At 62.0% G+C, this 57,671-nt stretch carries 50 protein-coding genes, 1 tRNA gene, 2 pseudogenes and 1 other annotated feature (1 of these 54 running past the window's edge); of the genes and pseudogenes, 28 read left to right on the top strand and 25 right to left on the bottom strand.

The window, feature by feature from the left end:
- Positions 1–441 precede the first annotated feature (441 nt).
- Positions 442–1,257, bottom strand: coding sequence for a hypothetical protein (locus ETR14_RS22100; RefSeq protein WP_129389051.1), 816 nt, complete (start codon positions 1,255–1,257; stop codon positions 442–444).
- Between the two features lie 523 nt (positions 1,258–1,780).
- Between ETR14_RS22100 and ETR14_RS22095 the strand changes: the two genes are divergently transcribed.
- The 5 genes from ETR14_RS22095 to ETR14_RS22075 all read left to right on the top strand — a co-directional run bounded on the left by ETR14_RS22095 (position 1,781) and on the right by ETR14_RS22075 (position 5,607).
- Positions 1,781–2,293, top strand: a complete 513-nt coding sequence (locus ETR14_RS22095) for a hypothetical protein (protein ID WP_129389048.1) — start codon at positions 1,781–1,783, stop codon at positions 2,291–2,293.
- Positions 2,294–2,559: 266 nt separating this feature from the next.
- Complete coding sequence (locus ETR14_RS22090) at positions 2,560–2,826, top strand: hypothetical protein (protein ID WP_129389045.1); 267 nt, start codon at positions 2,560–2,562, stop codon at positions 2,824–2,826.
- Between the two features lie 1,461 nt (positions 2,827–4,287).
- On the top strand, positions 4,288–4,668 hold the full coding sequence (locus ETR14_RS22085) for a hypothetical protein (protein WP_129389042.1): 381 nt from the start codon (positions 4,288–4,290) through the stop codon (positions 4,666–4,668).
- A gap of 223 nt (positions 4,669–4,891) precedes the next feature.
- Complete coding sequence (locus ETR14_RS29790; protein WP_129389039.1) at positions 4,892–5,158, top strand: barstar family protein; 267 nt, start codon at positions 4,892–4,894, stop codon at positions 5,156–5,158.
- 191 nt (positions 5,159–5,349) lie between these two features.
- Complete coding sequence (locus ETR14_RS22075) at positions 5,350–5,607, top strand: hypothetical protein (RefSeq protein ID WP_243455637.1); 258 nt, start codon at positions 5,350–5,352, stop codon at positions 5,605–5,607.
- Positions 5,608–6,715: 1,108 nt separating this feature from the next.
- On the opposite strand, the gene ETR14_RS22070 is transcribed toward ETR14_RS22075, so the two are convergent.
- Positions 6,716–7,069 (bottom strand): hypothetical protein, encoded by a 354-nt coding sequence (locus ETR14_RS22070; RefSeq protein ID WP_129389034.1) that lies wholly within the window; start codon positions 7,067–7,069, stop codon positions 6,716–6,718.
- 340 nt (positions 7,070–7,409) lie between these two features.
- Between ETR14_RS22070 and ETR14_RS22065 the strand changes: the two genes are divergently transcribed.
- Positions 7,410–7,667, top strand: coding sequence for a hypothetical protein (locus ETR14_RS22065; protein WP_129389031.1), 258 nt, complete (start codon positions 7,410–7,412; stop codon positions 7,665–7,667).
- Positions 7,668–7,964: 297 nt separating this feature from the next.
- Entirely contained in the window at positions 7,965–8,855 is an 891-nt protein-coding gene (locus ETR14_RS22060) for a formylglycine-generating enzyme family protein (RefSeq protein ID WP_371416830.1), read from the top strand.
- A 168-nt stretch (positions 8,856–9,023) separates the two neighbouring features.
- Here ETR14_RS22060 and ETR14_RS22055 read toward each other — a convergent pair whose 3' ends face one another.
- Positions 9,024–10,007: a hypothetical protein gene (locus ETR14_RS22055; RefSeq protein ID WP_129389025.1), complete on the bottom strand. Its 984-nt coding sequence runs from the start codon at positions 10,005–10,007 to the stop codon at positions 9,024–9,026.
- A gap of 300 nt (positions 10,008–10,307) precedes the next feature.
- On the opposite strand from ETR14_RS22055, the gene ETR14_RS22050 reads away from it, so the two are divergent.
- Positions 10,308–10,610 carry a hypothetical protein gene (locus tag ETR14_RS22050; protein ID WP_129389023.1) on the top strand — a complete coding sequence of 101 codons (303 nt, stop codon included), beginning with the start codon at positions 10,308–10,310 and terminating at the stop codon, positions 10,608–10,610.
- 1,717 nt (positions 10,611–12,327) lie between these two features.
- On the opposite strand, the gene ETR14_RS22045 is transcribed toward ETR14_RS22050, so the two are convergent.
- Together ETR14_RS22045 and ETR14_RS22040 are read right to left on the bottom strand one after the other, a co-directional pair.
- Entirely contained in the window at positions 12,328–12,477 is a 150-nt protein-coding gene (locus ETR14_RS22045) for a hypothetical protein (protein WP_243455636.1), read from the bottom strand.
- A 318-nt stretch (positions 12,478–12,795) separates the two neighbouring features.
- On the bottom strand, positions 12,796–13,266 hold the full coding sequence (locus ETR14_RS22040; protein ID WP_129389020.1) for a hypothetical protein: 471 nt from the start codon (positions 13,264–13,266) through the stop codon (positions 12,796–12,798).
- Positions 13,267–13,469: 203 nt separating this feature from the next.
- Here ETR14_RS22040 and ETR14_RS28570 point away from each other — a divergent pair, with 203 nt between their 5' ends.
- On the top strand, positions 13,470–13,913 hold the full coding sequence (locus ETR14_RS28570) for a hypothetical protein (RefSeq protein WP_165356570.1): 444 nt from the start codon (positions 13,470–13,472) through the stop codon (positions 13,911–13,913).
- A 501-nt stretch (positions 13,914–14,414) separates the two neighbouring features.
- Here the strand turns inward: ETR14_RS28570 and ETR14_RS22030 are convergent.
- Positions 14,415–15,425 (bottom strand): hypothetical protein, encoded by a 1,011-nt coding sequence (locus tag ETR14_RS22030; RefSeq protein ID WP_129389014.1) that lies wholly within the window; start codon positions 15,423–15,425, stop codon positions 14,415–14,417.
- A gap of 320 nt (positions 15,426–15,745) precedes the next feature.
- On the opposite strand from ETR14_RS22030, the gene ETR14_RS22025 reads away from it, so the two are divergent.
- Both ETR14_RS22025 and ETR14_RS22020 read left to right on the top strand, forming a co-directional pair.
- Positions 15,746–16,153 carry a hypothetical protein gene (locus tag ETR14_RS22025; protein ID WP_129389011.1) on the top strand — a complete coding sequence of 136 codons (408 nt, stop codon included), beginning with the start codon at positions 15,746–15,748 and terminating at the stop codon, positions 16,151–16,153.
- 1,229 nt (positions 16,154–17,382) lie between these two features.
- Positions 17,383–17,856: a hypothetical protein gene (locus ETR14_RS22020; RefSeq protein ID WP_129389008.1), complete on the top strand. Its 474-nt coding sequence runs from the start codon at positions 17,383–17,385 to the stop codon at positions 17,854–17,856.
- A 948-nt stretch (positions 17,857–18,804) separates the two neighbouring features.
- Here ETR14_RS22020 and ETR14_RS22015 read toward each other — a convergent pair.
- Together ETR14_RS22015 and ETR14_RS22010 are read right to left on the bottom strand one after the other, a co-directional pair.
- Entirely contained in the window at positions 18,805–19,668 is an 864-nt protein-coding gene (locus tag ETR14_RS22015; RefSeq protein ID WP_243455635.1) for a metallophosphoesterase, read from the bottom strand.
- A gap of 397 nt (positions 19,669–20,065) precedes the next feature.
- Positions 20,066–20,449 carry a hypothetical protein gene (locus ETR14_RS22010; protein ID WP_129389002.1) on the bottom strand — a complete coding sequence of 128 codons (384 nt, stop codon included), beginning with the start codon at positions 20,447–20,449 and terminating at the stop codon, positions 20,066–20,068.
- Between the two features lie 256 nt (positions 20,450–20,705).
- Here ETR14_RS22010 and ETR14_RS22005 point away from each other — a divergent pair, with 256 nt between their 5' ends.
- A complete protein-coding gene (locus ETR14_RS22005) occupies positions 20,706–21,107 on the top strand; it encodes a hypothetical protein (protein ID WP_129388999.1) in 402 nt (133 codons plus the stop codon).
- 516 nt (positions 21,108–21,623) lie between these two features.
- Here the strand turns inward: ETR14_RS22005 and ETR14_RS22000 are convergent.
- Positions 21,624–22,325, bottom strand: coding sequence for a hypothetical protein (locus ETR14_RS22000; RefSeq protein ID WP_129388996.1), 702 nt, complete (start codon positions 22,323–22,325; stop codon positions 21,624–21,626).
- A 442-nt stretch (positions 22,326–22,767) separates the two neighbouring features.
- Here ETR14_RS22000 and ETR14_RS21995 point away from each other — a divergent pair, with 442 nt between their 5' ends.
- On the top strand, positions 22,768–23,526 hold the full coding sequence (locus ETR14_RS21995; protein WP_129388993.1) for a hypothetical protein: 759 nt from the start codon (positions 22,768–22,770) through the stop codon (positions 23,524–23,526).
- Positions 23,527–23,956: 430 nt separating this feature from the next.
- On the opposite strand, the gene ETR14_RS21990 is transcribed toward ETR14_RS21995, so the two are convergent.
- Complete coding sequence (locus ETR14_RS21990; protein WP_129388989.1) at positions 23,957–24,973, bottom strand: ATP-binding protein; 1,017 nt, start codon at positions 24,971–24,973, stop codon at positions 23,957–23,959.
- A 38-nt stretch (positions 24,974–25,011) separates the two neighbouring features.
- Positions 25,012–25,701 (bottom strand): response regulator, encoded by a 690-nt coding sequence (locus tag ETR14_RS21985; protein ID WP_129388986.1) that lies wholly within the window; start codon positions 25,699–25,701, stop codon positions 25,012–25,014.
- A 173-nt stretch (positions 25,702–25,874) separates the two neighbouring features.
- Between ETR14_RS21985 and ETR14_RS21980 the strand changes: the two genes are divergently transcribed.
- The 5 genes and pseudogenes from ETR14_RS21980 (at position 25,875) to ETR14_RS21960 (ending at position 34,354) form a co-directional block, all read left to right on the top strand.
- On the top strand, positions 25,875–26,978 hold the full coding sequence (locus tag ETR14_RS21980; RefSeq protein ID WP_243455634.1) for an efflux RND transporter periplasmic adaptor subunit: 1,104 nt from the start codon (positions 25,875–25,877) through the stop codon (positions 26,976–26,978).
- Positions 26,979–26,991: 13 nt separating this feature from the next.
- Complete coding sequence (locus tag ETR14_RS21975) at positions 26,992–30,120, top strand: multidrug efflux RND transporter permease subunit (protein WP_129388980.1); 3,129 nt, start codon at positions 26,992–26,994, stop codon at positions 30,118–30,120.
- Between the two features lie 5 nt (positions 30,121–30,125).
- Positions 30,126–31,598 (top strand): efflux transporter outer membrane subunit, encoded by a 1,473-nt coding sequence (locus ETR14_RS21970; RefSeq protein ID WP_129392256.1) that lies wholly within the window; start codon positions 30,126–30,128, stop codon positions 31,596–31,598.
- 92 nt (positions 31,599–31,690) lie between these two features.
- Positions 31,691–32,878: an MFS transporter gene (locus tag ETR14_RS21965; RefSeq protein ID WP_206185895.1), complete on the top strand. Its 1,188-nt coding sequence runs from the start codon at positions 31,691–31,693 to the stop codon at positions 32,876–32,878.
- A gap of 288 nt (positions 32,879–33,166) precedes the next feature.
- Positions 33,167–34,354 (top strand): annotated as a pseudogene (locus tag ETR14_RS21960) (IS3 family transposase).
- Between the two features lie 1,396 nt (positions 34,355–35,750).
- Here the strand turns inward: ETR14_RS21960 and ETR14_RS29785 are convergent.
- The 3 genes from ETR14_RS29785 to ETR14_RS21945 form a co-directional block, all read right to left on the bottom strand.
- Positions 35,751–35,870, bottom strand: a complete 120-nt coding sequence (locus ETR14_RS29785) for an antitoxin Xre/MbcA/ParS toxin-binding domain-containing protein (RefSeq protein WP_371416829.1) — start codon at positions 35,868–35,870, stop codon at positions 35,751–35,753.
- A gap of 156 nt (positions 35,871–36,026) precedes the next feature.
- Positions 36,027–36,812: a metallophosphoesterase gene (locus ETR14_RS21950; RefSeq protein ID WP_129388974.1), complete on the bottom strand. Its 786-nt coding sequence runs from the start codon at positions 36,810–36,812 to the stop codon at positions 36,027–36,029.
- Between the two features lie 930 nt (positions 36,813–37,742).
- The gene (locus tag ETR14_RS21945; protein WP_129388971.1) at positions 37,743–38,084 is read right to left on the bottom strand and encodes a hypothetical protein; all 342 of its coding nucleotides are present in this window, start codon (positions 38,082–38,084) and stop codon (positions 37,743–37,745) included.
- A gap of 248 nt (positions 38,085–38,332) precedes the next feature.
- Here ETR14_RS21945 and ETR14_RS29780 point away from each other — a divergent pair, with 248 nt between their 5' ends.
- Entirely contained in the window at positions 38,333–38,647 is a 315-nt protein-coding gene (locus ETR14_RS29780) for a helix-turn-helix domain-containing protein (RefSeq protein WP_371416722.1), read from the top strand.
- Positions 38,648–38,907: 260 nt separating this feature from the next.
- On the opposite strand, the gene ETR14_RS21935 is transcribed toward ETR14_RS29780, so the two are convergent.
- Together ETR14_RS21935 and ETR14_RS21930 are read right to left on the bottom strand one after the other, a co-directional pair.
- A protein-coding gene (locus ETR14_RS21935) for an IS3 family transposase (RefSeq protein ID WP_129388968.1) occupies positions 38,908–40,136 on the bottom strand; the annotation gives its coding sequence in 2 pieces (ribosomal slippage) (positions 38,908–39,848 and positions 39,848–40,136; 1,230 coding nt in all).
- Positions 39,739–39,855, bottom strand: a sequence feature (AL1L pseudoknot). (Overlaps the previous gene by 117 nt.)
- Positions 40,137–40,151: 15 nt before the next feature.
- Entirely contained in the window at positions 40,152–40,598 is a 447-nt protein-coding gene (locus ETR14_RS21930; protein ID WP_129388965.1) for a hypothetical protein, read from the bottom strand.
- 283 nt (positions 40,599–40,881) lie between these two features.
- Between ETR14_RS21930 and ETR14_RS21925 the strand changes: the two genes are divergently transcribed.
- On the top strand, positions 40,882–41,289 hold the full coding sequence (locus ETR14_RS21925) for a transposase (RefSeq protein ID WP_243455633.1): 408 nt from the start codon (positions 40,882–40,884) through the stop codon (positions 41,287–41,289).
- A gap of 100 nt (positions 41,290–41,389) precedes the next feature.
- On the opposite strand, the gene ETR14_RS21920 is transcribed toward ETR14_RS21925, so the two are convergent.
- The 5 genes and pseudogenes from ETR14_RS21920 to ETR14_RS21900 form a co-directional block, all read right to left on the bottom strand.
- Positions 41,390–42,625: a site-specific integrase gene (locus ETR14_RS21920; RefSeq protein WP_129388959.1), complete on the bottom strand. Its 1,236-nt coding sequence runs from the start codon at positions 42,623–42,625 to the stop codon at positions 41,390–41,392.
- Positions 42,622–43,095 (bottom strand): hypothetical protein, encoded by a 474-nt coding sequence (locus ETR14_RS21915; protein ID WP_129388956.1) that lies wholly within the window; start codon positions 43,093–43,095, stop codon positions 42,622–42,624. Before ETR14_RS21915 ends, ETR14_RS21920 begins: the two co-directional genes overlap by 4 nt.
- Positions 43,092–45,404 carry a hypothetical protein gene (locus ETR14_RS21910; RefSeq protein WP_129388953.1) on the bottom strand — a complete coding sequence of 771 codons (2,313 nt, stop codon included), beginning with the start codon at positions 45,402–45,404 and terminating at the stop codon, positions 43,092–43,094. Before ETR14_RS21910 ends, ETR14_RS21915 begins: the two co-directional genes overlap by 4 nt.
- A complete protein-coding gene (locus ETR14_RS21905) occupies positions 45,401–47,080 on the bottom strand; it encodes a hypothetical protein (protein ID WP_129388950.1) in 1,680 nt (559 codons plus the stop codon). The genes ETR14_RS21910 and ETR14_RS21905 overlap by 4 nt, the downstream gene beginning before the upstream one ends.
- 632 nt (positions 47,081–47,712) lie before the next feature.
- Positions 47,713–47,943: pseudogene (locus ETR14_RS21900) on the bottom strand (magnesium chelatase domain-containing protein); the annotation flags it as partial.
- Between the two features lie 358 nt (positions 47,944–48,301).
- Between ETR14_RS21900 and ETR14_RS21895 the strand changes: the two are divergent.
- A complete protein-coding gene (locus tag ETR14_RS21895; RefSeq protein ID WP_129388947.1) occupies positions 48,302–51,274 on the top strand; it encodes a M10 family metallopeptidase C-terminal domain-containing protein in 2,973 nt (990 codons plus the stop codon).
- 29 nt (positions 51,275–51,303) lie between these two features.
- Here the strand turns inward: ETR14_RS21895 and ETR14_RS21890 are convergent, their stop codons facing one another.
- Positions 51,304–51,966: an MIP/aquaporin family protein gene (locus tag ETR14_RS21890; protein ID WP_129388944.1), complete on the bottom strand. Its 663-nt coding sequence runs from the start codon at positions 51,964–51,966 to the stop codon at positions 51,304–51,306.
- 191 nt (positions 51,967–52,157) lie between these two features.
- Here ETR14_RS21890 and ETR14_RS21885 point away from each other — a divergent pair, with 191 nt between their 5' ends.
- The 6 genes from ETR14_RS21885 to yihA all read left to right on the top strand — a co-directional run bounded on the left by ETR14_RS21885 (position 52,158) and on the right by yihA (position 55,887).
- Positions 52,158–52,598, top strand: coding sequence for a hypothetical protein (locus tag ETR14_RS21885; RefSeq protein ID WP_206185893.1), 441 nt, complete (start codon positions 52,158–52,160; stop codon positions 52,596–52,598).
- An 89-nt stretch (positions 52,599–52,687) separates the two neighbouring features.
- A complete protein-coding gene (gene rpmH, locus ETR14_RS21880; protein WP_106513648.1) occupies positions 52,688–52,822 on the top strand; it encodes a 50S ribosomal protein L34 in 135 nt (44 codons plus the stop codon).
- Positions 52,823–52,893: 71 nt separating this feature from the next.
- The gene (rnpA, locus tag ETR14_RS21875; protein WP_206186118.1) at positions 52,894–53,211 is read left to right on the top strand and encodes a ribonuclease P protein component; all 318 of its coding nucleotides are present in this window, start codon (positions 52,894–52,896) and stop codon (positions 53,209–53,211) included.
- 34 nt (positions 53,212–53,245) lie between these two features.
- Positions 53,246–53,458: a membrane protein insertion efficiency factor YidD gene (yidD, locus tag ETR14_RS21870; RefSeq protein WP_129388938.1), complete on the top strand. Its 213-nt coding sequence runs from the start codon at positions 53,246–53,248 to the stop codon at positions 53,456–53,458.
- 36 nt (positions 53,459–53,494) lie between these two features.
- The gene (gene yidC, locus ETR14_RS21865; protein ID WP_129388935.1) at positions 53,495–55,207 is read left to right on the top strand and encodes a membrane protein insertase YidC; all 1,713 of its coding nucleotides are present in this window, start codon (positions 53,495–53,497) and stop codon (positions 55,205–55,207) included.
- Between the two features lie 71 nt (positions 55,208–55,278).
- A complete protein-coding gene (gene yihA, locus ETR14_RS21860) occupies positions 55,279–55,887 on the top strand; it encodes a ribosome biogenesis GTP-binding protein YihA/YsxC (RefSeq protein ID WP_243455947.1) in 609 nt (202 codons plus the stop codon).
- Positions 55,888–56,408: 521 nt separating this feature from the next.
- Here yihA and folE read toward each other — a convergent pair.
- Positions 56,409–57,026, bottom strand: a complete 618-nt coding sequence (gene folE / locus ETR14_RS21855) for a GTP cyclohydrolase I FolE (protein ID WP_129388929.1) — start codon at positions 57,024–57,026, stop codon at positions 56,409–56,411.
- 215 nt (positions 57,027–57,241) lie between these two features.
- Between folE and ETR14_RS21850 the strand changes: the two genes are divergently transcribed.
- Complete coding sequence (locus ETR14_RS21850; protein WP_129388926.1) at positions 57,242–57,469, top strand: hypothetical protein; 228 nt, start codon at positions 57,242–57,244, stop codon at positions 57,467–57,469.
- 44 nt (positions 57,470–57,513) lie between these two features.
- Here the strand turns inward: ETR14_RS21850 and ETR14_RS21845 are convergent.
- Together ETR14_RS21845 and ETR14_RS21840 are read right to left on the bottom strand one after the other, a co-directional pair.
- A tRNA-Arg gene (locus ETR14_RS21845) sits at positions 57,514–57,590 on the bottom strand.
- Between the two features lie 39 nt (positions 57,591–57,629).
- Positions 57,630–57,671 carry the 3' portion of a DUF1178 family protein gene (locus ETR14_RS21840; protein WP_129388923.1) on the bottom strand. The gene runs 444 nt beyond the window's last position, so 42 of the gene's 486 nt are visible here — the last part of the coding sequence; its start codon lies beyond the right edge, outside the window — the gene reads right to left on this strand; the stop codon is at positions 57,630–57,632.

Raw genomic sequence — 57,671 nt, 5'->3', positions numbered from 1 at the left:
AGAGTTGCCGCCATCTGCCCCGAGACTAAACGTCAACCTTCCACCCTCCGCGGCGGTTCCGAGGCGATCGCACCTCGCGGCGGCGAGAGTCCGATTGCGCGCGCTAGGCGACCATCGCGTGTCACCGAGGTTGTGCCGGCTCCTACGGCGAGCTGCGACCAATCCAACCCGTTCGTTGGTACCGGCCCGAACGTCCGCTGGCGACAAAGCCGGTCACTACGCGGCGAATGTCAGCTTCTGCTAGGGGAGCTGACGTTTGTGCTGAGATGCGCTCTCCATCCCTGCTACAGCGTGGTTCGACCCATCCCGGACATTGGGCGAACGGCTGAAATAGCCCGTTGACCCTCGTGCTTTCGGCCCCTCGTTTGCTCGCATGCCAGCAGCCGCGGCCGAGCATGAGCCGTCGCAATCCGTCCTGAATCTTTTGCGGACGTTTCGGAATTAGGCCCAAGATCTTTCGGGCGCCGGCCCATGCAACCTCCCTAACTGCCGGCCCTGATCGGCACCCCAGCGGAGCAGCGTGGTGGATGCCTTCACGTCCAGATCTCGCAGCTCTCGCTGAGCGTCGAGCCTGAGTCGGCGACTGTCGGGGTCCAATCCCGCGCGCAGGAGTTCCGTATCGAGGGACCTCCACGCCCGTTGCAGGGCAAGGCTGCGGCCGTCGGCATACTCCTCTGCTGCATGATGCAGGGCACGCTGGACGAAGGAGGAGTCGGGTGGCGCATTGTCAGGATAGTCTCGGTGGATGGCTGCGAGCCATCCCAGCGTCGATACCGCCGAGACCGGAGTTGTCGGAGGCCGTCGCTCGCCCTCATCCGACAGAATTTGGCTAGGCGGCAGACCCATCCGCTCGCGGAGATATGCGCAGGCCGCCCCGCAAAACACGATCCTCGTCTCCTCCTCCGAAAGTGCCGCGAGATAGTGATGCACCGTTCCGGTGGCAGAGAAACTGTCGGTGTAGGCGATATATCCCGTGCCGCGCCGCGGCCCAGCGTCGACCGGGTCAAACCGGCCGCTTTCCTCCCAGCGCAACGATTGCCTCGCCGGCAGAGCTGCTGGCTGCGACAAACGCCGGAACCGTGCGACCAGCCGCAGTAAGAACATCGCGCACAAACCCGCTGCTGCTACACCGAGCAGTGTTTGGAGCCTGCCTCCGGTCGTGTCGACGTAGCCGGCCCAAACGAGAAGAACTATGCCCAGCGATGTGGCCAGAACGCCCGTCGTGAATCGACTCAGAAGCAAATCCGTTAGGGTCATGTTGTACGCTATAGGCGCTACACGCGGTGAATGTTCGCTTTCCGCGCCCGGTTCAGCTGTTCACGCCAACGCCAGCTGCCGAGGCCGCGAATGGCCGGTCTTTCGCAGCAGCCTGACGTCGGCCCCGTTGCGGGCCCAGATCGGGACGGTCGACCAGCTCCGACCCAATGCGGACGTTCGCCTCCGACCAAGGCGAGCCGGCTGATAAGACTTTTCTCTATGGTCAACCGGGGAGGGCCAGATCGGCCGCGAAACAGGTGGACACGTCATCTTCGATCGCCGTGCGGTCTCCAATGCGCCATAGGCTGACAATCGCGTGTGGTCCGAAGCGTCCGCCGTCCTACAGCGCGCATCGACCCTACCCGGCTGTTCCCGGCGCGATCGCCAGGCGACCGGGCGAAGGTCCGCTTCCGCGGGGCGCCCTGACGTTCGCCCCCGGTCTGCGCCATGTGGGGACCTAGGACGCGCTCCGACCCATATCCGCCCCATTGCGAACTCCCAGCGCGCGCGGCAATCTGGAGCGATGATGCCGCTAGTCTTGCTATGGGTTGCATTTGACTGCTCCGGTCTAGGCTCGCAGCCGAGCGCCGCTCCTTCGAAGGAGGATGAGGCGTATGCTATAACGGAGGCCGCTCTGGATGATGCGGATGATGCGATCGCCGCGGATCTCGGTTATCGCTGGCACGTGGTTGCTCCTGACAGTAGCGTTCGCTTCGGCATAGCCGCGCCAAACGAGTTCGACATCCAAATCGCGTGCACGAACCGCGAGTTGGTCCTTATTTCTCCTGAACGCAGCGACGGCCGTGTCGGAGATGCGGTCACTGCGCTGCTGCCGGATGGCAGCAGACTTCGTGGAAGTGTCGAGCAGCTCCCCTTCGGCATCGGCAAAGTCGCGCGACTCTCAGCAGACGATGCGCGTGCGCGAACGCTCGCAAGCGATGGCCGTATTCGGATCGAGAGCGAGAGGACCGTGCACTCGGTCTCCACTCGTGGTGGCGCAGCTTTGGTGAACGCGCTCGTTGAGAACTGCCGCTAGACAGGAGGGCCGAAACCCTCCCCTGCTGTTCCCGGCGCAATCGCCAAGCAGCCTGCAAGGGTCCGCTTTCGCGCGACAGCGTGAACTTCGGGGTCGGGGTGCCTCACGTCGAAACGGTGGGCGGGTCCGACCCATTGCTGACTTTCGCCGGCCTGCAACCTGCCACCAAGTCATCAGCTTCATAGCGAGGGACAGGATCATCGCCTTCCTTCGGTTCACGACCGAAGGTCTGCTACCCACTGCACCATACTGAGAAGGGGCACAAAATGACCCTTGAGCCATCGCTTGTGCTGCCCAGTATCGTAGCCTGCAAGCCGCATTTGTATCTGCTCAGCCGCTTTGCAGAGCGGGTCTTCCTTCGAGTTCTTCGAGCTCCGCACCGCCGTGGTCATATTGTGAACGGCATCGATCCGAACGAACATTTTTACGCACGTCGGCCAATCATCCGTGAACTCGGCACCCGTCGCTGTGAATCGCGCGTCTCGCTGCTCGATCCGGGGAACGTGGACATAGCCGTCATCAACGAGCGCTGAGGCCATGACGCACGAACCGCGCTCTCTCCAGCACTCGATTTGGACAGCAGCAGGAACTAACGCCTCTCCCCCATCGGTGCGCTGCCACCTGCCCGATGCCGTTACGAGTGAGCCGTCGGGGCTTCGATACTGATTGGCCATGCTCACCGCTATTTTCGGAGGTCCGTTGGATGCCAAAACCGCCACTTCGCGTGCTGCCTCGAACGCGAACAGCGTGCCGAAAAAGGCTACCTTCCACCAGTTCATCTTACCCCCTGCCCTTGCGGCTCCGCTATTCTGGCACGCTGACCGGTCTGCGCAAGGAGCGTATGCGTGCAGATGTCCAGCGATGGGGACAGCCTTGGCGGCTAGAACACCGGCAATGAGGAAACCCATTCCCGCTCATTCCCGAACTCGGCATTCCAATTGAGTTTAATGTGAGCCGTGCCGGAATGACGTAGAGAAGCTCATGCCCGCTTCCAACACCTCATTTATCCCCCCCAACGAGGGCTTCTGTCGAGGCAGATGGCGTTTATGGCGGGCTCGTCACGGCCAAGCTCGAGGCTCGCTCTAGGTTCCCGTGAGCAGCCGAAGGCTTAACGGGCTAGGTCCGATATCCGCCCTGCCCTGCCATTCCCGCGGCGATCGCCAGGCGATCCGGCGAAGGTCCGATTGCACGCGGCAACCTGCCGTTCGTCGCCGCCTTGCGCCATGTGGGGACCTAGGACGTGCTCCGACCCGAAGCTGACATAGCGAACGCGGCGCGGACAGCAGGAAGCGCCCGACTAGCGGACATTCGGATGGTCACGTATCTGTGGGCAATGAGACCGCGCTGGACATGGATCGCAGCTCTTCTAACCAGCGCTTGTACGGGCGGCGAAGTTTCGACACCCGAACGCATCAACATCGAAGTTACCGGTTCACCAGAGTGCCTGTCGACAGCGTATGCCACCCTCGGCGATCACGGGGTTGGTGCTGCCACCGAGCCTGTTTGGGAGCGGGGCATAGGCAAGATGGAATTCGGGCCAATCGAGATCCACAGAGCGCCCGAAGTGCGGAGCTGGCTAAGCGCGGCGGCTTGTGTGCAAGCCGTACGCCAGCGCCCCTGCTCCACGCAGTTGACGGATGTAGATTTCTGCAACGCTCCCAAACGTTCCGGCTGATGTCCGCGTCGCACCAGCTCCCGCTATAGCCGCCAAGTCCGAGTTCCGCCCGATTTCGATGTTCCCGCCGGCGATCCAGGCCGCGCCCGCGAAGGTCCGCTCTCGCGCGGTGGCCAGCCATTGGCTCCGCCACGTGATCAGATCGGGACGTTGGACCGGATCGACCCTTTCACAACATTGCGCTGGGGTTTGGATTGTCTGGAGGCCCCAGAAACGTCGTTGTCGGTCATGCCGCATCAGACTAACCTGGTGATAAGGATCTTGATCGCAGTAGGGACTCTGATTGCGAAAGCTATCTGTAGAAGGGCTAGCCCTCACGGTGACGCTACTGGCCGCCAGCGAGGGCATGGCGACAGCTTCACGGAATAGCTGTGTTCGAGTTATTCAAGCGTGGCACGAAGCCATCGATTGCCAGGTCACGGAGCAGGTCGAGAGCCTGACCTGGTCAAACGGCTTCAGCAATCCGAAGAGATTGCCGTGGTCCGAGGTCCGCCTGAACGGAGCTTGTCCGAAGTACGTTTCAGAGCTTCGGGATTGGCGCGTCTCTCCTGAGCGCAACCGTCGTCAGGTCGTCCGCGTGCGGGTTCGTTCCTGGCATGTCGATGCTGATGGCCGGGCCACCGGCTTGGCCATGACCGAGCGGCCGAAATACACGTGTGAACGTCGTAGCGGGCAGTGGCGGATATTTTCCAAAGAGTAGGGTCGCGGCGCGAGATCAAGCCCTGCTTTGCGCCAACGGACGCCGCAACCGCTATGTCGTTTCTCCACCCGATTCAGCTCTTCCGGTTGGAAGCCGGCGCCAGCGCGAGCTACGTCCGGTTTTGCGACGTGCGCTGACGATCGTGCCGCCACGGGCACTATCAGTCACCACAGCGCGGCTCGACCCATTGCAAACGTGAGCGGCGGTATGCGAACGAGCTAGAATGCACACCATCGTAATCGACTGCACTGATGTCCGAAGCGCTGAGGAGTTTTGGCAGCGGTACCTTGACGCAGCAAAGCCCGAGGGAGCGGCATTCTTCGGGCGAAACCTGAATGCTTTCTGGGACGCGGTCGAGGGCGCCGGTCCGGGCTGGCCAGGCGACGCGAGGCTTGCCTTCACAAACACGACGCACCTTGAACCTGCTCTGTTGGAAGGTCTGCGAAGCATCGCCCACGAAGCAACGCACACGCGGATTGATGTGACTTAAGTCTGCTTTCCACCCGATTCAGCTGTTCTGGTTCGCAGCCGGAACCGGCCAAGGCTACGTCCGCTTTCGCCAGGCGGGCTGACGATCGCCAGGATCCGGAGCGTCCGGGCTGCTACAGCGCGGATCGACCCTTTCCAGACCTTCGATAATCGCCATAGAACCCGTCCGGGCTGAAGATGGGAGGCGACACAGTGACAGAGGGTACCGGAGTCGGGATCGATCGCTATCTCGGACCCGGAACAAAGGTGCGTCGCGATGCCTACTTCAACGACGACGCACATATGACGTCCGAGTTCGGGGTTGTCGTTCATTGCTGGCTTGATGACGAGATCGGCATGTACGATTGCTACGTCGCCTTCTTCGGTGACGAGCTGCCAACCGGAAAGCCAATCGAGACGCCGTACGTTCTCAGGTATGCGGCAGTTGGGCTGGCGGACCTCGATGAATGATCGCTTTTCTCAACGTCCGTCTCCCACCCTGCCCCGCTGTTGCCGGCGCGATCGCAGGCCGCGGCGGCGAACGTCCGGTTGCGCGCGACGGGCCGACGTTCGTGCCTAATCGGGATTGCCCGAGCTCCTACGGCCGCCCGCGACCCGTTGCGGACCTTCGCAGTGAAGCGGGAGAGTAGAACGCGTCCGATTGCGGGATGATCGGCGCTCTCCGCCGGTCCGCCTTACCGCCGTGCGTATGGGGAGACCGAACGGGAAAGAGGAACTGCGTCGGTCCCTGAATCTGAGTCGCCTCCGAAGCGACAGGCGCGTCTCTCCTGCTGATCCCTTCACCGCGCCATCGTCGGGACTTCGCACCATCCGCACGTCCCCAGCTCGTGAGGTGCGCCACCCGTCTTGCTCGCCGCCGGCGCGAGGTCGCTTTCACCCTCCTCTGCCATGGCCGTCTAACGGCCGGCTCGGCAACCAATGTACCGTCCCGCCCGAAAGCGTCACGTCGGCGCCGAGCTGGGTCAGTTTAATCACCAACCCAAGCACGCGCCGTTGCTGTTTGCAGAGGGCCGCAATAATGATTTTGTGATGTTGCAAGTGGCACTACTTCTCTTCGCCGCGGCGAGCTCTTCCCAACCTCCCTCGTCACAGGAGGTTCAAGATGGATCGCGCGCTTCGATGGACCGCCTCGACGAGTGCTTGATCGCGTCGGCCGAGAAACTCAGCTCTGCCGGGAGTGCGTGGGAGGAGAGGTACCAAGCTTATCTTGATAGTTGCGCGAACCAGCGGAGGCGTGCTGTCGCGCATGGGCTTCGCTATGCCTGGCAGGAGATCCAACCCCGGAACGAGGAAGAGCGGAGATCGGCCCTGCGCCGGGTGTTACACCGGGTGGACGACCGGTTTCACATCGTGGCAGTTAAGTATCTCGAGCCTGGCCCCTACCTCGATTGATGGCCGGACCCTGGCAAAGTCCGCATTCCATCCACTTCAGCTGCCCACGCCGGCGCGGGAGGCCGCGGCCGCGAACGTCCGCCTTCACCAGGCAGGCTGACGATCGCTCCGCTACGGGCGAAAGCTCGGCGCTACAGCGCGGATCGACCCGAAGCGGACCTACAGGCTATTTGCGCTTCCGCATAACGGTAAGCGCCTCATCGACTTGCCAGCGGCCGTCCTTCTTCACCAGCCGGGCAACCTGATAGGCATTGCGGCTCCAATAACGGACAGTGAACTTGCAAGTGACCGTCGGCAGATCGCCGGGAAGGGCGTCACCGCAGATCACGTCGCGAACGTCCTTGATGCGCTCGCTATGGACGAGCGTGACGCTGTTCGGGTCTTCTTCGGCGAATTGGGCGGAGGCTGCAGCAACGAATGCGTTGTCACGCTCCCGCAAGGCAGAGATTAGCGCGTCGTCACTGGGGCACAGGTCGGCAGATGCGCAACGTGACATACCAATCAAAAGCATGGCGAGCATCGGTCATCTCCGTAAAACTCCATCAGCAGATTGGCAGAGGCAATTTCCGCCTTCCACCCGAGTCAGCTGTCCCCCGGAAGCAGCCGCGCCGGCAACGGCTATGTCTGCTTCCGCGAGGTAGGCCGACCATGGCGCCGCCACCAGCGGGATCAGAGCGCTACAGCCGCCTGCGACCCGTTGCGGACATTGGCATCGAGCGTTTAGTTTAGACCGATGGGGTGGTGGGTTAAGCGGATCGCGTTGAGGACCGGCGAGGTTGTCAACGAGCATGAGCTGCGAGAAGACGAAAACCGATTTCCCGGACCTGTGCCAGTCGTAGGCGACATTACCGTATGCGACAGTGGCCACGCGCGAAGATGGGCGCTGCGGCTACGACTGGAATGGCGCAGGTGTTGAACTTGAAGGCATCGCCAGCTTAGCCAAAGAGTGGGACCGGGGTCACGAGGCTGCAATGCTATTCCGCTTCGATAATCCGCAGGAAACTTGCGTCAAGGCCGCCTACGCGGCGCTCAAGCGAGCAGGGTTCGTTCGGGTCTGGATTGTCTCCACTCCGACGCCCAAAGCGACCGATCCGGTTTTGATCCCTAGCGCTCGATGACTGCTGAATTTCGCCTTTCCACCCTGCCCGGCTGTTCCCGGTCCGATCGCGAGGCGCCCCTGCAAAGGTCCGCTTCCGCGCGGCACCCTGACGTTCGCCAGCGGCGTGCTCCATGTAGGTGCCTACGACGTGCTCCGCCCCTTAGCCGCCGCTGGCGTTCGAGCCCCTCCCTCTCGGGAGGCAGCCGGGCTTAAGCTCTTGTGAGCCAATGCGGCCCTAGGAGTAAGCAAGCTGCAGTGGGCACCGCGTCGCCGGGTAGAGTTGAGGAGTTGATCCGTGAACAGGGGCTTCGACTGTATGCAGGCTTCGCGAACGCGATCGCTTATCCTCACTGGCTTCCTCGTTGGCGCAGGTTGGCCAGCGATGGCGGCGGGGCTCGCAGGAGGGCCGCCCGGCTCTGATGACGTTCCACGTTCTGACGTTCTTCCAATCGCTGTCGGGACTGTCCACGAGAGCGCTCATCCCAAAGCCACCGTTCGGATCGAACAGGATTGTCCCGACTGTCCCCAGCTGTCGCGGATCGAGATACCAGAGAGCGTGGGCACGAGGGCGAGGGTCCTCACTGTCGGCAGGTTCGAGGTGACATGGAAGGAATATCTGAAGTCCGTTGATGACGCTTCCTGCCCCATTCCCTCGCTGCTCGACGGGACGAAGGTTGATCCGCGCGACCCCCGTCTGCGCGATCGCGTGGCCGTGACCGGCATGGGGTACAAGGGGGCCGAATGCTACGTGCAATGGCTGAGCAGGCGCACGGGAAAGGTCTATCGGCTTCCGACTGTAGAGGAATGGGAGTTTGCAGCCCGCGGCGGCGCCGCATCGCGCTACCCGTGGGGAGATGCCTTGGGCTTCAACAATGCCTTGGTCGGCACGGCGTTCGACATGCTCAGGTATCCGATGATCGACGTTTACGATCAGCGGATGCCCAGTAACATTCGCGTTACCGGTCTCCTCTCGCCGAACCGGTTCGGGCTCCACGACGTGGTCGGAAATGCGTTCGAGCTGACCTCGACCGCCGTGGTGCTCCCGGTCGAGGAGTGCTGGCCGGGAGAAACCCCTCCCTGCCATCGGTTGATCATTAAGAGCGGCCCACTCGAGGACGATGCCCCCCTCTCGCAAACCTTCTACATGAAAGCGACGATGGCCAACGCTAATACCGGATTTCGGGTCGTACGGGACGAAGCGAAGTGACTTAGCAAAGGTCCGCCAACCACCCTCTCCAGCCGATCGCCCTGACGCCAATCGGGCGTTGGATCCGCGGCAGGAAAGCCGACCTTCGCCAGTGCGGCCGCTGTTGGTCCGGCTCCGACCCATTCCAGACCTTCAACTATGCTACTAAGACCGATGAGCCGCGGCGAATTAGCGCTCGTCAGCTGGCGACGAACGACGGGAGATGGATGGACTCTCGCCCGAGAGCTTGCAGCGAGCAGTGAGCGTTCTTGCCTGCGCCGCACGCATGAGAATGCCCATTCCGCTCAGGGGATCGCTTCCCTTCATTGTGAGGTGAAGAGTCCCTTTGTGGACCGGAGCCGGCTCAACACCTTCGGGACAGTGCGGTGGCTCCGGACGGTAGGGGACCGGGTAGTCAATTGTCTCTGCAACTGAGAGTTCAAGCCGAACGCCTTTGACATACGCAGCCTTCGCCACGGCTTCGGCCAGATCCTTCCGGTCAGATCCAACGAACATGACTTGAAACCCGGCGAGGGTTGGCGGCAGCGCCTCAGCAGGCGCTGCTGCCAATCCTTTTGCGTGAGCTTCCAGCGCGGGCGCGTACAGGGGCGTCCCCTCATAGATCCACTGCATGGTGTACCGTGCGCTCCACAGCGCCTCCCGATCGGCCCTGCCAGCAGCGGAAGCAGCCGGCGCGGCGGTTAATATGTTCTCCGCTTGCCTGATCAGCGCCGTGCCTTCAGTAAGTCGGTCAGCGGCCAGCATCACCGCGCCCGCTTCCGAGTTCAGACGAGCCCTGTACCGCGGAGAGAGCGAAGTGTCTGGTCGCGTGAGCTGGAGGTCAGTCAGCCGCGCGGCGCAAACCACGTCGTCCTTCCAAACCGCTTCGAGCACCACGCTCTGAATGCGCCCCTCACGCAGGCTCTCGTCAGCGCCGAGAAGCGCGACCGCTTCGTCGCATTGAGCGACATGAACCAGGATCTCGCCCAAGGTCTGTGTCGCGACCACCCTGTCCTGGAGCGCTGCCTGATGATGAAGAGACCGCGCTTCTATGGCGATCCAAGCTGCTAAGTCCGGTTCCTGACCCGGAGACAATCCCAAGGTGGCTAGCGCCGCCACCACAAGAGCCACTTGCATTGGATTATTCCCGCGCTGCACCCACAGCAATTGCATGCCACGGATCGTCGACTGCCGCCAGCCAACTCGGACCAATGTGCGTCCATGTCCCAATGTTTGTCACACCGCCCCCGCACGTCAATGATCGCTGTCCACCCTGCCCGGCTGTTCCCGCCGGCAACTGACGCCCGTCCGCGAACGTCCGCTCTCGCGCGGCAGCCCGACGCTCGCCGCCGGCGCGCGCCGGTTCGGGACGTTGGACCGGGTCCGACCCATTGCTGACATTCGGGCGCTATGGCAGCAGAGTGAATGACCGAGACGTGTGCCGGTCATCGATAAGTGGATGGAGACGCCGTAGTGGGCCCGACGAGGTTCTTCCTGACGCTGTTGCTCGCCTGGCTGCTCTTCTATGTCGTCGTCCCATTCGTGCTGATCTGCAGAAGTCGGGTCCTGAGTGCGGGATTGGTGCAACTGATCGGCGCACTCTTGCCGGTCATCTGGCACGCAGTGTTCTGGGAAGACGAGACCGGTACGTTCGGCCTGCTCGTCATCACGCTGCTCCCCTTGCCGATCGGCGTCATCGCGTACGGAACGATTGCGGGCCTCTCACGCGCTTCCGCGCGCACGCTTCGCTTTTTCCGGGAGAGGCGCGGCCTATGACTCCGCCCGAACCAATGTCGCATTCCACCCGATTCAGCTGTTCCTGACCGTGATCGGCGCTGCCGCGGCGAAGGTCGGCTTGCGCGTCGCGACCTGACGTTGGCAGCGCCAAGGTGCTGGATGCAGTGGTGGAGGCCCTGCGCCGCTGAGCGGACATTGAGGAAGGGGCGATGCGCTGGCATGAAGCCGCTTGGGCAGGCTGCTGGGCAACCATGAGGAGAACGAGCTTTGAGGACGCAATTTCTAGGTCCAATGAGCGGTTTTCTTTGCCTCCTCGGATGCACTGGCTCGAGCCCTGTCATCCAGGCGAAAGCGGGAAGATTGACCCAGGCGCAGGCTGACGCGATCACCGTGAGATGTGGTGCCCCAAGGGATACAGCAAAGATCGAAGGCGGACGTCTGTTTATCCAACCGGCAAATGGCAATGCGACCACTGCCTGCGTGGTGAAAGCGTTGGCCGCAACCGGAGAAACTGACCTCAGCACCGTCGGGAACAAAGCGTACGTGACACCTGCCCAATCGGAGCTACCGGTCCGTCGGTTCAACTAAGCTGATCTACAAACACGTTGCGGGCACCCACGTCGTATCTTCCGCCGCCGGCACGGTCAGGTGCTCGCCAGCGGTGGAATGTCGCGTTTCCACCCGATTCAGCTGTTCCGGTCCGGAGCCGGCGCCGGCCCGGGCTACGTCCGCTTTCGCCAAGCGGGCTGACGATCGCGCCGCCACCGGCAGGATCACGGCGCTACAGCGCGGACCGACCCTTTCCTGACTCTTAACCTGCAGTCAGATACTCCCTTCTGACCGCAAAGGGACGCGAGCAAATGAACACCTACCTACTCGAGATTGCTTTGCGATCCGCGATGGCCATGGCGCTTGTGGGATGCTCACAACCAGGCCCTCAAAACAGCGCATCAATGACTGAGACCGTGCGGATTTTGGTGGGCCCGGACCCTGCTCGGACAAAGCGCCCGGACCGCCGCTTCAGGATGGAAGTGCCTCGTGCGTATCTGCCAAGGCAAATTCGCTCGAGCACTCCGGCGGCGGCGAAGATGACGCATCTTCCCTTTGTTGCGCGCACCACCGATTTCCAGCCCGCCAGCGACGGGAAGCGGACGCGCCAGGCGTGTCCTCAGGCACAGTCGGTTGGGCGCCCGCCGGGTTCGTTAGAAGTCGGGTGGATGGCCGGGTCCTGAATTCGTTCTCGCAATACTCACGTCTCGATGGACACCATCATGGGCTGGAAGTCCGGCGGGTCGACGCGGGTCAATGGGATCCGGGTAGGCTTTACGTATCACTCGCGCCCGACCTCGACGTCATGATCGAATGCAGGTCGATGTCTCAAGAAGAGGCCCGCTTCTGTCAGGCATGGATGCAGACGACAGACGGTCCACTCGTGCAACTGGAGATCCGCGAAACCGACTTGCCGCGATGGAAGGCCATCCTGAAAGGTGCCGAACGGCTCTTACAAAGCTGGGCTGTGTGAGCCATCTTTGATGGCGCAAGATTGGGAACGATCTTGAGTTGGAGCCCGTCTACGCGCAGCTGGTGAGGCTTGCAGGCGGCTGCTGAAGCAATGTCGCGTTTCCACCCCACCCGGCTGTTCCGGGCACGGTCAAATGTCGCGGCGCGAACGTCCGGTTTCGCCGACCAGGCTGACAATCCGACGCCGGGGCTGGGATCGTCGCTGCGACGCGCTCCGACCCTTGGATGCCGTGGGCTATAGCCGGATTTCCTGCACCGGTCCGCCGAGCTCGGCCTCCCATGTTTGCGCCATGTTCAGCACGTCTTCGAACGGTTCATCCGCGTGCGATGTCGTGCATAGAAATCGGTCTGGCTCAGATCCGTCATCGACGACAATCTCGTCCATGATGTCCTCAAGCCGGGGCGGCCGGGACCTGCGATCGCGAGCAAAGACACGCCGTCCCGGAGGCATCGCTCCACAAAGCCGTCCAGCAACGCCTCGTCGAACAGGGAGAATGGAGGATCAGCTTTCGAGCGAGCTTCATGGAAACGAGGCTATCCCCTTGAATGTCGCATTTCCACCCGAGTCTGCTGTTACCGGCTCGCTCGCGAGCCGCGGCGGCGAACGTCCGGTTGCGCGCGACAGGCCGACGTTCGCGCTTGGTCGCGACGGATCGGCCTCTACAGCCGCCTGCGACCCAAAGCTGACGTCCGGATTCTTCAGTCAACTGGCGGTTTGAAGCGGATCTGCCCAGTCGATGGTCCAGCCAGGAGAAGGCTCCACCTGAGTGAGGACATGGATTCTGCCGTCAATGTCGCCGATCGTGAAGTGCCGGTAGCTCTTCCGATCGCCGATCAACCTCTCCTCCGGGAATGATCGAAGCCAGCGTGACCCGCGAACCTCAAGGAGAGGGAAGACATACCCGCTCCACCGCTCGCTTTCGCACTGAGGCGCAGTAGCGTTGGGCAGGATGTTCCAGGGATCACGGAACTCCTCAAACGCCATAAACGCAGCGGCCGAGTGGAAGATGATAATCAAGTCCCGAGGCTCATTGCCATCGATCTTGGAGTATGCGGCTCGAACGGTGACAAGTCCGGGGCCACCAGAGAAGCTGAGGTCTCCGCAAGGGCTCTCCGGGATGTCCGGCAGAGGTTTCCATTTCTTCAGTACATCGCCAGGGGCATCGCTTCGCATCAGCGCTCCATGCTCCTGATCTCTGCGGAACGGAAGGGAGGCTAACCACCCACTCCTGTCGATTGCCCTCCATCCGGCATAACGACCGGTCCGCGGCCGAAAGTCGACCCTTCGCACCAGCATGCCGCCCAGTCCAGCTTCGACCCGTTGCAGTCCCTAGCCTCATCGTTCAGACTGGCCCGATGATAGTCATACCCCGCGACATGTCCGCCGAATTGGAAACCGGCCGCAGGCAGGCGCGCCGGGGCTTCTCCGCATCCTTCATGTCGAACACCAAATGGCGGGTCTTCTTCTCAGCCCTGCATTCAATTGATCCTCCGATCCGGCAGCTGGTGGTGAAGCTTATCGGCGCCGAAAAAGAGCAGCGGACTGGCCTCCCCCTGCTTTATCCGCCCCATCCCTTCGCGAGCTGTTTCGAGCTAGGCGGCCCCTTCCCGCTCATTGAGCTGGAGTGGGTCGAAGTGCCCGACATCGCCCTGGTTGAACGACCGAGCCATGTCCCAGCGAAGCGTCTACCGCAGGATGTCGACGCGGTCCGCGTCAAAGGGCGGGGCGGCGTGACTGCCGCCCGAGCCTTCAATAACCGATGCGGACGCAATTGCGCCCGCAAAAGCCACGCTCCGCACCCAGGGCCACAGCTACGGTGAAAGCCGTGTAAGTGCAATCGGGTGGAGAAAACGCTTCTGATAGCAGCACCCACAGAAACGCTGCTCCCCCGATGACGCCAAGCGCCTTTCTGCGGCCTTTGTGACCGGCCACGCGCTCCCAGTCAGCTAGCAAGTCCGCATACTCTTCCGTGGTAATGAGCTTACCACCGCTTTTGCAGGAAGGGTAAAAGAGAAAGCCACCATCCACCCGCGTGAACTGCTTTTCAAAAGCAGACTTAGAATCAAACATCTGTGTCATACCCCGCCCACCAGCATGACGAGATGAATGTCTCGAATCCACCCTGCCCTGCCATTCCCGCGGCGATCGCCAGGCGATCCGGCGAAGGTCCGATTGCACGCGGCAACCTGCCGTTCGTCGCCGCCTTGCGCCATGTGGGGACCTAGGACGTGCTCCGACCCATTTAGGACTTAGCAGCACCCCTGGATATCAGGCGCCCCACTACCGTGTTCGTCCTCGCGTACCAAGCCGGGCGCGTCGCTTCATTGTATGGGTGCAAAGTGGCCTACCGTGATCTGCTGGATCAGGAACCGCTGGCTTGGCTCCCACCCCATGATGACTTCCATCGGCGCGCGCTGAGCTCCCTGGGGTCTCTCTGCATTGCGCCATAGGTGCCCGCGTACGCGGACCCGATCCCAGCGCTCGCCATGATAGGTCTTTGGCATAAAACTGGTGCGAAGCGCGTTACGTTGTTCAAGCCAGAAAGGCGCGGCCGCTTCCCAATCTGCTTCCGTCACATTGCCTTGAATATCGAACCGGACACGATGGCCAAAGCCGGCGCGCGTCTCCGGACTAAGATCAGAGGCATTCGCAAAACCCATGGTCCGAAGCGCGTTCATGGCCTGTGCCGCGGCTATAAAATCTCCGGAAAGTGCGGTGCAGGCGGCGAGGATCGCAACGTCGTTCCGGTGCTGGTCCGGATTAAGAACCTTGCAGGGCGGGAGCAACTCGAGCGCGCGCCGGGCAATCTCAAGCGCGAACGTCTGAACCAGGCCGTCTTCGCACGCATTCTGCACCGCGCGCCTCACAACGGAGCCCCTCGGCCCGTCAGACACCTCGGCCGTGTACACCCAGCTGTGCATGCACAAGCCAGGCTCCACGTTCGAGCGTGGAACCAGCACACGATCAAAATGGCGCGCGGCGGCAGTCAATCGATTGCAATCCGGGAGCGGAACATCGGCAGTGAGCAGCTGCGCGTTCACCTCGGGCGAACGCGGAACCCTAACTTCTAGCCGGATGTCTCGCCCTGGAGCACGAACGAGGCTGACGAGCGCGAGGTCATTGCCATAACCGTCAACGTAGAAGACCCGCATGACCTGCTCGCCACGGCTAGCAAGCTCGTCGATCGACTCCACCTCGTACAACCCGCGCTGCCGCTCCTGTTGGTCCGTTGTGCAGCGGTCGACACCTCGGTCGTCTCGACAATTGCGGTCAACCTGAGGCTGCACAATTGACGCTGCGCCAAGCAGCCCAAGGATGATGGTTGGGAGCACCGAGCTTCTTCCTCCGACGACACACCCACGGGACCATCATCGGGACCCTTTGTCCATAGCTTGGGCACGCTCAGCCTGGGCTAAGCCCGGTTTACCGGAAACTGGGATCGGATTTGCGCAAGCGGCGGCAACCCACGTGTAGGCAGAACGGAATGTCGCGTATCCACCCCAACCAGCTGTTCCTGGTGCGATCGCCAGACGTGCCTGCGGAGGTCCGCTTCCGCGCGCCACCCTGCCTTTCGCCGCCGGCGTGCCGAAGGTGAGGGCCTAGGACGTGCTTCGACCCTTTCACGACATCATTGATGAGCTAAGTCGGTCAGATGAAAGATCGATACTGTGGGCTTCCTGTGCAGGTCGCCCTGCCCGTTTATGCGGGTCAGGTCCTTTTTGATTGGTCGACCGATGGTGCTGCGGATGCGCTCGGCAACTTTCCATTGCGTGCTGGATTGATCGTCGCGATTGCGCTTGCATGGTCGCTGGTTCGAAAGCGCCAGAAAGAAAAAAGCAGAGGCTCTACTGATTGGCGCGAGCCGCCTATGGCAGCTATCGACCGTCCCCGGCTGTTCCCGGCGCGATTGCGGTCACGGCAGCGAACGTTCGCTTTCGTCAAGGAGGCCGACGAGCGCTCTGTTCCGGACGAGGCCTTCGCGCTGAAGCGATCCCACCCTGCGCGGACCCTATACCGAGCGCCAATAGCGCATCAAACCGTACGCACCGCCGCCAATTAGAAGCAGGCCACCGCAGATCCTCAGCACGCCCCAAAGCTCGTCGAGTGAGCCGCTCCCGACTGCGAGTAGACCAAGACTCGCAGTGAGGAGAGCTATGACGCAAGCTGCATTGTGTCGTTGGAAGTCAGGGTCACCGCTATAAGCCATTCCGAACTGTAATCGGCCCAATGTCGTATTTCCACCCGATTCGGCTGTTGCCGGCGCGATCGCGAGCCGCGACGGCGAACGTCCGGTTGCGCGCGACAGGCCGACGTTCGCACCTGGCCGACATCGCCCGGGCTCCTACAGCCGCCTGCGACCCAAACCGGACATTCCAGAGCCGGCCCGGTCGTGCTCAAACGTAGATGATGCAGTGTCCTCGGATTGTATACGCCATTGTGGAAGCATTAGGATGATGGTCATGTTGATTGTATCGAGCTACGCGCTTGCGTTCGCCGCCATTCACCAGCACGGCTCTTCGGGGGTACTTCGAGATCAGAAGTTTGGTTGTGTCGAGCTTTCGGGCGCCTTCTGCATCAGGCAAATTGCGTCTGTAGGACCCGAGAGGGTTCTAGCGAACGGAGACATCGATGTTGAGCTCACGACGGACCGCTTGGGCTTGCCCGAGAACAGCCGGCTTCGATACAGCTCATCCTGCAGGTCCGGGAGAGCGAAAAGTCCTCATCTTACAGGATACAGCTCGTATGTGGTGATCGATGGGAAAGTGCATCAGGGAATCTCATTCAGCTTGAACGATGACCTGAAGTGCCGCCTCACGCTGACATCTCCGGTGGTAGGAAACACAAATCTGCCTTTAGCGCTCGCCACGGGCAGCATTTCAGTGTGCACCGACGACGGGTGCGGATTCCTGCTGAACGGCTACATACCGGATCGGCTGAATGACCTCCTTCATCCGTCAAGCGGCCCCGTTCGCAAACGCGAATAACTCGTCGGCCGCGGAATGTTGGTGATCGGTTGGGCGAATGCCGGCTCCCCGGTCCGATCGTGGGGCGGCGCCGAGAATGCCAGCGCTCTCGCGGCGGCTTGACTCTCCACCTCCGGGCTCGCCACGTCGTGACAGTCGGCCGGTCGCCACCCGGTTCGCTGTCGCCGGCGCGATCCCAGACCGCGGTGGCGAACGTCCGATTGCGCGCGACAGGCCGACGTTCGCGCCTGGTCCGGAGCGTCTGGCTTCCTACAGCGCGGATCGACCCTTTGCTGACGTAGCCTCACGCTGGCATGATGGTGCCATGCGCACGATTGTAGCAGCGTCCATACTACTCACGGCATGCACCGGAGAGACGCCGGAGCAAGCTCCGGAGGTCAGCCGTCTCGAACTGCGCGCTGCTGGATTGGACGTTTCAATCGACAATCAGGGTGAAGGCAAGTTCAACTCGGAGCCTCATCCGCGCCCCACGATAACGGGAACATTCCACGTAGGACGCGGCCACTTCGTCGGTCTTGTTCATTCGCTTTCCGAGTTTCGGCGTTTATCTAAACCCACTGAGCAGGCAGCGCAGGAATTTATCAACGGCTCTTGCCCCAAGGACCTGCCGCAGGTGACCGACGCCGGGATGATCTCGATACGGTGGATGGGCCCTGAGACGGATCAGCTTTACGCCGTTGATCTCGGCTGCGACCCGAAAGGCAACTCTACTCGCAACAACAAGCTACGCGCTGCGATTGATGCTCTGCCCGTACCTGACCCGGCTTCGCTGCCCTAGAAGTCCGCTCTCCCCCTCCTCGGCTGTTCCCGGTGCGATCGAGCGGCGCCGCGACGAAGGTCCGGTTACGAGCGCCAGGCCGACGTCCCCCGCCGCGAGCGCGATCACCGCGCTACAGCGCGGATCGACCCTAAGCAGACCTAGGCACGAGCTACCATCGAGGCGGGAAGAACCTTCTGGGGCCGAAGGGCGCGCCCATGACACGTTCGTAGATTGCCTCTTCACTGCCTTGTCGATAGCAGGCTTGGTAGCCGCCAAGATCATCTCGCTTCGGCCTCAGCTCCACGCAAGGCTGCCGGTACAGCTGCATCGTCATCGGAAAGGTGTTTCGCCGTATTTCGTCTTCCGTAGTCCGGAAGTGGATCGCCGCGGCCTTCGTGGCGCGGTGGACAAGCTGCTCGTCCCATTCGTAGTAGAGGGGTCGGCTCGCGTAAACGTACAGCACCGCTACTGTCGCGCATGTCCCCAAGAGGAACGCCCCCAGGAGCCCCGTAGCCAACCTTCGCCGCATCGATCGTTTTCCCCCGCGAGCAGCCCCGAAACAAGGAATGAAAAGGTGGGGGCACAATGTCGCTTTTCCACCGAGGGTTTGTGAAAACACCACTCCGCCTTGACGTGGTAGAAGATTTTTCCTGAGCGAACGCGGGACCAGCCCCATTGACGGGTTTGCCACCCGAATCCGCTGGTTTTCAATGCTTCGAAGCGGCTGTCGCAAGCGAAGCACTACGGCGAATAGAAGATTATTCTACAGCGCGGAGTGCGGAGCGAGTTTTCACACAGCCTGCACCCTGCCCCGTCATTTCCGCGCGGATCACCTGGGGGGCCCGCGAATATCGGGTTCCGCACGGTGGCCTGACGTTGGCCGCCGGCGTGCGCCAGGTCGTGCGCTACGACCGGTTCGACCCATCGCAGAAGTTCGCATCGCTCGCCCCGGCTGCCCCAGAACCGTCACTTGCGACGACCTGGACCCTCCGCTGCCGCTCCGACGGTCACCAGCCACCAGTCAGGGGGTGCGCTCAGGCGGACCGGGCTCGTTCCGGATCCGACACCCGCAGTGACGACGACGATCCGGTTCGTGTCACGCACCACGCCGCAGCGGTAGCGCGTGTCGTAGAGGGGCCTCCATCGTTGCCTCGGGCTGCGCGTCAGAACCGATCCCAGCCACGGCAGAACGACCTGGCCGCAATGAGTATGCCCGGCCAGCACGAGATGAACGTGATCCGAAAGCTTGTGCGCCAGATCGGGCGAATGCGTCAGAACGAGATGGATGCCGCCAATGGGCTTCCACGAAGCGCGGGTCGCGGCGACATCGTCATGGCCCGAAAAGGAGTCATCGACGCCAAGGATCGCCAATGGACCTGCTCGGAGGGCTTCGTTCCCGAGCACTCTGATGCCGGCTCGACCAAGCGCGTCACGAACGCCATCTGGCGAGGTCCAGTGATCATGATTGCCAAGAACCGCGACCACGCCAAGCGGCGCCTTCAAGTGCGACAAAGGCGCTTCCAGGCCAGCGGCGCGGCGCTCCGCACCAGCGGCGTCGTGGCCGACCACGAAATCTCCGGCCAGCAGGACTAGATCCGGCCGTGCAGCATTCACGTCGCCAACGATGCTGCGCAGCCGCCCGGCGTCCATCGCGTCGTTGCCGAGGTGAATGTCCGAGAGCAAAGCGATCTTGAGGGGCCTTGCGCCGGGTGGCCATCCGGACAGCCCAATCGTCAGTCGACGCTCGACCGGCTGGGAGACCGCTTCTCGTACGCCGACAATCAGGAACAGGCTCGCGAGCACCAGCAAAGCGATGGCAGCCCCGCTCAACCATTTGAGTGTCAGTCTCGCCGTCCCCGTCATTGCCCCAGCATAGGGTACAATCGACCTCCATGTGAGCCGCCTTGGGAGAATCCTTGAACCGGCACGAGGTCACAAGCAGACGACGAGGGTTCTGGCTCATGCCACGGCTCGCGATGAAGAGCCGACCTCATGAGCTGCTGCCGACAAGCGGCGTGTGCGCTGGCGACCAGAAGCAATTCATCCCAAACAAAGGCTGGATGTCCGCTTGCCACCCGATTCCGCTGTTCCGGTCCGGAGCCGGCGGCGCCCCGGGCTACGTCCGCTTTCGCCAGGCGGGCTGACGATCGCGCCGCCCCGGCAGGATCACGGCGCTACAGCGCGGATCGACCCTTAGCTGACGTACCCGTGGACAGCCACGCGCTCATCAGAGAGCCCCCTCGGACACTCGAATGATCCGAAACGTGAGCTCGTCATGGTCACCAAGGGTGACGTCCTCACCAGGAGCAGGACCGCTGACGTCTCCGCCTAAAACCCGTACCTCCACCAGCTTGCCTGTGATGACGAGCTTCAAATCGTCGGGTCGATAGATATACGCGAGGCTCGTAGATCGGGGGCAAGTCTGCAGTTTCACACGATCAATGCAGACCGTTGTTGCGCCATCGGTGGGTGTTCCGTCGAGCATCGGCTGAGCCAAGGTCACCCAGTAGCCTCCTTCAACAGCCTGATGCTGGTAGGCCTCCCAAGTACTGCACGAGACGAGCAGGCCTGCAAGGAGGGCGAGCGCGAGTGTGCGTTGAACGAGCGGCATGCTTCACCCTTCAGCTTAAAGCCTCACAACGATAGCGTGAGAGTGTGCAGGAGATGTGCAGACGGCGTCCGCTTTCCCACCCGGTTCGGCTTTGCCGGGGCGATCGCAGGACGCAGCGGCGATCGTCCGATTGCGCGCGATAGGCGGACCATCGCGCGTCATCGAGGTTGCCGGAGCTCCTACAGCCGGCTCCGACCCTTAGCGGACCTTTAAATTTTGTCGCTCTATCCGAATTACATGACTTGAGGAGGATCCCATGGAGGTACGGATGTGCACGGCGCTGGCCTTGGCGCTCGCGGTCACTCCCGCGGCCGAAGCTAAACAGGCTCCTCTAATCCGGTGCGTTGCCGCCGGTAGCTGGGTGTGCTCGCAAGGCGCGGCTGAAGAGAGCATCTGCATCGATGGGCCACGCCACAAGGGAGAGAGATACAAGATCGATTTTCGAAAGGGCAAGTTGCGACGCAAGAGCAACTCCTTGTCCTTCAAGCCAGCGAACTCCCCGAATACAGGCCGGTTCTGGGAACTATCTAATGGCGGTAGCCTTTCTTTGATCGATCCCTCAGTCTACATCCATCCCGAGCGGCGCAACCGAGCCATCTACTACCTCGAAAACCTGCGGGAGCGCGGTCGGCGCATCGAACTGTGGTGCGACCAGTGATCAGCGGGCTGTAGGTCGTTCCTCGACGTCGGTGCCGTTGTAAAAGGAACGGCGGCTGCTGCATCGGTGCGACCTACGGGACGATGCAGGAATGAGGCGTTTCTTGAGCGTCCGCTTTTGAAAAGTCAGAGCCGAGCCGAACGGCGGCTCAGCGGCGCGCCGACGGAGAAGAATATTCTAGCCGCGGAGCAGCGCGGCTCCGCCTATGAGCGAATGCTGCTCGTTTGTGGAAGGGCCTTCTGCGCTTTTGCCCTCGCTCACGAGGGAGATCCGTCACCGGAGTTTTTCGACACTATCCACCCGATTCAGCTGGCCGCCGGGAGCAGTCGCCCCGGCAACGGCTATGTCCGCTTTCGCGAGGTAGGCCGACTATGGCGCCGCCGCCAGCGGGATCAGGGCGATACGACCGCCTGCGACCCAAAGCGGACCTTCTCTCAAGCCGGGATCGATGGCCGAGTAGCGCGTTTCCTGCCGTTGGTGAAGCGTCGGTGGTGGGCGCGCATTGCTATCTGCAGTTCAAATGATGGCTCCCGTTTTTGTGTGCGCGATCGTTGCCAGCAACCCAGCTTTTCGAAAGTCGAATTTCACTGGATACTCCGCGCTGCCTTCGATCATATAGGCGTCGGCATCATTCATCCTCCTATCCGCGTTGCGGAGAATGAACTGACGATCGATCTCTGCAAGGGGCGACCCGAGCGGTTCACCCTGCATCACAGCCAGCATCAGATCGACGTAGCACGACACATATTTGTCCAAAAAGGCAAACTTGCCAAACTTCGGGGAATAATATCTTCCTGTACTTAGCGCATCATACACCTTGCTATACTCAGCCCAGAAGGCAGTGGAAAACAGAACGGGCTCGGTCGCAATCTGTGACAGGAACCGAGCACGCTCATGCTGGCCTAGCGCCGAACAGAAGTGTGAGAAGGCAATTAGCAGATAGTTACCACTCTGAAAATAGCGTGTCCATTCTGATCGCGGCTCTGCAATCACAAAATTGGAAATCCTAACAAACCCGTCCAATGCGATTTGTAGCGGCTGATTAGCAACCCAAGTCTTTACTGCATCCGCTGAATCACATTCAACAAGAGCTAGATGCATAAAGTCGTTGATAGCCGTCTCATACGCCATGTGTGCGCGGCAGAGATCCCCCTCCGCTTCCTTCTTTTCCCCGATCTCTAAGGCCCCAATGGCACCTTCTAGCCGCGTCGTCACCATCTGATGCTCACTGCCGCTCCGGATTCGTTCGCAGATTTCCATTGCTCGTAAGTGTGCTTGGGTCAGATTGGAAGAGGCAGCCCGTGGCAGTTGAGCTGATGATTGGCACACCGCCTCGCAGATCGAGGCGACGCACCTTTTGACTGACGCCTACCAAGTGGCGGGACAGGTTCCAGAAGGTAAGAAATGGGCGTTTGCACCGGGTACTGTTGTCCGATGCGAATGGAAGACGTTCAGCAGCGGCGGCGCAGGCCTGACGGCCATCGAGGTCGCAAGCTAGGTCCGGAACCCACCCTCTCCGGCTGTTCCCGGCGCGATCGCCGGGCGACCCGGCGAAGGTCCGCTTCGGCGCGGCACCCTGCCTTTCGCCGTCGGCCTGCGGCATGTGGGGACCGACGCCGACCCATTGCGGCCCTTCGGTGCGCCGAGCTACGGTGCGAGCATGAGACCTCTTTGGCAGATTGAACGTGCCGTGCTTGATACCTTGGGTTGTGCCCATTCCAGCCTGACAGAGCCATTACGGCTGCAATCTGCGAGTGCTCGGGTGACCAGGTTCGAGAACACCGGAACAGGCTTCTTTTCCTCAATCAACGTGACCGGGGACGCTCCGCCGCTCCCTGACGGATCCCCCCTCGACGACGCCTACGCAATGGTGGACGGGCTTGAACACGGCATGGGTTTTATCGCCCTCTTCGAAGGGCGCCGCTTGTCTGTAATTGAAGGTTACGCATTGGGGGACGCCGAGACCTATGACATCGACTTCGCGGAGACCAAGTTCGATGTGAAACCGTGGAAGGTGGCCCGGAGCACCTTTCAAAAGCACCCGTCGAAATGGGTCACCTGCGCGGCAGATTATCGGCTGAACGAGACTGTTGGCTTCGATCCAGGAATGACGATCCAGTTCGCGGAAGGGCGATGGCGGGACGGCATCGGAAAAGGCGTATCGGTCACCGACATTGCGTTCGACACGATCGAGCCGCTCCTAATCGCCACCTGTTCTGGATGGACGCCGTGGCACCGCCATGGCCCTTACGAGTTGAGCGCTGGGGCTTGCGCAGCGCTGGTTCAGGCTCTCAGACTCGAAGGCGATCGGCTGAGGGAGATCGAAGCGGCGGCCAAGGCCGAGTTGTGCCATGGCCTAGCTGAATGGCTCGCACCTCGTTGCGAGGCGCGGCAGCCGCTTAGCATCTTGGGATACTAGTCTCGCTCTGCACGCCTCTTCCTGTCCCGACGCGTTCGCGCTCCGCATAATGCTCAGCCCGTGTAGCGGGAGTTCCCAGGAAACGTCAGTGCCTCGCGAATGTCGCCTTTCCACCCGATTCAGCTGTTCCCGGCGCGATTGCGGACCGCGGCGGCGAACGTCCGGTTCCGCGCAATAGGCCGACCATCGCGCATCGCCGGGGTCGCGCCACCGCCGACAGCCGGGTCCGACCCATTCACGACATTCACTGGGCGGAATGGCAACCCGTTTCCGCTCACCGATACGGTCCGAATCTCGGCGCCTTTGAGGATTGAAGATCATGCCGCCGTTAGCGCGCCTCAGCGCATCGCCGAGCTGATTAAGATGCGCGCAGCCGAGCCCGCTGTGAATGTGACGGGAACGCACGCGCACGGCGTAGACGGAGCGGCGGTCACCCCCACCGCGGAAGATCGAGCATGAAAGTCGATCTCCCATTTTTCTGAGAATAGGAGGCGTCGCCACCGTGCGCGATCGCTATCGCTTTCACCACCGAGAGGCCAAGGCCGGAGCCAAGACGCTGGTTCGAAGCCTCGGCGCGTGCAAATTGGGCGAAAGCTATGGGGATGAAGTCTTTCGGCAAGCCCTTCCCCTCGTCCACGACCTCAAACCTCACCCTCGCCTCGCTCAGCCGAGACCGAATTAGCAACTTTCCTGGAGGAGCATGCACGCGGGCGTTCTCGATTAGAGCAAGCAAGGCTTGCCGTAAGCGGCTCGCATCGAGAAGCGCCTCGCCGCCATCGCCATCGGCGATGACCGTAAAGCCTGCGTCTGCTAGTCGCGGCTGAACGAGGTCAACCAGCGCCCTGACCTCTTGCGCCGGTTCGATGCGGCTTACACGAAGGTCAAGATGGCCGCTGTCGACGAGGCTGACGACCCGCAGATCCTCGACGAGGCGCTTCAGGTTTTCAACTTGCACCATCAAGTTAGCAATGAGGCGGTCATCGGGTTCGAACACACCGTCTATGACCCCTTGCAGCCTGCCCCCAAGAATGGTCAGGGGCGTCCGTAGTTCGTGCGCGATCTGCGCGTTCCAGATCGAGATGTTTTTGGATGCCTGTTCCAGGCGATCAGCCATGTTGTTGAAGTCGTCAATCAGCCCGGCGGCCTCAAGCGGTCCATGTTCATCTTGGAGAGCGCGCGCGGAGAGATCCCCTTGCGCGATGCATCGCAGCGCCTGCTCGACCGATCGCAGCGGCCGCAGAATACGCTTGGCTATCCTGACCGCGATAACCGACGCGATCATCAGTCCCACGATGATGGATCCAGCGAGGATCACAAAGTCGATGGGTTCGAAGTACAGCTCGTTCAGCGAGCTGATCCCCGGAAGGCCCAGCGCAAAGAACGCAAAATAGACGATCTCGAAGGCAGCAACCGAAAGTGCGATGCACACGACGACGACCGTCATCATCGCAATGACGAGCTGTGTGGTAAGGCTCCGGCGGAGTGTCACGACTGCATCAGCCGGTAACCGACACCTCGTACGCCTTGGGGCATGTCGGGGAGGCCGGCTTGCCCGAGCTTCCGCCGCAGTTTGCTGATGTGACTGTCGACGGTCCGGTCCAGCGCATCGCTCCCCGGCAAGCACGCGTCCACCAGCTCTCCGCGGCTGAAAACACGGTGCGGGTTCCTTGCGAGATGCACCAGCATGCGGAATTCCGTGAGAGTCAAAGAGAGACGGGCGGCCGTGCCGTCCGCCGCGATTTTCCGGACCTCATGGGCTTCCCGGTCTATCTCGAGCGGTCCGGCCCTGAGGACGACACCCCCGTGGTCGCCAGCCGCTCGTCGCAACACGGCCTTGGTCCGGGCGACGACTTCGACCGGATTGAACGGCTTTACGACGTAATCGTCGGCGCCAATTCGCAGCGCTTGCAGCTTGTCTATGTCCTGATCCAGCGCAGTCACCATTATGACAGGAGTCGTGGAGCGTTGCCGCACGGCGGACAGAACCTCCCAGCCGTCCATCCGGGGCATGGACACGTCGAGCAGGATCAGGTCGGGCTTCAATGCATGATGCAGATCGAGTGCGATCCTGCCGTCTCCAGCGTGCACCGTTCGGAACCCCTCCCGTTCGAGATAGGCGCGGATGATGTCCGCAATCTCGGGATCGTCTTCAGCGATAAGGATGAGCGCGTTCATTCATCTAGCCTCCACAGCAACGATACGGGCCAGGCCAGAGACGCGCTACGTCCTTCCACATAATCTCCACACAACGTCCACGTAACTCCGACAGTCCTAGGCGAACCGGTGATCGAACACGTTTCGGAGACCTGGAAATGCTTCTGCGCGGACGCGGAATGAGAACCCTCTGCATGCTCACAGCCGCCACCCTGGCGCTTGCCGCCTGCTCGGAGACGCCCCCGGAGGACGCAGCTGCCCAGCCGGTGGAGGTGCTGGTCATGAAGGTTCAGCCGCAGGATGTGGAGGTCACCGACGAACTGCCAGGCCGGGTTGTCGCTTTCCGAACCGCAGAGATCCGGCCGCAGGTCGGCGGCATCATCCAGCGCCGCTTCTTCGAGCAGGGGGCCTTCGTGCAGGCCGGACAACCGTTGTTTCAGATCAATCCAGCCCCATACCGTGCCGACGCAAACAGCGCTGCCGCTTCACTCGCCCGCGCTCGCGCATCGCTTCACCTTGCGTCAACGCAGGCTGGCCGATTGAAACCCCTGGTAGCAGCGGATGCGATCAGCCGGCAGAGCTATGACAATGCGGTGGCGCAACGTGCCCAGGCCGCTGCAGAGGTGGCACAGGCGGGCTCCGAGCTCGCTCGCCGTCGCCTCGACGTCGGCTTCGCGCGGGTGACCTCCCCCATTTCCGGCCAGATCGGCGCAACGCTGGTCACAGAAGGTGCGCTGGTCGCGGCCCAGGACTCCAACCCTCTCGCCGTCGTCCAGCAGATCGACAAGGTCTATGTCGATGTTCGTCAGCCCGCGGAGCGCTTCGAGGCGCTGCTGCAAGCCCGGGGAAGCGGGAAGGCGCCTGACGCGAACAGCGTCGAGATCCTGACCTCGTCCGGAATCTCCTATCCGGTGCGTGGCCGCATCCTGTTCTCAGGAGTGACGGTGGAGCCGGGCACCGGGAACGCCGTGGTTCGGGTGGAGGTGAACAATCCGCAGCACCGTTTGCTGCCGGGGATGTTCGTCCGCGCAAGGCTGCCCCGAATGACCGCACCTGCCGCGATCACCGTGCCGCAGGAGGCGGTGACGCGTGATGCAAAGGGGGTGGCGACGGTTGCCGTGGTCGATAGCCAGGGCCGGGTTCGGGACCGGCAGGTGAATGTCGGCGAAATCTACAACGGACGGTACATCCTGCTTTCCGGCATCCGCGCCGGGGAGACCATCATCGTCGTCGGCCGCGATCGTGTTCAGACCGGCGTACCGGTGAACCCGCGTCCGTGGCAGCCGGCCAAGCGCTGAGGGAGATCACAGCATGCCTCAGTTCTTCATAGACCGGCCGATCTTCGCATGGGTGATCGCGATCGGAATCATCCTGGCCGGGCTGATCGCCATTCCGCAGCTTCCCGTCGCGCGCTTTCCCTCGATCGCGCCGCCATCGGTGACGATCACGGCATCCTATCCCGGCGCCACGCCGCAGACGATGAATGACAGCGTCGTGGTGTTGATCGAACGCGAGCTTTCGAGCGTCAAGAACCTGCTCTACTTCGAAGCCACCACCGACTCCTCGGGCGTCGCTTCGATCACCGCTACGTTCCGGCCCGGCACCGACCCCGACCTCGCGCAGGTCGACGTGCAGAACCGCCTCAAGACCGTGGAGCCGCGGCTGCCCCAGGCCGTGCGGCAGCTCGGCGTCAACGTGGAGGCGGCGTCTTCAGGCTTTCTGATGATGGTCTCGCTCACGTCCGAGGACGGTCGCCTGGACGAGGTCGCGCTCGGCGATTATCTGAGCCGCAACATCACCGAAGAGCTCAAGCGCATCCCCGGAGTGGGTCGCGTGCAGAGCTTCGCGGCCGAGCGCGCGATGCGCATCTGGACCGATCCGGCTAAGCTCGTCTCGTACAACCTTGCAATCGGTGACGTGACGTCCGCGATCGCGGAGCAGAACGTTCAGCTGGCACCAGGCAGCCTTGGCGCCTCGCCGACGGTCAAGGGGCAGCGCGTTCTCGTTCCGCTCACCGCCGACGGTCAGCTCAGCACACCCGAGCAGTTCGCGGCGATCATTCTGAAGGCCAACCCGGACGGGTCGAAGGTCACGATCGGCGACGTCGCGCGCGTGGAACTGGGGCCCCAGAATTACGCGATGTCGACGCGGGAGAACGGCAAGGTTTCGGCAAGCGCCGCTGTCCAGCTTGCTCCGGGCGCGAACGCAGTCGCAGTCGCAAAGGCCGTCCAGGCGCGCATGACCGAGCTCGCCCGCTCCATGCCCGCGGGCATGAAGTGGTCCATCCCGTTCAACACCGCTCCGTTCGTCACCATCTCGATCGAGAAGGTGTTGCACACCCTCGTCGAGGCCATGGCGCTCGTCTTTCTGGTCATGTTCCTCTTTCTCCAGAAGGTCCGCTACACGCTCATTCCCGCGATCGTCGCCCCTATCGCCCTGCTCGGAACGCTGGCGATCATGCTGCTGGCCGGATTCTCGATCAACGTGCTGACCATGTTCGGCATGGTGCTTGCCATCGGCATCATCGTCGACGACGCGATCGTCGTGGTCGAGAATGTCGAGCGCATCATGCATGAGGAGAAACTGCCTCCCAAGGCGGCCACCAAGAAGGCGATGCGCGAGATCACCGGTGCCGTGATCGGTATCACCGCCGTGCTCACCGCCGTGTTCCTGCCGATGGCGCTCTCCAGCGGATCGGTGGGGGCAATTTACCGCCAGTTCACCCTGTCGATGGCGGTTTCCATCCTCTTCTCGGCCTTCCTCGCGCTCTCACTGACGCCGGCATTGTGCGCGACACTCCTCAAGCCGGTCACCGGCCACGAAAAGAAGAACCGCTTTTTCACGTGGTTCAACGACCGCTTCGACCGCATGACCTCGGGATATGAGCGCTGGGTCGTCGCGATCCTTAAGCGCACGGGCCGGGCAATGCTGGTATTCGCCGCCGTGCTGGGGCTGGTCGGAGTTGCCTTTGCGAATTGGCCGACTTCATTCCTTCCCGAGGAGGACCAGGGCTATTTCCTGACCAGCATACAGCTGCCGCCGGACGCCACCGCCGAGCGCACGGACGAGGCTCTACGCATCTATGAGCGCTACGTGGCGGATCGTCCCGGGATCAAGACGAACGTCAGCATCATGGGCTTCGGCTTTGCAGGCGCCGGTCCCAACGTTGCCACCGCTTTCACGGTGATGAAGGACTGGGACGAGCGGAACGGCGCCACCGTTCAGGATGAGATTGCCCGCGCGACCGAAGCGCTCAAAGCCATTCCGGAGGGCACCGTGATGAGCCTCGCGCCTCCCGCTATCGACGAGCTCGGCACCTCGGGCGGCTTCACGATGCGCCTCGAGGATCGCGCGGGTCTCGGCTATGAGGCGTTGATTGCGGCCCAGGACAAGCTGGTGGCGCTCGCATCCAAGAGCCAGGTGGTAACCTTCGTCTACCCCGACGGACTGCCCGCGGGTACCAATGTTCGGCTCTCGATTGACCGGGAAAAGGCGCAGGCGATGGGCGTGCCTTTCACCGCGATCAGCGATGCGCTTTCTGCCTCGATGGGTTCCGCCTACGTCAACGATTTCCCGAACGGCGGAGCCATGCAGCAGGTCATCGTGCAGGCAAACGCAACCGCGCGGATGCAGCTCGGGGACATTCTAAAGCTCAACGTTCGCAATGCGAACGGGAACATGGTACCGCTCGCCGAGGTGGTGCAACCCGTATGGGAGAAGGGAGCGCTGCAGCTGGTCCGCTACAACGGCTACCCGGCCGTCCGGATCGCAGGCTACCCCAACTTGGGTGTTTCCAGCGGCGCCGCCATGGCGGAAATGGAACGCCTCGCCAGCCAGCTTCCGAAAGGCTTCGCGGTCGAGTGGACGGGTGTTTCCCTGCAGGAACAGCAGGCCGGCTCTCAGACGACGATGCTGATGGCCTTCTCGATGCTTGTGGTGTTCCTGGTTCTGGCCGCCCTCTACGAAAGCTGGGCCATCCCCCTGTCGGTCATTCTCGTCGTTCCGCTAGGTTTGATCGGCGCCTTCGCGGCTATCATCCTCCGGCAGCTGGCAAGCGACGTGTTCTTCCAGGTGGGCCTCATCACCATCATCGGACTGAGCGCCAAGAATGCGATCCTGATCGTCGAATTCGCCAAGCAATATGTGGAGGAAGGCAAGGACGTGGTCGATGCTGCCGTCGCGGCGGCGAAAGTTCGCCTGCGCCCCATTCTCATGACCAGCCTCGCCTTCACCCTCGGCATCGTCCCGTTGATGATTGCGAGCGGCGCCAGTGCGGAGACCCAGCATGCGATCGGTACGGGCGTTTTCGGCGGAATGATCACGGGCACGGTTCTCGCAATCTTCCTGGTCCCCGCATTCTTCGTTGTCGTGGTTCGTCTCGCCACACGTCTTCGCCGCAAGCGAGGCGACCAGATGACAGCAACTCCAGTCGAGGCTTGACCGACATGGCTCCCAAACGTCCGCTCCGTTCGGCAACCCTTCTGCTCCTGCTTGCAGGCTGCTCGATGAATCCTCAGTTCGAGTTGCCACCTGCCCCGATCGCAGCAGCCTATCCCGGCGGCGCAGTCGGCACCGAGGCGCCCCCTGTCAACCTGCAGTGGCGGGAGATGTTCGGGGATCCTCGGCTGCAGCGTCTAATCGACATTGCGCTGGCAGAGAATCGCGACCTGCGCATCGCAACGCTGCAGGTACGTGAGGCGCAGGCGCAGTTCCGTGTTACGCGCGCCGCGAGATGGCCGACCGGCGAGGTCCAGGCCAGCTACACGCGGCAACGCCAGCCTTCGTCAATCGCCGGTGCCGGGGCTGGGCTCGATCCGGACCAGCGGCCGGGGGATGGCGTTGAATTCGGTCAGTTTGGCGCGCAGGCGGCGCTCACATCGTTCGAGATAGACCTTTTCGGGCGTATCCGGTCGCAGACGCAGGCCGCGTTCGAGCGTTACCTCGCCACGGATGAAGGCAGGCGCGCCGCGCGGATCGCCATCATCGCAACAGTCGCCGAGGCATATCTTAACGAGCGGTTGGCGGATGAGCAGTTAAGACTGACCGGAACTACCTTGGCCGACTGGCGTGTCTCACTCGATCTTACCCGCAGACTCCACGACGCCGGCCAGGTCGGCGGGCCCGAAGTTGCCCAGGCGGAGGGGCTGGTGCGGCAGGCGGAAGCAGACCAGCAGCTGCGCACGCGTGACCTTGCACAGGCCACCAACGCGCTGACGCTCGCCGTCGGAAGCCCTGCCCCGGCGGATCTCCCATCACCGGTCGGGCTGATGCAGCAGCCAATCCGAACTCAGCTTGCTCCCGGTCTTCCATCCGATCTTCTGCTGCGCCGCCCGGACATCTTACAGGCCGAGCACGAGCTCAGGGCCGCCAACTACGACGTAGGGGCAGCGCGTGCCGCTATGTTCCCCAGCCTCTCGCTGACCGGCGCATTCGGCTTCGCGAGCCTCGGTCTCACCCGTCTCTTCGAGGCAGCCAACCAGAGCTGGAATGTTTCTCCCCAGCTGACGGTGCCGATGTTGCAGCCTCAGGCGAAGGGCGCGCTTGCGGCCGCGAAAACCCGCACCGGCATCGCCGTCGCTACGTACGAGCGTGCCATCCAGACCGCGTTTCGTGAAGTCGCCGACGCACTCGCCGGCCGTGAGACCTACGAGAAGCAGCGGATCGCTCAGGAGGAGGCCGCTTCGGTGGCGCGCCGACGCGTCGTTCTGACGAACATGCGCTTCCGAGCGGGCCTTGAGAGCCGCCTGGACCTGCTTGACGCTCAGCGGACCGAATATTCAGCACGCCAGAGCGTACTTGAGGTGAAACGCGCTGAACTGGCCGGTGGCGTGTCGCTTTTCCGAGCACTCGGGGGAGGTGCAAGCGATCACGGAGATCCGGGATCCGATCCTGCGCGAGAGCGGACACAGGGCCTCTGAGGGTGAGGGACGATCCAACTGCGGGCGCGGCATCAGTGATCTCGTATCCCCACGGCGATCCAGGGCCGCGGTGGCGAACTCGCTATTGGGCCGTGTTCGTTGGACAAGCTTTGTCGCTGATCGGCTCTGCACTCACCCAATTCGTACTGATCTGGTGGATCACAGACACGACCGGCAGCGTGTCCGCGCTTGCGATCGCAGGGGTGGTCGCGCTGCTTCCCCAGGCGCTTCTGGGTCCCTTGGGCGGCACCTTGGCCGATCGCTGGAGCCGGCGCGCCATCATGATCGCCGCCGACCTGATCAGTGCTATTTGCATGACGGTGTTGATCGCACTCTTTCTCACCGACACTGTCGCGCTCTGGCATCTGTTCGTGATGATGTTCATCCGCAGCGCCATGCAAGCATTTCAGCAACCGGCCGCGAATGCTAGCACGGCCATGCTCGTGCCGAAGAGCTTCCTTCCACGTGCGGCGGGCCTGAACCAGACACTCACGGGGATCATGACCGTAGCCGCTGCACCCCTCGGTGCCTTGGCAATCAGTCTCATGCCGATCGGTTATGCGCTCGCTATCGACGTAACTACAGCTGTGCTTGGGATCGTGCCGTTGCTCGTTTATTCGATTCCGCAGACGAAGGAACCGAGCGGGCAGAGACCTAACCTCTGGCGCGAGTTTCGCGAGGGCTTCGATTTCGTATGGGGAAACCCGGGTCTGCGCCGCTTGTATTGTCTGCTGGGCGCGATCGTCCTCGTCGTCATGCCATCCTTCACTCTCGTTCCACTTTTGGTAAAGGAGCATTTCCACGGTGGTGCGAGCGAAGTGGCGCTCATCGAGAGTGTCGGTGGCGCAGGGATGATCGCGGGTGGCCTGCTCGTGGCGACCGTCGCCCCGAGGCGACACGTCATGTGGGTTCTCTGGGGCTTCGCAATTTCTTGCCTGAGCCTCGCCCTTACGGCCTTGTCTCCATCAGCGATGTTCCCGGCCGCGGTGGCTTGGTGGGCGCTCAGCGGGCTAACCTATATCGCAGGCAACGCCCCATTCACCGCGCTCCTGCAATCGATGGTGCCGAACCATCTGCAGGGTCGGGTTCTCTCGCTTCTTGCCACGCTCATGGGATTGGCGACGCCTGTCGGGCTCGGGCTTGCAACGCCGCTCGGCGAACTGATCGGGGTGCGCTGGCTGTTCGTCACCTTGGGCATTCTTGGTGCTGTCGTCACGCTACTCGGCTTCCTCTCGCCGCAGCTCCGCAACTTGCGGCTCTCGATGGGAGAGGCGCGCTAATCACTGCATATACCTGCCGCCATCTGCAGGTGGTTACCCTGAATGTGATCCTTCACGTCATGACGGCGTCAGGCCCTGAGCAGGTGGAGCTGATCTCTCAGGGATGTCCCGTTGCCACCCTCCCCTGTCATTCCCGCGTCGATCGCCGGCAGCTACCGCGAACGGCAGGTTTCGCGCGGCAGTCTGACGTTCGGCGCTGGCGCGCGGCCGATCGAGATGGTCGACCGGTGAGCTGCTGCCGGTTTCGTGGACACCGAGATAAGGTGTTTATGGAATCGGAGGGAATGGATGGAACGACGAAGACACAGCCGCGAGTTCAAGCTTGAGGCGGTGAAGCTGGTCCGCGAGCGTGGGGTGTCGGTGGCCCAGGCCGCGCGTGATCTGGATCTGCACGTGAACGTGTTGCGCAAATGGGTTCGGGAGTTCGAGACGGATGCCGGCTCGGCGTTTCCCGGCCACGGCAATCTGAAGCCCGAGCAGCAGGAGATTGAGCGGCTTCGCCGCGAGCTCGCCAGGATGAAGGCGGAGCGCGATATCTTAAACTGAGGCGGATCAGGAATGATCCGGGGGATCATTCCACGCCGAAGCAGCGGCCTACTTCGCGAAGGACTCGATATGAGGTTCGCCTTCGTTGCGAAGCACCGGGGGACCTGGCCGGTATCGTGGATCTGCGAGGCGCTCGGGGTCTCGCGCAGTGGCTTTCATGCCTGGCTTACGCGCGCGCCGAGTGCACGATCGAAGAGTGACGAGAAGCTTGGCGCCAAGGTACGTGCCAGCTTCGTTGCAAGCGACCGCACCTACGGTTCGCGCCGCGTGTGGCACGATCTCCTGGCCGAAGGCCTTTCATGCGGCCTTCACCGGGTCGAACGGCTGATGCGTCTCGAGGGCCTTCGTGCGAGGCCGCGGCGGCGCAGCCTGCCCAAGGACGACGGCACCCGTTCGCTCATCGCCGACAACGTGCTCGACCGGCAGTTCTCCGCCGACCGGCCGAACCAGAAATGGGTGGCCGACTTTACCTACATCTGGACCGCGCAAGGCTGGCTCTACGTCGCTGCCGTGATTGACCTGTTCTCGCGGCGGGTGGTTGGCTGGTCGATGCGCGAGACGATGACCGCGCAGCTCGTCACCGATGCGCTGATTATGGCGATCTGGCGTCGCGGAAAGCCGCACGCCCTGCTCCACCATTCGGACCAAGGCAGCCAATATACGAGCGAGCAGTTCCAGCGGCTGATGGCCGACAATGGCGTATCATGCTCGATGAGCCGCTCAGGCAACGTCTGGGATAACGCAGCAATGGAGAGCTTCTTCTCTTCGCTCAAGACCGAGCGCATCGCCAGGAAGGTCTATCGAACCCGCGACCAGGCCAAGGCCGACGTGTTCGACTATATCGAGCGCTTCTACAATCCGAGGCGCCGACACTCGACCTTGGGGTACCTCAGCCCCATCGACTTCGAGAAGCTGTCTGAGGTAGCGTAGCCTAACTCAGTGTCCATCAGACCGGCAGCAGCTCACTCAGGCGCAGTTCGACTCGTTGCCTGCGGAGAAGAAGGCCGGCATCCTGCGAGAGATCGAGGAGGCCATTAAGCGCGCAACGAAAGGGGTCGAGAGCGGCACCTCAGAACCTGGTTCGAACGTCAGCGTCCTCATCTAAACGACTCTCGGTTCGGCGCGACGCAGCTCTTGGCGTGAGCATCGCTCCGATGCGAAGGTCTGGAATCCACCCGATTCAGCTGTTCCGGCCCGGGTCCGCGGTCACTGCGGCGAACGTCGGCTTACGCGGAAGGCCGACGGGAAGGCCGGCGTGCGCCAGATCGAGAGGTCTACTGGCTCCGATGCAAGCCCGCCTTGGAACCGGTCAGTGCCGCGCGCGAGTGCATCCGTCACTTGCTCCATAGCCGGCATTCGCCGGACCGCGGCGCTAAGTCTGCTAAGATCCCCCAAAGCAGTCATTCGCAGGGCGCACCGCGAACGACGGCTTTGGGGTAGATAAGCGGTCATTCGCCGCCACCGTCGGGAACGGCGGCTTTGTCCCACCGCCGGCCATTTGCGGTCCCCTGCTCTCAAGGCGCAACGTTCCAATACCTGCTGGGCAGGCGCTGGTTTGTCGGGCCCGTTCTATCCGGATCCGCTTCCAAGTGGCACCGCTGCAGACTATCGTGCCCACGATGGCGAATGAACCCGCGGCTGTTGCCCAAAGAAGCGCAGAAATCTCGCGCGAGCTCATGAGCCTGGTTCGCGCATTTGTTGCACACGACGGGGACATCGGACCAGCTCTGATGGCCATCTCGGACTGCGCTGGGGCCTTGCTCGCTGCCGGCGCTAGCTCGGCGAGCCACCTGGAGGAAGGATTAGAGATGTTCGGCGGGATGACGGCTGAACAAGCTCGAGGTCATTATCTTGCGCAGCTGCACGAAGGACCCTCGGCTTAGCCGTCCCCGATGGCCGGCTGCGTATTGGTCGTCTGCTTCTACGCGGCACTGGCACGCCATCTTGGGCCGCTACTTCAGCTTAAATCAACTCGCAAGCAGCCATCTTTCACCCACACCTGCTCAACGAGCTTCGCTCTACCTTGCCGGTCTCATCGGCGGGCTGCCACCAGCACACCAGCGGAAAACTCTTTCCAGGTAAGGGCAACTTCTTTCCGGCGGCGAGCTTACCCAACGAGCGGCTGCGCCACAAAGATTCGACACGCCGAGCGCCCAGCGGCTTGGACTTTGCACCCTCTCCGAGTCCCGGCGAACGGGCGAATGGGCGCAGATAATCACTTAAAGCTAAGAGACGAAGCCGAGCTTTGGCGCTGAAGAGCATGCCACCAGATGACACCCGCGCGCGGCATTTTTGCCTCAGCCCAAAGTGATATCCGAACGCCGCCTCAGGTATATACGCCATACTCGATCCGTTGCAGGAAGAGCCTCACCTTAGTCAGGCCATCCGCATTGCGCACCAGATCAGTCGGGCATCTTCCATCCAGCCCCAAAGCTGGCGTGATCATCCACGTCTGCGCCGCCTCGCGGGATCCGAATACTCGAGTTGCCTCGGTCAGGACGGTCAAATAATCGGGAGAGCGGCGGTCCTGCTGAACTCCGTTCATAGCCCGTTTGAATTTCCTACTCACGTACCACACGCCTTTCCATGGCTCCCGAATTGTTCAGATGTCGATGACCAATTCTGGGTCGAAAGCGGCATTCTCCATCCGCAACCGACCGGAAACCGGACCACAACCTTTCGGATTGCAGAGCACTCGGCAGGAATTCGCCAAATAATCACATGAGCTGTGAGTGTGACCGTGGATCCAAAGATCCACTGTGCCGCCTTCCACGAGACTACTCAGATCCGAGCAGAACGCCGGTGTGAGGGGATCACCAACATATCGAGGATGTATCGAGCTTCTATGGGGTAGGTGATGCGTAACGACGACCGTCCTGCGAGCATCGGGGTGACGCTCTCCGAGACGCTCCGCCAGCCACGCGCGGGAATGCGCGTGCCAAGCACGAGTCTCGGTAGGTTCCAGCACCGAATGCACCCTGGAGTAGATCAAACTGTAGTCGTTCATCCATTGGCGGGCGAAGGTCATTGAACGAGCCGGATCACCGGTCAACTCGAAATCGGTCCAAAGCGGAGTTCCGAGAAACCGCACACCCTCAATAATTAGCTCCTGATTGTGTAAGAGATTCACCTGCGTTCCGCGAGCAAGCTCCCGTGCCTCAGCCAGCTCATCTTCGATGGTGAAGTCAGCTCTCGGGCTATACCATTCGTGATTACCGGTGATATACACGACAGGCTTAGCACCCGCACGATCGGACAGCCAACGTACCGCGGCCGTAGCCCGATGGATATCACCGGCAGCAACGAGTACATCGTACTCGGGACGCCTCTCGGGCAGATCCCAGGTGCTTTGCTCAAGATGCAGGTCTGAGAGTACCCATAGGCGCAAAGGTTGGTTCCGTTCTTCTTCTAAGTTGCTCGCTCACGATCGGCGACTATCGCTCGACTGGGACAAACCTGCCGTCGACAAATCTGTAAGCAGCTACGATGAGACTCTCCGCCAGCTTCCTCGTTCCCGGCTGAGAGTGTTCGTCACATAGCGTTTGCACCCACCCAGAGCTGGTGCGCAAGGATCCCTTCTTTCCACACTCCTCGCACGTCACCCGCGATTGTCGCGTAGCATCGTCGATAAGATGGAACGCCTCGACCGTGCCGGCCTCGAGGTAGACCCGAAGCTCACCGAATTTCTGCTTCACCTGGGTGATGCTAAAACCAGGCTGCACACGCTCCAACTCGATCACCAACGCGGCGAGTAACGGCCTCCAGCCCGGCGGGACGTCGTCTGCATAGTCTTCGTTTTGCAGGTGAGCCATGCTGCGTTGCTTTCCTTTCGCATCAGAGCACTCGAGCGTCAGCGTTGGAGTTCGGCCTCGAGGTATTCACGGGCTTTCGTTAGATATTCGGCGGACGAGAGGATGGCGGACAAAGCTGCTCGACCACACAGATAGCTGACGCTATTCGATGAACGCAGCAAGTGGGTAGGCCCGTCGCGTCGTGGGATTAGGATGGCGAGCGTCCAAGCGATGCGCATCAGATTATCTCTCCTCTCGTCCGCAACGGAACCATCTAACTCAATGATCCGATCCCACTGTTGGGAGCTGAGCCCCAAGATCGCCTGAGCGCCCCGTGTTGCATCCCCTTGGCCATCATGAACCCGCGGCTCACAGAGGCTCATCACTGCAGCTTTCTTGGAGTCGGACTCCGCGCGGAGCGTCTCGGGCGTCAAGCAGCACCTATCGATAACAATAGTGTTCGTCGGCCCCATATAGCGCCAGCTAATCTCCCAAACGATTTACCCGACCCAGATTTCCGCTTCATATCAAACGACATCGTTCACTAAGAAGTATTTCGATTGGGGACCTCCCGCCTGCAGCGGATACATACGGTCGACGAAAGCATGAACCGCACACCTCAAACCATGAGACCGCTGATTTGCCGACATTTCCAGCAACCATTGTTCAAGTGTGTCTGGCGAAACATGCGACAATCTAGCCATCAACTCCGATCGCTCCCAACTGGCCAACATCGCTTCTGATTTCTCCGGGATGAGCCAGTTGTCCAACCAGGTGACGACCCGCTGATGGGGCATCCCTGCGGCTTCCTCTCTCGCTACAGCCCTCAAGACCTGCTCTCCAAGTTCGCGACCCCATCTACGCTTCATAGATCCTCCCGTACTCCACGAAATTGCTGAGGTGTCAGCCCTAGGCTGGACCACGTGCGAAACGCCAACCTTGGTCTGCGGTCAGCGACGGGCGAGACAAGAATCGACACATCAGTCGCGGGTCGGAACCGGACCCGGAGCTCAGATCTAATCTGGAACCATGGATCCAGACGGATCCTGAGCTTCATACTGCAACCACCGTCAGCAGGCAACAAGAATGTTTCTTAAAGGCCGTGGCCTAACAGTCGGTGGACGCTGCGCGGCCGGCACTTCAGATACCTGCTGTGTCTAAAATCAGAGATAGCTCGGTACGCGACAAGGTCGCGGCAGCGATACGGCACCACAGGAAACTGAGCGGCCAGTCCCAGGAGAAAGTCGCACATCGCGCCCGCATCGACAGATCGTTCTACGGCCGGATCGAGCGCGGAACTCAGAACCTCGCTCTGGAGACGCTATGCCTCATTGCCCTGGCTCTTGAGATCCATCCGAGCGAGCTATTGAGGGACATTGAAAGCTCGGACTTATTGGAATTGAAGGGTAGCAGAGTGGGCCCGCTTGGCTGAGAATATTCGACCTGCTGCCGATCTGATGGACACTGAGACAGGCTGTTGGAGACTCTCAGTTGACACCTCCGGCCCTTGCTGAAGTTCGATCTTGATCACAGCACCCGCGCGACTAGCTACCCGTGTTTGTGCTCAGCGTCCGTGAGCTGTGCCTTGGTGGCATTGTCAACGCCGACTGGATTCTGACCCACCAGAGCACATGGCGCCGGATTAATTCTGACTGAACCGCCCCGGGTTCGCCGGAGGCTCTTTGGTTTGAGTTACGCGGCTATGCGTGTTTCGTCGAGCATGGCGTAGTAGCGTGCTTTGGCTTCGGCTGGTGGGATGTTCCCGATCGGCTCGAGCAGCCTGCGATTGTTGAACCAGTCGACCCATTCGAGCGTGGCATATTCGACGGCCTCGAACGATTTCCACGGACCACGACGGTGGATCACCTCGGCCTTGTAGAGGCCGTTTATCGTCTCGGCCAAGGCATTGTCGTAGCTGTCGCCGACGCTGCCGACCGAGGGTTCGATGCCGGCTTCGGCAAGCCGCTCGCTGTACGTGATGGACAGATATTTCAATCCGCGGTCGCTGTGGTGAACGAGGCCTCCGCGATGTACTGGCCTGCGATCGTGCACGGCTTGCTCCAGAGCATCGAGGACGAAGCTGGCATGCGCCGTCCTGCTGGCGCGCCAGCCGACGATCCGTCTGGCATAAGTGTCGATGACGAAGGCGACATAGACGAAGCCCGCCCAGGTCGACACGTAGGTGAAGTCGGACACCCAGAGCCGGTTCGGCGCTGCCGCCCGGAAGTTGCGATTGACGCGATCGAGCGGACACGGCGCGGCCTTGTCGCTGATCGTGGTCCGCACTTGCTTGCCGCGGACGACCCCCTTGAGACCGAGTTCGCGCATTAGCCGCTCCACCGTGCAGCGGGCGACCGAGACCTTCTCGCGGAGCAACTGACGCCAAACCTTGCGCGCGCCGTAGACGTTGAAATTGTCGGCATGCACACGCGCGATCTTCGCCTTGAGATCTTCATCACGCCGTGTCCGTGGAGACCGTCGGCATGGATCGTGCCGCTGCGCGACACGCTCGAAGTAAGTCGACGGGGCAATCGGCAGCACCCTGCAGATCGGCTCGTCCCCATAAACTTCTCGGTGATAGTCGATGAACGCGATCATCGCTTGAACGGGCGGTCGAGCTTCGCCTGGGCAAAATAGGCAGACGCCTTGCGCAGGATCTCATTCGCCTTCCGCAGCTCCCGGTTCTCACGCTCCAGCGCCCGGATACGATCGCGCTCCTCGCTCGTCACACCAGGCCGCGAGCCGCTGTCCCGCTCCGCCTGCCTCACCCAGCGGCGCAGCGTCTCCGCCGTGCAACCGATCTTCGAAGCAATCGAGACGATCGCCTCCCATTGCGACGCATGCTCCCCCTGATGCTCGAGAACCAGCCGCACCGCGCGATCGCGCACCTCAGCCGGATATTGTCCTGTCTGCTTTCCCATAACGGCTCCCACTTCTCACAAGTTGGAGCCTCCAGGAAACCCGGGGCGGTTCACTTCCCACTCAGTGGGCCATTCGATTGGCACCTGCAGAAGAGCATCAAAGCCTCGTCGAAAAGCTCCTGGATCTGGTCCGTAGGTCAGCATCAGGAAACGGTGGCAAAGAGCTTCTTTCATGAGAGCGATGGCCGGTTTGCCGTAGGCTAGAAGCTGCGCAAGCGGCGTGGGAGCAGGGAATTGCAACATCGTGCAATCGCTCCTCAGCCAATCGGCCACGGAGCGATCGCCCAACACGTCCTGCAAGTCCTTGTGGATCTCGTGAAGCGAAGTGATCCTCTCGTGCTCAGAGTGGGTGAGTCGAGCCTCCGGTAGGTCGATGAGCGTCATCACCCGCTCTTCAGCCACACCGAGTAACCCGAGAAGCTCGGCGTTCGTCAGACGCCACTTGTCACCGAGATAGCTCACATCTCCGAGAGCCCAGCTGGGCGTGAACGCGGGGGGGGGGGGGGGATTCAGCTATCGCTTTGGACTTGCTGGTCCGCAGTACCCGAACGCCTCTCGAAGGCAGGAAGTCGCGCCTGGACACGGGATCGATTCCGATGTGCTCAATCTCTTCATCCGTGCTTGGTAAGCGGAGCGCCGTCCCCACCTTGCGGGTCTGAAGCGTAGCGCCGAGCCTGCTCGTCCTGATTGGGCAGAGGACGTTGGTGCTATGACGATGTCATGTGATGATGCTGGCACCGGCGGCGTGCAGCGCTTCGAGGTGTTCACCGGTGCCGGGAGGCGACGAAACTGGCCGTCGGAGGTGAAGGCATCAATCGTCGCCGAGAGCTTTTCGGGCCGGGAGACGGTATGCGCGGTTGCGCGGCGGCACGCGCTGAGCCCTTCGCAGCTGTTCACCTGGCGTCGCGCGTTGCGCAAGCAGTTCGAACATCGGGGCGTGACGTTGCCGGCCGTGCCGGCGTTCGTGCCGGCCGTGGTAGAGGCACAACCTGCCGATGCGCCTGTGCAGACAGGCAAGCACTCGAAGAAGCGCCGACGTTCGAAGGGGCCTGCGATCGAGCTCGAGATCGCTGATGTGGTGGTGAAGATTGGTCGCGGCGCCGATACCGGCGTGATTGCCGCGGTGATCGAGGCGCTCAGGGCAACGCGATGATCGGCCCTGGCGCTGCTGCGCGGGTGATGGTGGCGACGCCGCTTAGAGCCTGGAGGATCAAAGGGTAATGGATTCGGCGCCTGTTATGCTTACGCTACTCTCAGTCCAAGTCTTGGAGCATCGCCTCGCGCAATCGGGCGACGTCTAGGTAGGACTTCAATGTCTTACGGTGGTTATGTCCAGCCAGCCGCGCAAGTTCACTCATCAAATCCTCTGGACTGAAGTTATTGCCGTATCTGCGCCTAGCCTCTTGCAGAAGATCAATCGCTTTCCTCGTGAGATAAGATGCGCGAAGGGCATGGCCACTTCCCCTCACTCCCGAAGCGACGAAGGCAACCTTCACCAAATCCTTGATAGTTCCTCGAGTCAGTGGCGCGGCGTCTGTGAACGAGAGAAACAGCCGTCCGTCGTGCCGGCGCCCTGCTCCGCGCCTGTTCCGTACGAGAGCGTACCGTCGCCCCCAAACATGGTCCAGCAACCTCTTTGCAAGGTCAATCGGCATCTCAACTTCGCGGCGCTTCCCTCCCTTCTCCACGACCACGGCCTCCATAACGGACCGCCCAGACCTAAGAAGCCTGCTCAATTCCATCCGAATGCGTATCTGCTCCGCCTTGTCCGACCCGAGGCGACCGACACTACCCCCCGATACCTGGATGCCTTCCGAAGCTAGCATAGCGTCAAGAGTGGCAATGTTTAGACTCTCAGCTCCCATCGCTCGGAGACCGACTTTCGCTTCCACCTGTCCGATCAGGAAGTTCCGCTCTGCTAGGAAAGGGTTATCGTGCTCCCCTAGCTTATCAAGAACTCGCTCAACTTCTTCATCGGACGGCACGATCGGGTTTCTACGAGTCCCCCCTCCGCGGCGACGCAGTTTCATCGACCATTCTTCGACGCCACTGTCCGAGACACGAACATTCGAAATCTGACCAAAGAAGCCGGCCGTCGCTGCCCCGAGCTCAGAGTCGCTTCGAAGATGGTGGTAGAAGCTCCAAACCACCTGTTGCTTCCGGTGCTGCCGTGCGGGACCAAGCCTGCCGGCGCTTCGCGCAATGGCGTCCCACTTTAGGTAGTCAGAGGTTGCCGCCTCGGCTTTTTCCTTACCGAGACGAGCTAGCCAATTCAGCCAGTCTGCCAGTACGTAGCACTCCTGCACCACCGTGCTCATCTTCATGCCCTCAAAGAAGGCACGATCACGACAGTACCGGAAGACATCCTCGTCGATCCCAGCACGCATCCAACTCAGCACGGGGAAGCCGGCGGGCAGAGGTCCATCACTGGTGAGCGACCTTTTGATAAGGTGGACTCTGGCCCTTTGAACGTTTCTCAGGACTCTCATACTGTCTCACGCAGCGGCACTACCTTGCGTAAGCTAGCGCTCAGCTCACCGATCTTTTTCTTTTGAGAAGCAATGATTGTCCTCATGCTACGGACTTGGGACTCGGCCTCCTGAACACGCCCAAGGAGTTGGGCATTCTGCTGAAGTAGAGCATTTCGCTCCTCTCGGATCAGCCAATCACCAACCGACATCGTTCGTGGTGGCTTGGGCCCACGCTTTACCTTCCCGGACTGCAGCTTCACAAAGCTCGGAAGGACTCTATCCAGTCTCTCACGCAGGTCGGAGTTTAGGGCACCGGGGGCTGCCACGGAGAAGCTGCTCCAAGATGACATAGGCGGTGCGTTCCAGCATCGCACATCATCAAGCTTGAGGATTTTCGGCAATTCCTTTGGAACAATCCCTTCTTTCACGGCCTGCTCAAGCGCCTCAACCTTGAGGCGGAACGAACGACGTGCGGCACCTTCCCTCATAAACCGCGTTTCGCTTCGAAAAGATCTCGCTGCTTTCTCAGCGTCTGCAATCGGAGCGAGTAAAACTCACGGACTGTGGGAGAAATCGCACTTCGGAGGTCTTCCTCGAGATCTGACATGACAACATCCATAAAGGAGCGGTTTTCGCTAAAGCGCACCCCATGCGCACAATCCCCGCAGGTGGTATCCGAAGCAAATGCTGGGTCCGGTCCCGCGGTCAGTACGGCTCCCTCTTCAGCTTGCGCAATGTTTCGGCATTCTGCTTGTGCCAGGTCGTTCCTCGTTGAACCGCATTTGCAATAGGTATGCCCCTGCCCGTTTGGCTCGAGGGTCGTCGCCTCAACGACGGGCGCAATGGCCTCAATCAAGCTTTGCTCTTGCGCCTTGGAATCGCACACCTCAAGCCGATCTTCGATTTCTCCGACTCGTCGCCGCAATTCTTTTGTTAGATACTCGCCACCGAACCCTGTCATGACCTCGCGACCTTCAGCAACGTCTAGAAATCTCTCACGCCGAAACTCTTCGCCGCCTCTGTTGAAGTCTGCCAATCGCTCGGCCGCTGCCCGCCGCTCGCGTGCGCGCGCCTCGTCCTTTTCTTTGATAAACCCACCATTCGCCTGCTCCATGATATAGCGCCTCGTCACGTTTGGATCGAAGTGCCGATAGAAATAGGCAAGGGCAACCAGCTGGGGAAAACGATACCGATTGTAGTAGGTGACGCCGAACCATCGCCGAAACTGGTGCGGCTTGGGCTCCCATATCCTATCGTCACGCAGGACTGGAGTGCCTACGAATGCACTGAACTTCGCCAGAACCCTATAGAAATCGACCTGCCCCGAGCGGATGACCTCGCCCGGTTGATCGTCATCGAGCCCACATCGAACATCCAGCGCCTCATCAAATGCAACTATCCAAGGCTCTCCCGTTCGTTCACGTCGCTTCCTTGACAAGCTAAGCAATGTCTCCACCGCAGATTTTACTGAGGAGGGCACGGGTATTTCGTCAATATCGCGAATTGTCTTCTGAATATACGAACGCAGCAGGAGCTCCCCATCCTCATCAACCAGACAATCATCGCGGAGAGACACCAACTCCTCATGTCTTCGAGCAGCAAACGCTGCAACGACTATCACGCACGAAACGAGGAGATACTCAAAAAGAACGGTTCGCAGTGTCGGTCTGCGCACACCGCCCTTGCTGCCTTCGAAATAAGCGGGGTGTATCGGCCATGGGGATCCCACCACACCGGAGCCCTTACTCGGCCGGAACGTAGCGCATGTCTCCTGAATAGCCTTCTCATGCGGCCGCCAATGCTTACCTACCAGTTCGATTGACCGCTGCTCCACGTCCGCCAAGAATGAGAGAATGTCAGGGCCATAATCAACAACCCACGTAAGCGCTTGGTCGATAAGATGACACGCTTGAAGAGAAGGCACCGTGAACGTGCGGCTTGCCTCTCGCGTCGATATCGACTTGGCGACTGACTGCACAGATCGACCAGGAAATGGATCAAAAATGATACGGTCATGCTTCAAATACCGGGAGAAAGTATGCAGCATCTCGATTGGCTTCAGAAAGGCTGCAACACGATTTTCCGTAAGTACGGCCTCCTCCTCGCTGCCAATGGCCACCTGATCGCCGTCGACCGACAATTCTTGGGAACGCGCAAGCTCGCGTATCCTCCCGCGAAGAGCTGGTGGCACACTAGTCATATTGGCAACACCCAGAGATTGTATAAACTCGTTAGATGCTAGGAAGCGACGCCTGCCCTTCGTCCGCGACGGGAGGACCGCCTCCCCCTTCTCGACAGCAACTTTCGCGGCTTCGAACGCGGCTTCGATTGGCGGAAGTTCACTGATTCCACGCTCTCCGATGTCGGAAATTAGCAAGTCAATGGTGCTTGTATCCATCTCGGAGTTGCAATGTATTCCGATACCCAGCCGCCACCTGGCAAACTGTAAATAGTTTCGGACGAAAATCGACGCAACCCTTCCGCTTCCAATTACTCCGTCGGAAATAGCACGAATAAGAAGTACCTTAGCCGTGACAAGATCGTATTCTACGTCAAGGTCGGTGAACAGAATACCAGGGGCAGCCGGCACAGCAAAGTTAATAAAGACCTCGGCGTTTCTAAACTTGTTAGGATCCTCAAGGCGTACTTTCCAGCGATTGTCGATTAGGCGACCCTCCACAAGCCAGCTTGGCGTCGGATAAAGGCCCAAGATTGAATCATGCAGACTGGCAGCCTGCGCCGCGCTTTCGGCCGTCACCGGCCGCGTTAAGGCTCGCTGCATTTGTTCAGCGATCACCACGGTTTGAATGGGAGGATCACGCCCGCCTCCAGCTCGGCTTTTGTTGCGCCGACAACCTCTTGAAACGTCCGGCGCCTCGAGCCGCTCATCAGAGCGTCCCACACAGCGATCGACAAAGCGTGCAGGGGGAGCCAAACCTTTGCCCAGCGCTCCGGAGCCTTAACAGCGAATTCGTGGGCTGCTGCGTCCATTGAACATCGCAGCAGTGCCGCTGATCGCATCGCAGGCACAGTGTCGGAGTAGGCGATTGGCCCGCTGTCGACACCACAACTCGCCACCTCGAGTTCCGATGGAGAATCGAGATCGAGTTCGCTGTAAAAAGCCAAGCCTGCCGCCAGAGCTTGTTCGCGCAATAAGCTAAACACCGGTTCTGATAGCCCGAGCTTTGCCGGCCCAGCGGCCGCATCACGGACGACAGCGACTTGTAAAAGACTTTGGAAAGAGCGAATTTGTTCCGTTAGCTGCAACCGCATATAGGGGCGATTAAGGTAGTTCTGAAAAGTTGTGGCAGAGGTCTCGTGATTAGCAATTTGAGCTGCAAGCTCGGCATCGCCGTTCCTCCCCGCCGCACGGAGTTGAAGGATCGTCGGACGAATATGTTTACGACGAATCTCGAGTCCACCGATTACTGGATCTTCCACATGCTGTGCCAGCATGTCCTTCCACCAGTCACGGAAATTACCGGAAGATGCCTTGCGGATCTCGCCGCAATTTGACTGTCCAGTAGGCAATATCCAGAGCCAATCTTGAACCCGCGCGCCTCCCAGTCTCTCGGAGCGGGCTGCGTGGCGACCTGAAACACCCTCAGCTGGGCTCTGACTTTCGACATCGTCATCCGCGACAAAGGTCGCATCACATCTCGTCATGATTCTTTGATGGCTCTCCTCGACGGCCCGTTCCCGTATGGGAGCGGACATCTCAAGCCAGATGTCGATGGCGCCTTTGCCGGAGATCCGCTGATTTTTCGCGCTCAGATAGACGAAGCCGTCGCCAAAGATGCTTCTCACCGCTCTAGGGACGGGTCTATTCTTGGTGGATTGCAGTACCCGGAGCTCGATTCTCCCGCGATCGGGAACACCCACAAACGGGTCTGCGGCAAGGTCGTCACACGCCTGCACGTTGAAAGCCGAATCGATCGAAACCAGGCCGTATGCTGCGACCAACGCGCGATCACTGGCTTCTATCAATTCAGTGACAAATTGCGGCCCACCAAGCCACGTGACCAGATTACGCACTCCTTGTGTCGCCCAGCTCTTGCTGGCCCCGATCCTGCCCGCATGGTTCACGACAACGTGCTGCAAAAGCGACGCGAGGGAGAACTCTCTATCTTCCAGTGGGAAGCAGTGCCCGGCGAGGCCCGGTAGCGGTGAGCGCCGCCCCTCAAGGACCGTGGCGTCGGCCATATCGCGCTCCGCCTGCATCAGCTCTGCCGCTGTTGGACCATGCGATCGCGAAAGCAGGCGCTGTCCGCGCCGGAACCTTTCGTAGGATGCCAATAGCTCGTCTTCGCAAATGCTGCGGAGACGATCGAGTCGATCTCTGTTTCGTGCGACCGTCCGAGCGAACACCCCCTCGCCACTCTCGCTATGCCGGTCTGTTCGACCGGCTGGCAGGGACAACTCACCTAAAGAGGGCGTCGTACCGCGCTCAATGCGGCCGAGCTTGAACTTCAAGGGTCCGACATTGGGCCACCCCACCCCTGGCGCAAGCTGCTGCAGCGAGGAAGAAAGCGACTCAAGCAGGGGGCGCCGCGTTGCGACCTCGCCTGTGCTGCAGATTGATCTGTCCCCCGTGTCGCAAGCTCGGTCCACAAAGTCGCCGACTGCATCGGAGAACTCCTGAGGGCTGATACTTGAGAAAGCACAGGCACGTAGCTTGTCTCGTACTGTCCTTATAGCAGCTTCCGATGGAGCAGCCTCGGCACGTTCATTCAAGTCTGTGAGCCACCGTCGGAGGGCGTATGCTCTCTTACCGTTTGTGGTGGCGGGCCCCTCCCTCCAAGTCAGCGCGAATTCGTCCAGCAACTTCCCGGAGAACTGATCTCCATACCGCGCGCGAACCGGCCGCAGGTTCACCAACTCCCCGGCCAGGCGAACTGACTCAAATGGGATGCCGGGCGACTCCTTGGCAGCGATAGGACCTTGGGACAGGAGCACATGCGGCCGGTCTGATACACGTTCCAGCACCGTCGCCACGCTCAACCTCTCCGTTCAAGAGTAGGCTACTCCAGAATTATGCGCCCCACAAGCGCTAGCATTCAGAGCGTTTCGTCGCGTCGTAGTAGCTGGCGATCAGTCGAAAGCACGCCTTCCTTGGGCAAATCGGCCGGCGACAGATTGACCGTGATCCTGCGCGGCGGCAGCGAGAGCCCGATCGCGGCAAGGGCGGCATGCACCCGCTCGCGGCTCTCCGCCACCGCCTTGTCCGGTAGGCCGACGATCAGGAATTTGGGCAGCCCGCTCGAAATCTGCACCTGGACTTCGACGGCACGCGCCTCCAGCCCGAGAAACGCGACCGTCGCGACATGTGCCACCATCGTTAGACGCCCCCTCGCCCCCCAGGTCCGGCGAGTGTCGCAGGCTCGCACAGGGTCTGTCACGCGCTTTCTTGCGCGCCGGGCCGCCAACTTGCCGCCACGCCAACCGGCACCATGACACAGACCTGCGCGAATAAGATGAAGCCTCTGCCCGGCGGCCAGACAATCGACACGTTCCGCTTAGCAAATTATTAAGCATGGCCTCGCCGGTTCGTGGTGAAAGCCGTCATAGAACGGTACTTTGCCTTACGTATTTCTACGCAAATCAGGTCTGCGGGAAGTACCGGGTCTGCAAACAACGCTGCGGCAAAAGCGTTACGGTAGCGGGTTCCTCGAACTCTCGGGGGATTTCTTTACCATGTACGTCACTGCAAAAGGCGTCGAGCTGCGCTTGTCTGCTCGCCCCCTCAATTGGGTGGCCGCCGTCGGCACCAACGTGATCCGCGCCGGAACGGCAATGGCCGATGCTTTCCAGGGCATGACCGGAGACACTCTGGTCGGCGGCTTGGGCGACGACACCTATCATCTCTGGACCAACAGCGCGGCGGCGCTGGAAGCGGCGGCCCAGGGCATCGACACCGTCTATGCTTATTATTGGGGCAGTGCCTCGCTCGCTGCCAATGTCGAGAACCTCATCCTCAGCGGGAAGGGACTCACCGCCGCGACCGGCAACGCCCTCGACAACATCATCGTCGCGGGCAGCACGGCCGCAACGCTGAACGGGCTCGGCGGCGACGACGTCCTGGTCGGCGGCACCGGCGCGGACATCTTCGTCATCGCCGCCGGCAACGGCTCCGACGCCATTTACGGTTTCACGCCCGGCTACGACATCGTCCGGCTGAGCGGCTACGGCATGAACGATTTCGGCCAGATCGTCTCGCGGTCCGAGCAGGTCGGGGCCGATCTTGCGATCACGCTATCCAATGGCGAGCGCCTGGTCCTGCGCGACGTCGACCTGGGCGATCTCGATCCGACCGATTTCGGGCTCGCCCTTCCGAAGGCGAGCGTGCCGGCGGGCTATGCCCAGATGTACGGCGCCAGCCGCGGCTACAATGCCCATGGCTGGTACGTCATGACCAATGCCTGGAATCCCGGCACGCTCAAATACGGCACCGATTTCAGCATCGACGCCATTTACAACAAGAACGACATGACCGGCGGCACCACCTTCAACTGGTCGTTCCCCTATGTCACCGAAGTGGCGGCGCCAATCCGCGCCTATCCGAACATCATGTTCGGCATCGGACCGCATGGGGAGCAGGTCAATCCGACCGACACCAGCCATCTTTTCCCGGTCAAGGTCGGCAGTCTCGCCTCATTGACCGCGACCCTGGACGTCAGCTTGAAGGGCAATGTCGGCGGTTACAACGTCTCCTACGACATCTGGTTCACGACCGAGCCGGACGGCAGCGAGCCGACCATCACCAACGAAGTGATGATCTGGGTCCACCAGGGCGACGTCAAGCCGTTCGGCACCGCGGTGGGCACCTACCAGGACGGTGCCTTCACTGCGACCATCTATCGCGATGGCCACTACACCGCTCTCGTCGCCGATCAGGACATGCTGAGCGGTACGATCGACATCACCAAAGTCATTGCTTACCTCCAGACCCTCGGCATCCTCAGCGCCGAGGAATATCTCGCCTGCATCAACCTCGGCGCCGAAGTCATTTCCGGCAACGGATCGCTGACGATCAACGATTTCGAGCTCGATGCCATCACCTGGACGTCCGAGGGCGCGGTCAGCACGCATGTCACCGGATCCGGATCACAGGTGACCGACGTCGTCGATCCCGCGCCAGAGATCCCGCTTGGCTGGGGCGACAACATCCTCGACGGGACCGGCAACGCGGTGGCCGACACTCTGCAGGCGGGCCCAGGCAACGACATCTACCATGTCGATGCCGAGGATTTCGTCGTCGAAGCGACCGGCGAAGGCGTCGACGAGGTGCGCACCGCCGCCGGCGCCTACCAGCTCTCCGCGCATGTCGAGATCCTCACCGGCCTCTCCGCCACCGGCCAGCAGCTGACCGGTAATGACGGCGACAATCTGATCACCGGTGGCGCCGGCAACGATGTCCTGGACGGTGCCGGCGGCGTCGACACGCTGCGCGGCGGGCTTGGCAACGACCTCTATCTCCACCGAGACGGCGCGACGCTCGAGGAGGCGGCCAATGCCGGGGTCGACGAGGTGAGAACCGCAAGTGCCGCCTACACTCTGCCCGCGGAGTTCGAGATTCTGACCGGCTCGGGCGACGTCGCCCAGACCCTCACCGGCAACGACGCCGGCAATGTGATCGACGGCGGGGCCGGCGCCGATCGGATGATCGGTCTCGGCGGCAACGACATCTATCTGGTCGATGTGATGGGCGACGTCGTCGTCGAAGCGGCCGGCGGCGGCATCGACGAAGTTCGAACCGCACTCGGCAACCGGGCCGCCTCGAACCTCCTCTACGTGCTACCGGCGAACGTCGAAAATCTCGTCGGCACGTCGTCCGCGGCGCAGGGCGTCCGGCTGAACGCACTCGACAATATCGCGGTGCTTGGCGGCGGCGGCGATCTCGTCAACGCCCATGACGGCGGCAACGACCGCATCGTCGCCGGTGGCGGCAACGACACCGTCTATTTCGGCGGCGCCTTAACCAATGGCGATTCGGTCGACGGCGGCGCCGGCACCGACACCGTCAGCCTGGTCGGGGTCTACACGATCGCCTTCGACGCGGACGATCTGGTCTCGATCGAGAACCTCACCCTCTACGGCTTCGGCACGCCGACGGCGCCCGTCACCTACGATCTGACGATGAACGACGTTTCGGTGTCGGCCGGTCAGCAGATGCTGGTCCTCGGCGATTCCCTGCTCGCCAACGACGTGCTGAAGTTCAACGGTGCCGCCGAAGCCGAAGGTGGCTTCAACGTTCGCAGCGGCCGCGGCGCCGACACGCTGCGCGGCGGCGCCGGGGCGGATCGCCTCTGGGGAAATGAGGGCGCCGATACGCTCACCGGCGGCGCGGGCAAGGACGTGTTCGAATATGCATCGGCGGCCGAATCGACGAATGCGCAGCGTGACCTCATCCGCGACTTCGAGCGTGGCGACATGCTCTCGTTCGGCGCGATCGATGCCGACGGCACCGGCGTTGCGGGCAATGGCAGCTTCCTGTTCGTCGGCGCCGCCGCCTTCAGCGGCCGAGCCGGCGAGCTGCGCCTCCTTCAGGACGGAACCAACACCTGGCTGGTCGAGGGCGACACCAATGGCGACCGCATCGCCGACCTCTCGATCGCCGTTCTCACTCCCGGCGGCTACCAGATGAGTGCCGTCGACTTTCAGTTCTGATCCTGGCGCAGCGCGCCGGCGGCAGCCTGCTAGCCCGCCGGAGGAAATAACGCGCGGGCGGTGACGGCGCCGGCGGCGGCTCCGATCAGCTGGGCTGTTATGAATCCCGGCACATCCGCCGGCGAGATCCCGGCGAAGCTGTCGGAGAGGCTGCGCGCGATCGTGATCGCCGGATTGGCGAAGCTGGTGGACGAGGTGAACCAATAGGCTGCGGTGATGTAGAGGGCGACACTGGCCGCCACCGCGCTCTTGCGATGGCGCACGGTGCCGACGATCGTCAGCACCAGCCCCGCCGTCGCGATCGCTTCGCCCAGCCACTGGCCAAGGCCGGTCCGTGCCTTCACGGACAGCTGAAGCGCGGGCAGATCGAACATCAGGTGGGCGGCCCATGCGCCGGCGATTCCAAATGCAAGCTGCGCGGCGATGTAGAAGCCGGCATCGCGCCAGGGCAGCTCGCCGCGGGACGCGGCCACCAGGGTGACGGCCGGATTCATGTGGGCGCCGGAGACCGGGCCGAGCATGGTGATCAGCACGAACAGCATGGCGCCCGTTGCGATGGTGTTGCCGAGCAGCGCCACCGCTTCGTTCCCGTTCGCGAGATTTTCCGCCATGATCCCGGATCCGATCACCGTGGCGAACAGCAGGAACGATCCCACGGCTTCGGCCGCGATGCGGCGCCCTCTGACTTCCATTCCCGTCCCCCATGCAAGCGCCGTCGGCCGCCAAGGACATAAGGCAGCGGCGGGCAATGTCACAGCCCCGGCTGCGCACAGCCGGGAGCGGCGCCAGGAGGCGCATGCCACACGCCGCCTCGCATCGGTTTTTTGGACGAGGGCGCGTCCGGTGTCTTGCACTCCTCACACACTCGCCCCAGATGCTCGAGATGAGCATCCGTGAACGCTGGCACGCCTGCACCCAGATCCCGGCCGTCCGGACCAGCCTGGTCGTGCTCGGCTTCATGCTGATGATCGTCTCGCCGGCCGCAGGTATCCTGCCGGGCCCCGGCGGGATCTTCGTGTTCGGCGCCGGCCTGGCGCTCGCGCTCAAATATAGCGAGTGGGTGAAGCGGAAGTACGTCACCTTCAAGCGCGCGCATCCGAAGAAAGGCGCCTGGGCCGATTGGGGCCTCCGCCGGCAGAGCGCGCTGCGCCGTCAGGCGCGGGACAAGGAACTGGCCGCCGCAGCGGTCGCCGCCGAAACGGCGGGCGACGGACCTGTGGAGGGGCACGTGCAGGTCGAGTTCGCATCGATCATGATCCAGCGCGGCGTCGCCGACTCTGCGCAAGCGCCCGCCGCCCGCGATCGGACGCGCAGGAATGATTGACTTTGGCTGCCTTCTTGCCTATCCGCCCGGCCAACAGAGGCCGCCCGCTTTGGGTGGCCCTTTCAATTTAAGATCTAAGGGAAAGATCGATGAAGCGCACCTTCCAACCGAGCAATCTCGTGCGCAAGCGCCGTCACGGTTTCCGCGCCCGCAAGGCGACTGTCGGCGGCCGCAAGGTTCTGGCGGCGCGCCGCGCCCGCGGCCGCAAGTCGCTGTCGGCCTGAACGCTTCGATCGCCGGCGCTGGCACGATGTCCGGCACCGGCGATGCCGTCCGCAGGTCCGCGCTTTCGACGCTGAGCCGGCGGGCCGATTTCCTCGCCGCGAATTCCGCGCGGCGGGCGCCGATGCCCGGTTTCGTGCTGCTGGTTCGCCCGCGTGGCGATGGCGATCCCTCGATGCGCCTCGGCATCACCGTAACCAAGAAGATCGGCGGCGCCGTCGTCCGCAATCGGATGAAGCGGCGTTTCCGGGCGCTTGCGCGCGAGATCCTCGTGGGAGACGGCTTTGCCGGCGCCGATCACGTGCTGATCGGACGCGCCGGCGGGGTCGAGCGCGATTATGCCCTGCTGCGCGTGGAACTCACCCGCGCGCTCGCGAAACTCAGACGATGACGGGCGCACGCCGCCGCTCGCGGGCTCGCGCGGCATGATTGCGAAATTGCTGATCCTGATCGCACGAGGCTGGCAGATCGGTCCGTCGCGCGTGCTGCCGCCCAGCTGCCGCTTTCAACCCAGCTGCTCGGCCTATGCAATCACCGCGCTTCGGCGCTATGGGGCGCTGCGCGGCAGCTGGCTTGCCGCACGACGCCTTTCGAGATGCCACCCCTGGGGGGGCTCTGGCCACGATCCGGTTCCATGACCCAGTCCTGGAGCGGCACCATGAGGAAAACATTCGGTGGACGATAAGCGCAACATTGTCCTGTTCGTGCTGCTTTCGGCGTTGATCCTGGTCGGCTGGACCTTCGTCGCGGACCGCTGGTTCCCGTCGAATCCGCCGTCGACCAAGACGGTCAACGGCAAGCAGGTGCCGGTTGCCAGGCCGGGAACGGACCCGACCGCGGATACGCCCGCCGCCGTTCGCAGCCGCCAGACCGTGCTCGCCGAAACGCCGCGGATCGCGATCGAGACACCGCGCCTCAAGGGCTCGATCAACCTCAAGGGTGCGCAGATCGACGATCTGGTGCTGACCCAGCATACGGAAACGATCGAGAAGAACAGCCCGCCGGTGCGGCTGCTCTCGCCCGCGGGTGCACCCGAAAGCTATTTCGCCCGGTTCGGGTGGGGCGGCGAGGGTGTGAAGGCGCCCGATGCCAACACCGTCTGGACCGCGAGCGGCACGCGGCTTGCGCCGGGATCGCCGGTGCGGCTCAGCTGGGACAACGGCCAGGGCCAGACGTTCGAAATGACGATCTCGGTCGACGACGGCTACATGTTCACGGTCGACCAGCGCGTCGCCAATCGCGCCGCCGGCGCGGTGGCGGTCCGCCCCTATTCGCTCGTCAGCCGTGCCTCGGCCTCAAAGGATCCGACCGCCTGGACCAACCATGTTGGCCCGGTCGGCGTGTTCGACGGCAAGGCGAATTACGACTGGGACTATACGGATCTGACACCGGGGGCGCGCCAGCCTTTCGCCACCACCGGCGGCTGGCTCGGCTTCGGCGACAAATATTGGCTCACCGCCCTCGTCCCCGATCAGCGCGCGCCGGTCGAGACGGCCTTTACCCGTGGCCAGAGCGGCAGCTTCCAGGCCGATGTTCAGGGCCAGCCGACGATCGTCAATGCCGGCCGTGCGGTCGGCGTGCAGACCCGCTTCTTCGCCGGCGCGAAGGAAATCGAGCTGCTCGAACATTATCAGGACGATCTCGGCGTCGCCCGGTTCGAGAAGGCGATCGACTGGGGCTGGTTCGAATGGTTCATGCGGCCGATCTTCAAGCTGCTCCGCTGGCTCTACGCGACGATCGGCAATTTCGGTTTCGCGATCATCGGACTGACCATGATCGTTCGCGCGCTGATGTTCCCGATCGCCCAGAAACAGTTCAAGTCGATGGCGTCGATGCGCGTCCTGCAGCCGAAGATGAAGGCGCTCCAGGAACGCCACAAGGAGGACAAGCCGCGGCTGCAGCAGGAGATGCTGAAGCTCTACCAGGAGGAGAAGGTGAACCCGATGGCGGGCTGCCTGCCGATCCTGATCCAGATCCCGATCTTCTATGCGCTCTACAAGACGCTGACGGTGGCGGTCGAAATGCGCCACAAGCCGTTCGTTTTGTGGATCAAGGATCTGTCGGCGCCCGATCCGCTGACCCCGGTCAACCTGTTCGGCTTCCTCGATTTCACCCCGCCGCATTTCCTGGCGCTCGGCGTGCTGCCGATCCTGCTCGGGATCACGATGTGGCTGCAGTTCAAGCTCAATCCGCCGCAGGCCGACCCGGTCCAGCAGCAGGTGTTCGGCCTGATGCCCTGGGTGATGATGTTCATCATGGCGCCGTTCGCGGCGGGCCTCCAGCTCTACTGGACGGTCAACAACATCCTCACCATCCTGCAGCAGAAATGGCTGTACAGCCGTCACCCTGGCATGAAGGCGGCAGCGCCCGTCGCCGAGGCCAAGTGAACGACCACGCACCAGATCAGGCCGGAGCGGACGAATCCGGCTCGGCAGCGGCGGAGCCGGATTGGGACGAGATCGCCCGCAAGCTCTTCTCGGGGCCGATCGCCTTCTTGAAGTCGGCGCCGGCGCTCAAGTTCCTGCCCGATCCGGGGGTGTCGGAAGTCGCATTCGCCGGCCGCTCCAACGTCGGCAAGTCGTCGCTGATCAACCGGCTGACCAATCGCACCGGCCTTGCCCGCACCTCAAATACACCGGGGCGGACGCAGGAGCTCAATTTCTTCGACGTCGGCGAGCCGCTGCGATTTCGTCTCGTCGACATGCCCGGCTACGGCTTCGCTAAGGCGCCCAAGGACATCGTCCGGAAATGGCGTTTCCTGGTGAACGACTATTTGCGCGGCCGCGCCGTGCTGAAGCGCACCTACGTGCTGGTCGATAGCCGCCACGGCATCAAGGACGTCGATCGTGACATCATGAAGATGCTGGACGAGGCGGCGGTCAGCTACCAGCTGGTTCTCACCAAGGCCGACAAGGTCAAGGCCACCGAACTGGCCGAGGTGGAAGCCGCGACGTCGGCAGAAGCACGCAAGCACGTCGCCGCCTTCCCCGACGTCATCGCCACCTCGAGCGAAGGTGGCATGGGCATCGACCGCCTCCGCCGCGCGGTGCTGGAGAGCGTCGGCTAGAGCCACGCTCATGCTCCGCTCGCCCTTCGAATGGCTCCCTCGTTCACGCCGCCACTCCTCGTTATCCCAGCCTAGGCTGGGATCTCGTCGGGTGAAGACCACGGTGCCCGAAGCGACTTGAGATCCCAGCTTCCGCTGGGATGACGTTTAATCAACCGAACCGGTTTTCGCTCCCCTCCCGCCATCCCAGCGGAAGCCGGGATCCGTCGGCGTCCAATGCCCCGCGCCTCTCACCCGCCAAGATCCCAGTCTTCGCTGGGATGACGTTCAATGAACCCAGCCGGATTACGCCCCCCTCCCGTCATCCCAGCGCAAGCTGGGATCTCAAATCGCTACTGACGCGGCGCCTGTCACCCGACGAGATCCCGGCATTCGCTGGGATGACGTTCAATGAACCCAGCCGGATTACGCCCCCCTCCCGTCATCCCAGCGCAAGCTGGGATCTCAAGTCGCTACGGGCGGGGCGCCTTTCACCCGACGAGATCCCAGCTTACGCTGGGATGACGGATCCCCCGGATCCGTCAATACCCCATCAAGGCCAGCACTTCGCGGCGGCTGCGTTCGTCCTGGCGGAACACGCCCATCATCCGGCTGGTCGTCATCATCACGCCGGGTGTGTTGACGCCGCGTGCGGTCATGCAGGCGTGGCTCGCCTCAATCACCACCGCCACCCCCTGAGGCTTCAGATGATCCCAGACGCAATCGGCGACCTGGGCGGTCAGCCGCTCCTGGACCTGCAGCCGGCGGGCGAAGCCGTGCAGCACGCGTGCGAGCTTCGAGATGCCGACCACGCGCTCGTGCGGCAGATAGGCAATCGAGGCCTTGCCGATGATCGGCGCCATATGGTGCTCGCAATGCGACTGGAACGGGATGTCCTTGAGCAGCACGATCTCGTCATAGCCGCCCACCTCGTCGAAGGTACGGCTGAGGTGATGCGCCGGATCCTCCTCATAGCCCTTGGCATATTCCTTCCACGCCCGCGCGACCCGCAGCGGCGTGTCCAACAGACCTTCCCGGGCAGGGTCGTCCCCCGCCCAGCGGATCAGGGTGCGCACCGCCTCCTGAACGTCCGCCGGCACCTCGATCCTTGGCGCCGCGCGGACGAGATCGCCGTCGTTCAGATTGTCGCCACTCGCCAAAGCCGGTCTCCTTCGCCGCGCCTATAGCGGCCCGGGCCTCGCCCCTCCAGTGGCGTCGCGCCCGCCCATGCGCTGGCGCCAATCCGTGCATCCGAATCGCCTTATCCGTGCCGTCGCACGCTTGGCGGCGTGGGCCGGAACCCGCCCGTACGCGCTCAGGTTGACGCACGCCCACGCGGCCGTTGCCGGACGTGGGAAAGAAAGGGACCTGTTCGATGTTCAAGAAAGCCCTGGTTGGGGCCGCCGCAGCCTCGCTGGCGGTCAGCCCGGCAATTGCCCAATCCTCTTCGGTGGAAGACGGCTCCGGCAATCCGTTCGCAGCGTCCGGATCTCCGTTCGCACCGGTCCTGTTCGGCGGCGTGATCGTGTTCGGAGTCCTTCTCGCCACCGGCACCTGGCCATTCGACGAGGACGAGAATGAGGATCTTCCGATCACGCCGTGACCGGCTGATGGACGCCGCCCTCCGCGATCTCTTCCCGGCGATGGTGGTGACCCCGACAGGATTCGAACCTGTGGCCCTCAGATTAGGAATCTGATGCTCTATCCTGCTGAGCTACGGGGCCGTCCACCGTTCGCCGAGTTAGGCCCAGTCGCGGCCAGGGTCAATTCTCCTCGCCGGGCGTGATCACCGGAAATGGCAGGGG

Origin of the sequence: Sphingosinicella sp. BN140058, assembly GCF_004135585.1 — a bacterium.
Lineage (GTDB): Bacteria > Pseudomonadota > Alphaproteobacteria > Sphingomonadales > Sphingomonadaceae > Allosphingosinicella.
This window is presented reverse-complemented; position numbering and strand designations above follow the sequence as displayed.

Bases quoted from the DNA above. Each gene is read 5' to 3' on its own strand.
- ETR14_RS21975 (WP_129388980.1), top strand. From the start codon at position 26,992: ATGCCTCAGTTCTTCATAGACCGGCCGATCTTCGCATGGGTGATCGCG.
- ETR14_RS21995 (WP_129388993.1), top strand. From the start codon at position 22,768: ATGAGACCTCTTTGGCAGATTGAACGTGCCGTGCTTGATACCTTGGGT.
- ETR14_RS22070 (WP_129389034.1), bottom strand. From the start codon at position 7,069: ATGCTCGCCATGCTTTTGATTGGTATGTCACGTTGCGCATCTGCCGAC.
- ETR14_RS22100 (WP_129389051.1), bottom strand. From the start codon at position 1,257: ATGACCCTAACGGATTTGCTTCTGAGTCGATTCACGACGGGCGTTCTG.
- ETR14_RS22045 (WP_243455636.1), bottom strand. From the start codon at position 12,477: ATGGACGAGATTGTCGTCGATGACGGATCTGAGCCAGACCGATTTCTA.
- ETR14_RS22095 (WP_129389048.1), top strand. From the start codon at position 1,781: ATGATGCCGCTAGTCTTGCTATGGGTTGCATTTGACTGCTCCGGTCTA.
- ETR14_RS21885 (WP_206185893.1), top strand. From the start codon at position 52,158: ATGAGCATCCGTGAACGCTGGCACGCCTGCACCCAGATCCCGGCCGTC.
- ETR14_RS22055 (WP_129389025.1), bottom strand. From the start codon at position 10,007: ATGCAATTGCTGTGGGTGCAGCGCGGGAATAATCCAATGCAAGTGGCT.
- ETR14_RS22025 (WP_129389011.1), top strand. From the start codon at position 15,746: ATGAAAGATCGATACTGTGGGCTTCCTGTGCAGGTCGCCCTGCCCGTT.
- ETR14_RS21895 (WP_129388947.1), top strand. From the start codon at position 48,302: ATGTACGTCACTGCAAAAGGCGTCGAGCTGCGCTTGTCTGCTCGCCCC.
- ETR14_RS21920 (WP_129388959.1), bottom strand. From the start codon at position 42,625: ATGAGAGTCCTGAGAAACGTTCAAAGGGCCAGAGTCCACCTTATCAAA.
- ETR14_RS29785 (WP_371416829.1), bottom strand. From the start codon at position 35,870: ATGATCACGCCAGCTTTGGGGCTGGATGGAAGATGCCCGACTGATCTG.
- ETR14_RS22040 (WP_129389020.1), bottom strand. From the start codon at position 13,266: ATGCGAAGCGATGCCCCTGGCGATGTACTGAAGAAATGGAAACCTCTG.
- rpmH (WP_106513648.1), top strand. From the start codon at position 52,688: ATGAAGCGCACCTTCCAACCGAGCAATCTCGTGCGCAAGCGCCGTCAC.
- ETR14_RS21980 (WP_243455634.1), top strand. From the start codon at position 25,875: ATGCTCACAGCCGCCACCCTGGCGCTTGCCGCCTGCTCGGAGACGCCC.
- ETR14_RS21990 (WP_129388989.1), bottom strand. From the start codon at position 24,973: ATGATGACGGTCGTCGTCGTGTGCATCGCACTTTCGGTTGCTGCCTTC.
- ETR14_RS22090 (WP_129389045.1), top strand. From the start codon at position 2,560: ATGACCCTTGAGCCATCGCTTGTGCTGCCCAGTATCGTAGCCTGCAAG.
- ETR14_RS21850 (WP_129388926.1), top strand. From the start codon at position 57,242: ATGTTCAAGAAAGCCCTGGTTGGGGCCGCCGCAGCCTCGCTGGCGGTC.
- ETR14_RS22000 (WP_129388996.1), bottom strand. From the start codon at position 22,325: ATGGTGACGACGCGGCTAGAAGGTGCCATTGGGGCCTTAGAGATCGGG.
- ETR14_RS22060 (WP_371416830.1), top strand. From the start codon at position 7,965: ATGCAGGCTTCGCGAACGCGATCGCTTATCCTCACTGGCTTCCTCGTT.
- ETR14_RS21945 (WP_129388971.1), bottom strand. From the start codon at position 38,084: ATGAAGCGTAGATGGGGTCGCGAACTTGGAGAGCAGGTCTTGAGGGCT.
- ETR14_RS22020 (WP_129389008.1), top strand. From the start codon at position 17,383: ATGCGCACGATTGTAGCAGCGTCCATACTACTCACGGCATGCACCGGA.
- ETR14_RS29790 (WP_129389039.1), top strand. From the start codon at position 4,892: ATGCACACCATCGTAATCGACTGCACTGATGTCCGAAGCGCTGAGGAG.
- ETR14_RS28570 (WP_165356570.1), top strand. From the start codon at position 13,470: ATGTCCGCCGAATTGGAAACCGGCCGCAGGCAGGCGCGCCGGGGCTTC.
- ETR14_RS21970 (WP_129392256.1), top strand. From the start codon at position 30,126: ATGGCTCCCAAACGTCCGCTCCGTTCGGCAACCCTTCTGCTCCTGCTT.
- ETR14_RS22005 (WP_129388999.1), top strand. From the start codon at position 20,706: ATGGAGGTACGGATGTGCACGGCGCTGGCCTTGGCGCTCGCGGTCACT.
- ETR14_RS21985 (WP_129388986.1), bottom strand. From the start codon at position 25,701: ATGAACGCGCTCATCCTTATCGCTGAAGACGATCCCGAGATTGCGGAC.
- yidD (WP_129388938.1), top strand. From the start codon at position 53,246: ATGATTGCGAAATTGCTGATCCTGATCGCACGAGGCTGGCAGATCGGT.
- ETR14_RS21915 (WP_129388956.1), bottom strand. From the start codon at position 43,095: ATGAGGGAAGGTGCCGCACGTCGTTCGTTCCGCCTCAAGGTTGAGGCG.
- ETR14_RS22010 (WP_129389002.1), bottom strand. From the start codon at position 20,449: ATGCCGCTCGTTCAACGCACACTCGCGCTCGCCCTCCTTGCAGGCCTG.
- ETR14_RS21890 (WP_129388944.1), bottom strand. From the start codon at position 51,966: ATGGAAGTCAGAGGGCGCCGCATCGCGGCCGAAGCCGTGGGATCGTTC.